We start from the raw sequence: 54421 nt of genomic DNA on the forward strand, positions 1-54421 counted from the left end.
CCGCCCGCTCGGCCCCAGTGCCGGGGTTGGTGTGCCAGGCCGGGCGGCGGAGCGCGCGTGGGGCGCGAGGCCGGGGCTTGCGGTTGCGGGACAGGAGCGCCGCAGCCGCGTCGGCGATGGCCTGGTCGACTTCCTGAAGCAGGGAGGTGTAGATGTCGGCGGTGATCTGGATGGTGGAGTGCCCCAGTGTCGCCGAGATCGTTTTGAGGTCGGCTCCGGCGGCGTGCATGAACGTGGCCGCGCAGTGGCGGGCGTCGTGCAGCCGGATCGGCGGGAGCCCGCAGGCGGCGACGAGTTTGTCGAACCGTTCCGACACCAGCTCCGGGTGCCAGTGCTCGCCGCTGGGCTTGACGAAGTAGTACCCGGAGTCGATCCACGTCTCGCCGCTGAGCAGCTTCCATCGGGCTTTGCGCGCGTTGTAGGCGCGCAGGTCGGCGATGGAGTCCGGGTCCAGGCTCAGGCATCGGTCACCGGCCCTCGTCTTGACCTTCTTGTACACGGGCGTGTAGCCCTGGGTGGTGATCTGGTGGGAGATCGTCATCTGCGCGATGTCGAGGTCGACCTGGTGTTCACGGAGGCCGACCACCTCGCCACGGCGGAGACCGCGCCGCAGGATGAGCGCGTACATCGGGTAGAACAGGATGTCGTGCTGCTCGGCGTAGTCGAGGAACTCGCCGGCCTGCTCCGGCGTCCATACCATCACCGGGCTGGGTTTGACGCCGGTGGCCTGCCACTGCTTGACCGCCGCTGCGGTCCAGATCCGCGGCGTGGGCTGAACGGCGGGGTCGAGTTCGACATGGGCCGCCGGATTGAACTCGATGAGGCGGTGCTTGCGGATGGCGTCGTTGAGCGCCTTGCGTAGCGTCGCCCTGATTTTGATCATCGTGTTGGTGCTGGTGGGCCGTTTCCCTCGCACACTGGCCCGCACCATCGGGTCAGGGTCCTGGCGGGCGGCGAGGATCTGCGCGTTGCGTTCTGCGATCGCGGCGAACATTTCCTCCAGGTGGGTGACACGTAGCTTGTCGAGAGGCACGTCGCCGATGTTCGGGATGATGTGGTTGCGGATGTGGCCGCCGTAGATCTTCTTGGTGTTGGCGTCGATCTTCCGGTTGTGCAGCCAGGATTCGAGGTAGTCGCCGGTGAGGACCGCGCTGCCGACCACGACGCCGGCTTTGACGCGGCGGGCGACGTCGTCGCGTTCGGGCAGCGGATCGCCGGGCCGTAGCGCTTTGAGGAGATCGGCGATCTCGGTCGCCACCGCGTTGTCGCCGTTGGCGAGCGTGAGAAGTGCCTTGACCTGGTCGAGCTGGTCGGCGGCGTCTTCACGCAGGAGGAAACCGCTGCGCTGCAGCGGCGGCCGGCGCTCCTCTCCTCTGGGGGGCATCGCGATCTGGTAGCCCCACTTGCCGTGCCGGGAGCTCCACTGCCCGTTGGCGCGTTTGAGGTCCGGGCAGCGGGCACCGAGGCGTTTGCCGTCGGCGTCGGCGCAGCCACAGCGTTTGAACAGTGAACCTTCTGCGGCCATGATCAGTCTCCCAGCGGTGTGGCCCCGTGTGGGGGACCAGCGGATTTGTTGATGGGCATGGACGCGTGCCTTCGCGCGGTGGTCAAGTCGCCGCCATCTGGGCTGGGCTCGGACGGCGCGTCGGGCAGGTACAGGGCCGCGATGAGCGGCGGGGTCGGAACCCGGTAGCGGGTGCCGACGCGGATGAGCGGGATGGGAAAGTCGCCGGCGTCGGCGAGCTTGTAGGCCATGGACACCGAGATCTGCAGGATCTGCGCGGCGACGGACAGGGAGCAGACGGGGCCGAGGTCGCGGATCCGCTCAGCGGTCCACATGGCCGCCTGCGGGGAAGCCCCGCCGCGGGCGGAGCGCGAGGGGAGGGAACGTCGGGGCATGGGAGGGGTTCCTGGTTCATGAAAAATGGCCCAGCCCGCCCGATGCGGGCGGGCTGGGCCGAGACGGAGAGGTGTGTCAGCGGGCCGGAATGCCCAGGACGCGCAGGACGGCCTGCTGGGCGGCAGCGATGTCGGCGGCGCGCGGGCCGGGGTTCAGGCACACCGCAGGCTCCGGCTCGGGTTCGGTGTCGGTGGCCAGCAGCATCGGCGCGGCCCCGGACGGCCGGGGCCGGAACGCCAGGGTGAAGCCGTCGCCGGTGACGACGACGACCAGCGGCACGCCGCGGAACGTCCGCCCGATCCGGGCGGCGCCGGGATGGGCTGCTGCGAGGGGTGCTGCGGTGAGGATGTCGTCGAGGCCGGGGATCTCGGCGGGTTCGGCGGCGGGCGCCCAGTCGGCGGGCTGCAGGTCGTAGCCGCGTTCGGAACGTTCGACGACAGCGGCGGCGAACGCGGCGACGTTCTGCCGGCCGGTAGGAGGCGGGGTGGGGCGAGAGGGCATGGAAGACTCCGGTGTCGGATCGAGAGAGGAGGCCGGCTCGAGCTGGTCGAGCCAGTGCAGGAGGTAAGGGAGGTTGCGGTCGGGGCCGTAGCGCAGATAGGTGCCGTCGGCCGACTGGCAGCCGATGGAGTCGGCGTAGGCCAGGCGGCGGTGGGAGTTGACGCGGCCCATGTGCGCCCACAGGCCCCGGGCGCGTGCTTGCGCGACGAGATCGGCTGCGGCCGGGCCAAGTTTCCAGCCGGTGCTGCCGCCCAGGAACAGGGCGTCGATGCCTGTCCACGGGACGTCGAGGTCTTCGAGCCCGTCCTGGGCGACGAGGGCGACCGGGTAGCCGGCGGCGCGGATCGCATCGAGCATCGGCTCCGACCGCGCGAGAGTCGCCGCCGCATCGCAGACCACATCCGGCGCGGTCGCAAACGACGCCAGGCGAGGGTCGGCCCGCTGAGCGAGCCGCCGCAGCCAGGCCAGATACTTCGCGTCGCCCGGGTAGCCGTCGACGAACACCGCGTTGTCGGCGCAGAACCGCACGCCGGGACGGGGCGAACCGCCGCCGGCCGGGGTGCAGATCATCCCCAGCCGGCCTGCCATCATCGCCGCCCGGACGTTAGGCCCGCTGGCGGTAGCGAAGTACAGCACGAACGACCACGACCGGGACTACAACCGCGAGCGTGGCGGTCGCCTTGGCGAACATCTGCCCGGGCAGCGCGGGCCAGATCGTGAACCCGGCCACGGCGAGGAACACGGTGGTGTCCACGAGCGCGCCGACGACGCCGGAGGCCAGCACCGCCTTCGCCCAGCCCCGGCGGCGCAGCGGCTGGTAGACGATGAGGTCTGCGAGTTCGGACACGGCGAACGCCAGGCCCGAGGCGAGCGCGAGCCGGGGCCCGGCGGTGACCGCCGTGGCGGCGGCGCCGGCCGCGACGCAGCCGAGCACCACGCGGCGGCCGGCGAGGTCATGCACCCAGTCGCGCAGGAGCAGCACGATGCCCGCCGCCCAGGTGCCGGCGGTGCAGGCCAGCCCGAACCCGGCCGGGACGAGCCCGTATCGGGAAGTCAGCACGTTGGCGGCGATGGCGGCGGTGACGAAGCACGCCACCGCCAGCACCGACAGTGGCCGGCGGGGCGGCCGGGGCGGGGCGATGTAGTCCCCACCCCGGCCCGTGAAGGCTGTGGATAACTCTGTGGAGAACGCTTCGGGCCGCAGGTGCGGCAGCATCTCAGGAATCAAGGGAAGGTCCTTCGAACAAGAGGGAAGAAGAGCAGTGCCTCGGCGGGCCGCGTTCATCCGCGGCCCGCCGAGGCACTGGTGAGAGGTGAGCCGTCAAACCGGCTCAGCGAACGCGGGACGGCGGGTCAGCTGCCGCCGGGTTCCCAGCGGCCCGGGCACAACAGCAGCCGCAACGCGACCACCGCCTGCTGCGGCACGACACCGTTGCCCAGGACGCGCAGCGCGACGGTGCGCGGCAGATCCAGGCCCGTGACCCACCCCGACGGCAAACCCATCAAGAACTCCACCAGCGGCGGGGCGAGGACAGGCTTGCCGTGCGTGCCGAGCTGGGTCGGCTCGGGCACGGGCCGGCCCATGACCACCGCCCACCGCCCGACCGCCGGGGCGTAGACGCCCCACCGTTCCAGACCGCCGACGGCGAGGTCGGCGTCGGTGTGCGCGGGCGGGTCGACGCGCACCGCCGCCGACGGCAACGTCAGGTCGCCGCTGCTCCCGCGCTGGCCGGGGCAGCCTTTCGTTCCGTCGCTGGCCCGAGGTGTCGGCAGCAACTGCTGGGTCAGCAGTGTCGCGAGACTCGGCCTGACCGCAGCCCCCGGCGAAGGGGACTGGTTGGATCCGTAGCTGGCGGCCGTCGGGGTCGGCAGCAGCGCGCCGACCAGCGGCAGCACGACCTGAGACAGGGGCGGGCCGAATCCCGCCCCCGCTGCCCGGCCGCTGGTTCCGGTGTCGCTGGCCCGCGGGGTGGGCAGCAGCGCGAGCGTGTGTTCCAGGTTGCCGCCCCGGGGGTTGTGGTCGGCGCCCTTGCCGTCCCTTGCGCGCGGGGTCGGCAGCAACAGTCCGCCCTCGATCAGGTCAGGCAGGGTCCCCGGGTGCCCGGGGCCCTTGCCGTCACGGGCGCACGGCGTCGGCAGCCTCACCTCGTCCCCGCTGGTCGCGGGGGTCGGGGTGGGCGGCCAGCAGAAACATGCGGTCCCTGCGGTGGGCGGCGCCGACGTCGGATGCGCGTAGGCTGAGCCAGCTCGTGTCGTACCCGAGCGCGGCCAGGTCGGCGACGACGACGTCGAGCCCCCGGGCCCTGAGGGCGGCGACGTTCTCCACGAACACGAGGCCGGGTCGAAGTACCCGAACGGCTCCGGCGATGACGCCCCAGAGACTCGACTTGGGTCCGGTGATCCCGGCGCGGCGCCCCGCATTCGAGATGTCCTGGCACGGGAATCCGGCGGTGAGGACGTCGACGGGTTCGACGTTGCCCCAGTCGACTTCGGTGATGTCGCCGAGGTTGGGGATGCTGGGCCAGTGGTGGGCCATGACGCGGCTGGCGGCGGGGTCGGTCTCGGCGTACCAGGCGAGCTGGCCGCCGAGGACGACTTCGACGGCGATGTCGAGGCCACCGTAGCCGGAGCAAACCGACCCGATACGCGGTCCCGGTGGGCGTGACGTGCCACTGCTCACGCCACCCCCTCACTCGCGGAGACACCGGAGGCGCAGGCGAACGGCCCGCATCCGCCGAGGTAGGGCTGCTTGGCCTTCGGCCGCAACACCACCTCATCGAGCGGGACCCTGGACGCGTGCAGGAAGAACTGCCCCCGCAGCGGGTGCCCGTTGGCGTTCGCCCGCGCCGACCCGTGGCGGATCGCGTGGTCGAACTCCACCGCCTGCTGCCACTCCTCCGGCGAGTTGACCTTGAGGTCGTGCCAGAACGCGTCGTCGTGGTAGGGACAACCCACGCAGCTGCTCCGCGGGGTGTCCGGCAGCCCGTTCGCCTCCAGATGGCGGACGCAGTCCTCGCGCCGCCACGCCATGTCCAGCAGCGGGAAGCTGTTGACCATGTACCGGACGTCGGAGTCACGCGCCCGCCCGATCTCGTCGAGACTGATCCCGACTTGCATGACGGCATGCACGCCAGCCGGCACCCGGACGGGATGGACGTAGCCGAGCCTGCGCCTGACCTCCCGCTTAATGCAGTTGATCTTGTACTGGCTCGTGCACTGGCGCCTGGCCATCCCTCGCTGGCCCTGTGGGCCCAGCGTGAACATAGGCATCGAGGCGAACCTCGACTCAGGGTCCGTAGCGTCGGTCCGGATGTTGCCGGCCGACACCGTCACCAGCTCGATCCCGGCCTGCTCGGCGATGGGACGCAGCCGCTGGAGATGCCGGTACACCGCCGCCGGCTCCCACTGAGTGTCCGCGAAAACGGCCACGTCCGGCCGTGGGATGCGACCGGACGCCGCGAGTAGCAGCAAGACGCTGGACTGCACCCCGGCGCCGAGACTGAGCACGCGGATCGCGGGTTCACCCCGCGTCGCGGTCACAGCTCCGCCCTGGTGTCGGGCTTCGGTGGACGGAGGCGGCCCGAAATGCGTTCGCCGTCGGTGCCGCGCCGCCACCGCCGCCCGCCGCGGCGGGCCGCGAACTCCACCAGCACGATCAGCCCGTCGCCGGGCAGATGGTGGTCGGCGCCGTCGATGACGAACCGGCGGTAGCCGAGCCGGCGTGCCCGCTCCCACACCGCGACGAGCAGCAGCGACCGGGCCCGCAGGCCGGCGTCGCCGACAATGCTGGCCTGCGCCGTCACGCCGTCGTCGAAGCTGGTGTCGAGTGGGTCGCTGCACACGGCGACCGCGAGCAGCTCACCGTCGGCACCGAGCACCCCGAGGTGGAACCGGACCCGGCCCAGCGGGGCCGGGCGGGTGCCGTGTGCGGCGGCGAAGTCGCGCGCCTCGTGGTGGGTCACGCGCACGATCCGGCGCGAGGAGATGGCCGTCATCGCGCCACCTCGGTCCCCGCCTGCGGATCGTCGGGCTTGATCATCACGAGGACGTCCTCGTGCACGATCAGGTGCAGTGGGATGCCTGCGGCCCGCGCCTTGCGCACCGACTGGAGCTGGAAGAAGCTCGGCCGGGCGATGATCTGTCCGTCGCGGACGCCGCCGAGCAGCGTGACGCACCGCTCGAGTGGCGCGAGCCCGGCCTCGATGCCGGCGGCGAACACCGCCGACGGGAGGTCGACGAGCAGGCCGCGCTTGCGGAACGGGCGCGCGGTGACGACCACGATCCCGCCGGGTTTGAGGAGCACTCGGCAGCCGCGGAGGATGTGGGTGAACTTGTCGATCAGCTCGCCCTGGCCGAGGTGGGCGAGGTTGCCGCGGTCGGCGTCGCGCTCGCCGTAGGTGCCCGACGACTTGGTGATGCCGTCCTTGCCCGGCCGGACGTGCCCGTGCACGGTCGGCCCGTATGGCGGCGACGTGACGACGAGCGACACCTGGCCGTGCAGGTGCCGGGGCAGGATGCCGGTGAGCTGGGTGCCGTCGCCGCGCGCCACCATGCCCCGCCCGGTGGCTCCGGACTGCTGGGTGTGGCGGACGTTGAGGTCGGCGATCGCTGCCCACTGGGCTTCGTACTCCACGCCGACGGCGTCGCGGCCGAGATGCATAGCTTCCACGAGGGTGGTGCCGATCCCGCACATCGGGTCGAGCACGATGTCACCCGGCGCGGTGTAGGCGGTGATCGCGTGGGCGGCGATGTCGGGCAGCATCCGCGCCGGGTGCGCGACAGACTCGGGCACGTAGCGGCCCTTGCGCTGGGCGGGGCCAGTGCGCTGGGCGGTCGCCCACACGCTCAGCAGCGCTCGCTTGTCATAGCCGTCGCGGTCGTTGAGCTCAGACATGCTCGCCTCCCACGCGCACGAAGGTGAACAGGTCCGCGTGCACGCTGGCGTGCACCGGCGCGAACCCGGTGGAGTTCGGGCCGGTGTCCGGCGGCGGCGGAGTAGCGGTGGTTTCGTCGGTGAGGTAGACGAACTCGTCACCGACGACAGCCGCAGAGACGGCCGCGATGTGCTGGAGGTAGCCGAGGCTGACGGCACTGGCGGCGGTGACGACCGGCGTGAAGTCCTCCGGCACCGGCACCGCGCCCGGCGCGGTCGCCGCGATCAGCACCAGGCAGCCGCCCGGCCGCAGCAGCTTGCTCGCCGTCGCCAGCAGCCACGCCCGGCGCAGCTCGGCCTCGACCGGGTCGGCAGACAGCGGCCAGGTCGCCACGATCAGCGCGGCATTGCCGGTGCCGATGACGCTGGACTGGGCGAACGCGACGTCGTCCGGGTCGGGCTCGGCGCCCGGCTCGGCCATGACGGTGGCGCGCGGGGAGATGTAGGGGTAGGTGGTGTCGGTGAACCAGGCCGCGTGGTGTGCCCGGCCGCCGGTGACGGCCGGCAGCGCCAGGACGGTGCCGTCGGTCAGGTCGATGACCTGGTCGCCCGGAGCGGAGTACGCCTCGATGAGACGGGTGGCCAGGTGTGCGGGGATGACCGCGCCGGCCGGGTCGGTGCTGGTGCGCGGGGTGCGCCAGACGGTGAGCGGGACCGGCGGGACGCCGGGCACGAGGTCGTACAGGTCGGCGCGGTCAGAGCCCGCGCTGGAGGGGGAAGGTGCGTTCATAGGTGTGTCGGCTTCTGAGCCGCACGCCGTGATGTGCTGACACTAGGTCATTCGCACTCTGTGAGAGCTGGCGAACAAGGCCAGCTCTCACAGGCTCTCTCAGCAACCGCGACGTGCTCTCACAGCGGCAGGCCCCGCTCTCACAGGCTCCGCCTCGCCACCACTGACGCCGTTCAGGCGGAATGTCTGAAAAGTTTCGGGCTGTGAGAGCGCTGAGAGAGCCCGTGAGAGTCACGCTGCGGCTCTCACAGCGACCCGCCCGACCTCAGGGGTAGGTCTCACAGTGTGGTGCTCTGGGGCGCTGCTAGCTCTAACAGTGCAGGTCAACGACATGTTGATCACCAATCGCGCCGAGGTGGCCGGCAGCCTTCCGATCGGGGCCGGGAGAGCGGAAAAGGGCCTGTGACCTGCACTGTTAGAGCACTGAGAGAGCTGTCTGGCTTCCTGGTACCCGAACGGCGCCGGCCACAAGGCGCGCCGCACCCACACTTCTCGGAGTACCTCGTGACCAGCACCGTCATCGCCCAGACCGTCACCGCGACCGGCACCAAGGCCGTCAGCGACTCGCACCTGCGCACCGCCCAGCGCGTCTTCGGGCACCTGACCTGCGACCCGCAGCCCGTCCTCGTCCTCGACTGCGACGCCCTCACGACACTGCGGCGCCTGCCCGCCGGCACCCTGCCGCGCGGCGTGCGGTCCCTCGCCGAGCTGCGCGACTGGATGATCGAGCACCCCCGCGCGTACCTGGCCCGCGACGTCATCTGGCGCGAGGTCGTCGTCCGCGCCCGCGCCGGAGAGCAGGGCTGGACCACCGGCGCGGTCGGCCTGGCGATGCCCGCGCTCGTGCGCAGCGCCCGCCACTACGCCACCGGCTACACCGGCGACGCCGCCGACATCGCCAACGAAGTCCTCCTCGGCTTCCTCGAAGCGCTCAAGGACCCGGCCATCGACGTCGAGAAGCCGGCGCTGATCGTGAAGATGTACTGGTCGTCCTGGCGCGCCGGCCGCGCCGCGCGGCTCGGGCTGCGCAACCAGCGCGACCACGAGACGGCCATCGGCGACGACGAGGAGCCCACGCCGAAGGGCGGCGGCAAGCCGAAGTCCTCGGCACCGCGCGACCCGTGGCAGCACACCGACCTGCTCGTGCACCGCGCCGCGACCCTCGGCTACCTCGACCACACCGATGTCGACGCGTGGATCGACACCCGGCTCGGCGGGCACGCGGTCGCGGTCGTGGCCGCCGAGCGGCGCGAGCCGGCCGACGCGCTGCGCATGCGGCTGCGCCGCGCCGACGCCGCCATCGCCGTCGCGATCGACAACGGCCTGCTCGCCAGCGACCTGTCCGTCACCGTCGCACAGCGTGCCGGCGACGCAAACCAGCGTCCTTCCCGTGCGGTCACCGTGACCGAGCTGGCGACCCGCCGCCGCACCGCAGCACCCACACCGGCGCTGGCGCTCGCCGCCTGACACCCGACCACCTTGGCCCCGGCCGGCGCGAACAGCGCCGGCCGGGGCCTTTCGCTGTTCCCTGCTCCGGCACGACCGCGCGGCGGTCCCCGGCAGGAGCAGCGTGTTAGTACCGCGGCACTAACACGGGCTCTCACTACGAGCCGGGCGACTGTGAGAGCCAACCGGTGACAGGCCGAGACCTCTCACAGGCTGGGCGTCTGCTGTGAGAGCGGCGGTAGTTCACGCGGCGGTGAGAGGCTGAGAGAGCCTGTGAGAGCTGACCTTGTTCGCCAGCTCTCACAGACGGCGTATGTCAAGGGTGTGGGCAACGAACGCCGGACCACGGCGCGTTGACCCGCCCGCCGCGCCTCAAGGGGCGGGCCGCTCTCGTCGAGCACCCGGGTGTCACAGCCGCACGCGATGCGCTGACACCCCATCACCCACCACCCGAAACCAAGGGAGGACCGGCTTCGCGCCCGGGTCCCCTCGACGACGCTGCCCGTCCCGGCGCGGCGGTCCCTGACCGCACACGCCAAGCCCCGCACTCTCTCGCGGGGCGTGAAGGACACCTCTCATGCACAACCCCTCCCCACTCCGCCGCGCCCTCACCCGGGCCACGATCCTCACGGCCACCGCCACGGCGGTGGCCGTCGCCGTTCCCGCCGCAGCCTTCGCCGACACCGGTGGCGACGTCGTGTACCTGGCGGCCAAGGACCTGCCGGGCGTCATCTCCAGCATCCAGACCTGGGTCCTGGGGATCCTCGGCGCCATCGTGACGCTGTTCATCGTCTACGGCGGCGTCCTGTGGGCCACCGCCGGCGGCGACCCCAGCCAGGTCGAGCGCGCCAAGGGCGCGTTCCGCAACGCCCTGGTCGGGTTCGCGATCGCGATCCTCGCCCCTGTGTTCTTGCAGGTGGTCAAGGGCTTCGTGGGCGGCTGATCAATCGTGGACTGGCTTCTGAACGGCATCCTCGACTGGCTCACCAAGATGGTGCTCGGCACCTTCGACGCGCTCATCGGGCTGATCACCGGAAGCCTTCTGGTCAGCCCCGACGTCACCACCCTGCCGCAGGTGATCGGCCTGTCGACCCGCTCCGTGTGGGTCGTCGACTCCATCTTCGTCCTCGCGTTCGTCGCCGCCGGAGCACTGACCATGTTCTCCGGCGGCTCCGAACGCTCCCGCTACCACATCAAAGACCTCGCACCCCGGCTCGTGGTCGGGTTCATCGGCGCGCACTTCTCGCAGGTGCTCATCAGTAAGGGCATCGAGGTCGCCAACGCGATCACCGAGGCGCTCGCGTCGCAGCCGATGAACTCCGCCGCGGCGAAGGCGATGCGCTCGCACATCGTCGCCGCAAGCAAGGACCCGACGACGGCGCTGCTGGCGATCGTCATCGCCTGCATCATCGTCATGCTCCTGGCCGCGACGACCTTCCAGATGATCATGCGGTTCGCGGCACTCCTGGTCATGGCGATCATCGCGCCGCTGGCGATGGCCTGCCACGCCCTGCCCGCCACCGAAGGGTTGGCGAGGTTGTGGTGGCGGCAGTTCGCCGGCTGCCTGGCGACCCCCGTGCTGCAGGCGCTGTGCCTGACGACCGGGCAGTGGATGCTCACCGACCCGTCCAACATGTTGGCGGCCTACGCGCTGCCGGGCGGCGACGTGCTCCAGCTGTTCGTCGTGATGGTCGTGCTGTGGATGACCGTCAAGGTCCCCGGCCTGGTCGCGAAGTTCGCCGGCCAGCCCGCGGGCGGCGGGAAGTCCAACCCGATCGTCGCGCTCGTGAAGTTCGCGACGGTGCAGCAGGTCACCAAGCTGGTGCCCGGCTCCTCCAAGATCCTGAAAGCGGTACGCCCGTGAACACCGACGACACCCCGGTGCGGGCGAAGATCCCCGCCGACATCGACGCACCCGACAAGATCCTCTACGGGCTCACCTTCCGGCAGATGGCGATCCTCGCCGCCGCCGCAACGATCGTCTACCTCGGCTGGCAGGCACTGCACACCGTCGTGCCCATGCCGGTGCTGCTCGCAGCCGCAGTGCTGATCGGCGGTGTCACCTTCGGGCTGGCCGTCGGCCGCCGCGACGGATTGCCGTTGGACGTGTGGCTCCTCAGCGCCGTCCGCCAGTCACGGGCGCCCCGCTCGCTGGCGGCCGGTGTCGCTGATGCAGGCCCCGTACCGGAGTGGGTCGACGCGGGCGCTGCCCGCGTCGCGCTGCCAGCGCCGCTGCGGCTGCCGGCCGACGCGATTGGCGACGACGGGCAGATCCAGCTCGGCGCATCCTCGAGGGCGATCGTCGCGGCCACGAGCCTCAACCTCGGGCTGCGCTCGAACGCCGAGCAAGCAGCGGCCGTCGACGCGTTCGGCCGCTGGCTGAACTCCCTCAACGCTGCCGTGCAGATCACGGTCTCCGCACAGCCGGTCGACCTGGCCAGCCACGCCGACGCTCTCGCAGAGCACGCCGCGGAACTGCCGCACCCAGCCCTGGCCGCGGCGTGCGCCGACCACGCGGAGTATCTCGCCGAGCTGGCCGCGCGCCGCGACCCGCTGCGACGGCAGGTGCTCATCACGTGCGATGCCGGATCCGACGGCGGCGAGCACGCCGCACGCCGCCGCGCCGAAGACGCCGCCCGTGCCCTGGCCGCGCTCGGCGTGACCACCCGGGTCCTCGACGGCGCCAGCGCCACCGCCGCCCTCGCCTCGGCCGCCGACCCCTACCGGCCGCCCCGCAACGGCGGCCTCGCCGCACCCGGCCAGACCATCACCGCTCCTACTGACCCCTCCAGGACCACGTCATGAACCGCACCACCCGCACTCCTCGCACCAACTCCCGCCGCGACCTGGCCGCGCTGATGGCCTCGCGCCCCGGCGGCCGGCACCCCGCCAGCCTCGACGAGGCACTGCCTGGCGAGACCCGCAACGGCCGCACCACCCGCACCGCCCCGCCGCGCAGCTCGGGCGTGCGGCTCGGGCAGGTTTTCCGCCTCACGATCGGCCGCGCGTGATGGCGGTCCTGGACCGCCTGCGCCCCGCCCGCCCGGCGGCAGGCGCAGGCGGCGGCGACCTGGCGGCGGCAGTCGCGCCCGCGTCCGTGGAGGTCGGGCCCCGGTGGCTGCGGCTCGGCGACGGCTACGCCGCCACCCTCATCGTCACCGGCTACCCCGCTATGGTCGGACCGGCATGGCTGGAGCCGCTGCTCGCTTGGCCTGGCCGCCTCGACCTGACCGTGCACATCGACCCGGTGCCGGTGCCGGTCGCCGCCCAGCGGCTCAAGACCCAGCGCGCCAAACTCGAATCCAGCCGCCGAGCCGACCACGACCGCGGCAAGCTGGCCGATCCGTACGTCGAGGCCGCTGCGGATGATGCCGGTGACCTCGCCGACCGGCTCGCCCGCGGCGAAGCGAAGCTGTTCAAGGTCGGCCTGTACGTCACCGTGCACGCCCGCTCAGAACCGGAACTCCTCGCCGCGTGCACGCAGGTCAAAGCCGCCGCCGCCTCAAGCTTGCTGGAGATGCAGCCGGCGACGTGGCGGCAGATGCAGGGCTGGACCACCACCCTGCCGCTCGGCGCCGACAGCCTCGGCATGACCCGCACCCTCGACACCGCCGCCCTCGCCGCCAGCTTCCCGCTCGCAGGTCCGGACCTTCCGGCTCCGCTGCCGGGCGAGCCGACGCAGACCGGGGGCGTGCTCTACGGCATCAACCCCGACTCGCCGGGCGTGATCTGGTGGGACCGCTGGGCTTGCGAGAACCACAACTCCGTGGTCCTCGCCCGCTCGGGCGCGGGCAAGAGCTACTTCGTGAAGACGGAGATCCTGCGCTCCCTGTACTCCGGGGTGCAGGTCTCGGTCATCGACCCCGAAGACGAGTACCTGCGCCTCGCTTCGGCCGTCGGCGGTTCGGTGGTGCGGCTCGGCAGCCCCGGAGTGAAGATCAACCCCTTCGACCTGCCGGCCGAAGACAAACGCCCGGACGTGCTCACCCGGCGGGGGCTGTTCCTGCACACGTTCATCAGCGTGCTGCTCGGCGGTCAGCCCCCGCCGGCCGAACGCGCCGCACTCGACCGGGCGATCCTCGCCGCCTACCGCGACGCAGGCATCACCCCGGACCCCGCCACCCACCACCGCCAGGCCCCGCTGCTGGCCGACCTCGCCCAGGCGCTGACCGCTGACAGCGATCCGGCCGCCGCCGACCTCGCCGCCCGGCTCGCACCGTGGGTCGCCGGCAGCTTCAAGGACCTGTTCGACGGCCCCACCACGCACCGGCCCGACGGGCACCTCGTCGTCTGGTCGCTGCGGCACCTCCCAGATGAGATCCGCGGCGTCGGCACGCTCCTGGCCCTCGACCACATCTGGCGCACCGTCGACCAGCCCGCCACCCCAGGACGGGCACAGCCTCGCCGGCTCGTCGTCGTCGACGAGGCGTGGCTGCTGATGCGCGAGGAAGCCGGCGCGATGTTCCTGTACCGGATGGCTAAAGCCAGCCGGAAACGCCGCGCGGGGCTGTGCGTCATTACCCAGGACGCGCCCGACTTCCTCAGCTCCCCGCTCGGGCAGGCCGTCGTCGCCAACGCCGCCACCCAGATCCTGATGCGCCAGTCACCGCAGGCCATCGACGCCGTCGCCGAAGCCTTCGGCCTCACCAGCGGCGAGAAACTCAAGCTCCTGTCCGCCGCCCGCGGCCAGGGACTACTCCTGTCCGGCTCGCACCGCACCCGGTTCGAGTCGGTCGCCTCCCCGTCCGAGCACCTGCTGTGCACCACCAACCCCGCCGACCTCATCGACGAAGAAGACCTCCTATGACACCCCTCTCCCCGCCCCTTCAGGGGCCGCCCTCACCGGCCCCGTCACCCGCGCCCCCGGCACCCGAGCCGGGGGCGCGGCTGTATCAGCACCTGACCGACGCCGCGACCTGGGTGATCGACCGGCCCTGGCTCGCCGCGGTGGCTGTCGCCGCCCTGTTCGCGGTCGTGGCCGCCCGCAACATCGTCGCCACCCGGCGGCATCTGCATCATGCTGCCGGAGCCAAGGTGGTGACCATCGCGCCCCCGCCGGACGTCGATCCCGCCGGAGCCCGTTCACTGTGGGCTCACCTCGCAGGCGTTCTCACCCCGTCACGCTGGAAGCGCCTGGTGTACGGCGCGCCGCACGTGGTGTGGCAGTACGCCTGGAGCGGCCGGCAGCTGACCATCTCGGTCTGGGTACCCGGTACCGTTCCGCCCGGCACGGTGGAGCAGGCGGTGCGGGCCGCGTGGCCGAGTGCGGCGTGCACGACCTCCGACGCCGACATGCCGCTGCCCGCTGACCGCCCGGCCGCCGGGGGGCATCTGCTCCCGACAGCGGCCGAATGGCTGCCGCTGGCATCTGACCACGATGTCGACCCGCTGCGCGCGGTGTTCGCCGCCGGCTCTGTGCTGCACGACAGCGAACACGCCGTCGTGCAGATCCTTGCCCGCCCCGCCCGGCCCCGCCGGATCCGCCGCGCCCGCCAGGCCGCCGGCCGGCTACGGGTCGGCAAAACCGCCGTCCCGCACCTCAACCCGGCAGCACCCCTGATCTTCCTGATCGACCTGTTCGCCTCACCGAAGGGCTCCAGTACTCCGGCCGCGGCGAAAGCGCGACCGGATCCGCTGGTGCAACGAGACGTGAAGATGATCATCGACAAGGTCAGTGCGGTGCCGCTGTGGGAGGCGGCCGTGCGCTACGCGGTGGCCGCCGATCCGCGGCTGGAACCGAAGAAGGCACGGCCCCGCCTGCGGGGGCTCGGTGACGGGCTCGCGTCTGCGTTCGCCGTCTACACCGGCCGTAACAGCCTGGGCCGCCGCTCCCGCATGCACGCTCCTGCGGCGACCCTGGCCGCGCGGCGGCTCGGTGCCGGATTCCTGGCCAGCACGCCAGAACTCGCGGGCCTCGCCGGCCTTCCGCAGGACCTCGCCGTCGCGGGTCTCAACCGGGCTAGGGCCAAGTCCGCTCCGGCGCCCACGGCGATCGCCTCGGGCGGGCGTGGTGATCTCAAGGAGCTGGGCCGTACCGAGATCGGCAACCGCAAGGTGGGCATGGCAGCAGCCGATGCCCGTTACCACGTGCACATGGTCGGCACGACCGGCTCGGGCAAGTCCACCCTCCTGGCCAACATGATCCTCGCCGACATCGCCGCCGGCCGGGGCACGGTCGTCATCGACCCGCACGGCGACCTCGCCCTCGATGTCCTCGACCGTATCCCCGACAGTGCCAAGGACCGGGTGGTGCTGTTCGATCCGCTGCAGGATGACAGTAAGAAGGGACTCAACCCGCCGACGCTCAACCCTCTCGAGCTGGGCGACGGGGCTGATGCGGATCTGATCGTCGACAACCTGGTGTCCATCTGCGGCAGCATCTTCTCCCGCGCCTGGGGGCCGCGGATGGATGACATCATGCGGGTGGCGTGCCTGACCTTGCTGCGCAAACCGGATGTGTCCTTGCAGCTGATCCCGCCGCTGCTGAACAACAAGCAGCTGCGGGCGGAGATGACCGCCGACATCCACGACTCCGCCGGCCTCGGCGGGTTCTGGACCTGGTACGACGAGATGCCGATCGCGTTGCGGTCGCAGATGATCGGCCCGGTCCTGGCGCGCCTGAGGGCGTTCTTGCTGCGTGATTTCGTCCGCAAGACGATGAGCTTCCCGAAGTCGTCGTTCAAGATGGGTGACATCCTCGACGGCGGGGTGCTCATCGTCCGCATCCCCAAGGGCGTCCTCGGCGAGGACACCTCCCGCCTGCTCGGGTCGCTGATCCTGGCCCAGGTGTGGCAGGCCGCCACCGCGCGAGCGGCCATCCCCGCCGATCAGCGCAAGGACTGTTCGGTATATCTCGACGAAGCCCAGAATTTCTTGACCCTGGCCACCGGCATCGGCGACATGCTCGCCGAAGCCCGCAAGTACCGGCTCAGCATGGTTCTCGCTCACCAGGATTTGGCACAGTTCCCGAAAGACCTCCTGGCGGCGGTGTCAGCCAACGCGAGGAACAAGATCTACTTCACTGTGGCGCCGGAGGACGCTAAGGTCCTCGGTGCCCATGTGGAGCCTGAGCTCGACGAGCACGATCTCGCACACCTCGACGCCTACACCGCCGCCGCGCGCCTCGTCGTGAACGGCCGTCAGGAACCGGCGTTCACGCTGAAGACCAACCCGCCGAAAGACATCGCCGGGCACAGCGAGGCGATCCGCAAGGCGGCCAGCGTCAAGGTGCCGCAGCAAAACATCGGCCGCTGGCAGCAACGCGCCGCTGAGCTTGCCTCCGCCAGCGCTGAGGAACAGGCCGACAAGAAGCGCTACAACGGGCCGCGCAAGCCCGTCACCGGCGACCTGTGAGACCCGACGTCCAGGGCTTCGTCGCCCCTTCGTTCAGTACCACGTCGCGGTGACGCCCACCGGCTGGCCGATCAGGCCAGCCGGTGGGCGTTCACGCAGCACGTGGCCCCAATCCGTCATCTGACTCCCATCCACCTCAGCCAGACACCCTCCAAGGGAGGGTCCCTTCCGCCTGGAGATCTTCCGCATGCCTCGTAAAACTTCCCCGTCCGACGGCTTCTACGACAACACCCGCCACGTCACTCCCCGCGACAAGGAACTGCTGAAACTGCTCGCCGAACACCTCGTGCTGTCCACCAGCCAGATCGCGTCGCTGTTCTACCCCAGCCGCCGCCGCGCCCAGGCCCGCCTGAGGGTTCTGCACCAGGCGACCGTGCTGTCCCGGCACACCTGGGCCACCGACGTAGGCGGGGTGACCGACTACCTGTACTCCCTCGGGCCGCTGGGAGTGCGGATCATGCCAGAGGCTGCCACCGACCTCGACAGCGTGCGCCGTCCCCTGCCGCGCAACCACCGTGACCGCATGGGCCGGCTGGTGGGCAGCAACAAGCTTGACCACACGCTCGGCGTCAACCAGTTCTTCGTCGACCTCACGGTCGCAGCCCGCCGCGCACCCGGCCGTCAACTCCACCGCTGGTGGTCTGAACGGCACGCGACGGCCGCCTACGACCGCTTCGGCATCCACCCCGACGGACACGGCGTCTGGCAAGAAGCCGGCCGCACCGTCGGCTTCTTCCTCGAGCATGACAACGGCACCGAGAACCACGCCCGGGTGCTCAGCAAGTTCCACGCCTACACCGAACTCGCCGCCAACGGCGGCCCCATCTACCCCGTCCTGCTGTGGGTGCCCAGCGCCAGCCGCCGCGACAACCTCCTTGAGCGGATCGGCACCATCGACATCCCCGTCGCCGCCGCTGTGCAAGGCCCGGACCCTTCAGCACGCATCTGGCATCTCGCCGGCTACGGCGGCCCCTACCACCTGCACGAACTTCCCAGCGACCACGGACCCGACAGCCCAGTCAACCCAGGCCGGTTCCGCGACACCACCGCCTGACCTCACCCATCCCCATACCCGGGCGGGCTCCCATCGCGGAGCCCGCCCGGTCCTGTTCTGGAGCACCTCATGCCCGCACTCGCCACGTCCGCCTCCGCCCGCCTCCTGGCCGCCCTGCCCCGGCTCACACCCCGCGATCACCGGCTGTTGGACCTGCTCGCCGATCACACCGTCTTATCCACCAGCCAGATCGCGGCGATCACGTTCGGCAGCATGTCCGCGGCCCGCACCCGCCTCACGACACTCCACCGCCTCGGCATGCTCTCCCGGCACGCCCGGGGCCTGGCCAGCGGAGGCCGATCCGAGTACCTGTACTCCCTCGGCCCCGCAGGCGCACTGCTGCGACCACACGCCTCCACCGGCCTCGACGGCCGGCACGAGCGCGTTCCCGCCCGCCACACCGACCGTGTGGCTCTGATCGCGGCCAGCCCGCACCTTGGCGACGCACTGGCCCGCAGCCAGTTCTTCGCCGATCTCACCGCCTCAGCCCGCACCAGCCCGGACACTCGATTGACTCGCTGGTGGTCGCACCGCCGCACCGCGGAAGTATTCGGGCGTTTCGGTATCCGCGATGCCTCCTACGGGGTCTGGCAGCGCGGAGCCCGCACCACTGGCTTCTTCCTCTACCTCGACCCGGGGCGACAGCCCATATCCAAGGTCCTGTCCCCCTTGGCCGGGCATCGGTGGCTGGCCGAGGTTGGACCCCGCCACCCCGTCCTGATCCAGACCACCACCGCCGCCAGGGCCAAAACGCTCCTCGACGTGATCGGCCGCTACCGCTGGGCCGGAGTGGAGGTCGCCGTGATCGTGGCCGGGGAGCACCCCGCCGAGCGGGTCTGGCGACTGGCGTCGGAACGCAGCGGCCCCTACGCCCTGCACGAGTTGCCCAGCCACCCCCAGGACGGAGCCGAGGACCTCACGATTCCGTACCCGGATCGCTAGTCGATCTCTCACAGTGCAGGTCAGCGCCCTGGTGCCCGCCGCGTTCCGCGCGAGCCAGGGCCGGCCGGCACACCTGCTCTCACAGCGCGGCCCCGCGCTGTGAGAGCAGGAATTTTCGAAGCCCCTCTCTCACAGCACACCCCGCCCAACGTGCCCGCCTGCTCTAACAGCGCAGGTCAGAGGCTGTTTTCAGAGCTGATTGCGCTCCGTTGGCGTCGCGCGGCGCTGTGAGAGGCATCCCCTAACGTCGGGGGACCTTGATTTCCACCTTGCACCACCCGCACCACCCCGCCGGTCCGCTCGACGGACTCCTCGCACAGCTGGCACGCCAGCCCACCCGCTCACGCCGGTCGGCCCACTGCTACGCGAGGCGCCCCGAGCCGCTCCCGCGGTCGCACCACCTGCACCACCTCACGAACCCATGTACCCGGTGGGTTCCTCTCGCGGCCTGCCCGCATCGCACCATCCCCTTCCCCGCACAGCCGCGCGCAGCCCGGCTGCCTTCCGCCTTATCCACAGGCATATCCACAAGGAGCCCGACCAGTCATGACCGACGCCCCCGCCACCCGGGCCGCGATCACCACCGCGATCGTCGTCGTCCCCGACAACGTGCCGTCTACGGCACTGGCCTCGGCCGACACGCTCGCCAGCCATCTCGGCATCACCGGCACACCCCAGACGATGTTCTGGACGAAGACCGTTCTGCCCTGGCAACGCCGCCACCTGCTCGAGCCGCGCACGCGCGGCAAGCAGACCCTGGCCGCCGGAGCCCCGGTCAAGTTCCTCGACCTCGCCGGGCAACGCCACGCCGCCGCCATGACCGCCGGCATCCGCCACCACCAGTGGACGGAAGTCGTCAAGGGCACCCGCCCCGCCACGCCGTGGCACGTCTGGCTCGGCAAGCACACCGCCGACCCCGACAAGCACCCGCTCGACTGGGCGGTCGCCCAGTACCGGGCACAGCCCCGGATCCTGGCCATGGCCACCCACAACGCCGGCTTCGGCCAGCAGTTCCCGACCGCGGACCTGGAAGCCCTCCAGACCGGCGGCCACGCCTACGCCACCTACTGCGCCCTGCGCGCTGTGTGCGGCGAAGCACTGATCCAGCCCGACGGCACCCGCCTCACCCCGGCCGGGCCGTCGATGGCAGACCACATCGCCTACCTCGGCCAAGCCCACGCCCAACTGGAGGCACTCGACCACAACCAGCGCATCCTCGCCCTGACCGGCTAGGCATCACGCACCGACGGGCCCGATCCATTGGCTGGTCAGCGACCCGCCAACACCCACCTACCCATCAACCGCTACCACCCTGACCACCACGATTTTGCGTACACACGGGTTCCACCACTGGCTGGCCTGGCGCACCAGGCCAGCCGGATCCCGGCCTCGAACGTCGAGGACCTGCGACCCGGCGGTACGCCGGGCGCCCCTGGCAGGGGCACCCTTCCCGCACGGCCCGCACAAGGGCCGCCCTTTCCCTCTTCCGGCCGCGAAACGACCGCCTCAAAAGGTTTCCGGCGCTGAACGGGGCGCCGTCACCCGACATGAAGGACCAGCCGATCCATGAACCACACCTCACCAGGCGCCGAATGGCGGCCCGGAGACCAGCTCGTCCTCCAGCACGGCAACGGCCTCGGCCGCGCCGACACCAGCGAGGTCGCGACGGTGCGCCGAGCCTGCCCGCTCACCGGGCAGCTCCACGTCGAACTCGCCACCGGGGCGAGCAGCGTGCTGCTACCCGGACTCATCGACCAGGTGCACCGGGTCACGCCGGCCTGGACCTACGACGACACCGGCCTGGTGCTGCGCTGAGCCGCTGTGTTCCCTGCGGCCACGTCGCCTTGTCTCGCCGGCCCCGCTACACACGCCCCTGACGCATCGCCCATCTCAGATCAACCCTCTCAACCCGCGGCCCCGGCCTGCGGGGCTTTTTCTTTTCCAGAAAGGGAATCCGACCGTGAACACACTCATCGACCGGCACTTCGGCACCACAGAACAGGGTTATCGGCTCACTCGCGTCGACCGGATCGGCGGGCACACCATCCGCGTCCGCGTCCACCGCGACAACCGGGCCTCGCAGTCACACGCCATCGCCGAGGTCCTCACCCCGCAGCTGACCTGGACGGACCTGTGCTCGGACCTGCCGTCGGGATGGTTCGACGCCAGCCCCCACTACACCGCACCCGCCGACACCGCCCTGGACACCATCGCCGCCGGCCTGCTCCGCCGGGCCGCTGCGATCCTCGGCGTTACGGCACCGGCGGCCAACCCGGCCGCCGGCCGCGTCCTCGGACGGCAGGCGGCCGGCCGTGGAGCGTGACGTGCGCCGGGCCTACAGCGTGTCGATGACACTCACCGGCTCGCTCAACCCGCAGGAGACGACCAAGGCGCTGCGCATTGCGCTGGCGGCACTCGCCCGACACGACGTGGAGACGCTCACCGCCGGCTGCACATTCGACACCGCCGAGTCGTGCGACCTCACCATCGAGGTCGTCTGCTCGCTGACGCTCGCCGGCCCGCTCAACCCGCAGAAGACCGCCAAGGCGCTGCGCATCGCTCTGGCGGCACTCGCCCGACACGACGTCACGACGCTCGACGTCGAATGCACATTCGACACCGCGGAGTCGTGCGACCACACCATCGAGGTCGTCTGCGACACCGCCGGATGCCTGCGCCCACCAGGCCACTCCGGCACCTGCGGCCCGGTCCCGCACCAGCCGGGCCCGGCCGCGCCGGCCGACCCCGCTGCCGGAGGCGGCCATGCGTGACCACGAACGCGTGCGAGCCGTGCACGACGCCCGCACCGCGCTCGTCGTCGCCGTGCTCGCCGCGCTGGCGATCGAGCACGGCGACGACCGGCTCGACACCTGGGCCGACGACGTCGAGAAGAGCCAGGCGGCGGTGTACCTCGCCGCCGCCGAACTCACCTACGCCATCCAGGACGCGCCGACCATGCAGCCGCAGGGATGGCGCATCAGCGACGCGCACCGCCGTCTTCTGGCCGAGCGGTATCTGCGGAGCCGGCGGTGATCGGCCGTCGCCGTCTCCTGGCCGCCGCGGTCCTGGCCGCGTTCGGCCCCGTGACGACGCTGGGGATGAAGACCCTGACGAGCTGCTGCACGGCACCGCACGACCAGCCGCACACGTTCGAATGCCCGGTCGCGCTCGCGCGGACTTGCGACGACTGCCAGGCAGAGCCGGGCCACGAGTGCAGCTACTCCTGCTCCTCCTACTGGATCTAGGGACCTCGCGCGCAACCGGCGACAGCCCGGCAACGCGGCTGAACAGCCCGCCGGCGGCCATCGCCGCGCCGTATCGACCACACGCCCGCAGCCACCTGGCTCGCGGGCTCTTCCATGCGACTCCTGAAAGGACACCACTCGTGGCACGAAAGCCCAAGCCGACCCTCGACACCCTGATCCAGCGGATCAACTGGGAAGCGGGCACTCTCTTCGGCGACACCTACGGATACGACCCGAACCTGACCCGCGCGGCACTGACCATCCTCAACACCACCGCCATGCACCTGCACGGAGCACTCCGGCACGCCAGCCCCGTCGTCGCGCCCAGCCTCGACGACGTCCGCACCCTGCTCACCTTCCAGTTCGCCGGGCTGCGGGAACTGCGCGCCGCCCACCACGGTCTCGCGCGGGGGCTGCGCGATCATCCCGCGTTCGCTGACGTGCCCGTCGAGGTCACCGACCAGATCGAAGCCGCCCTGGAGCAGGTCACCGCCGGCTTCGGCACGGCGCTTGCCGGCCTCGGCAACGCCGACGCCTTACTCGCCACGGTCACGTCGTGACCCGGCCCGTCACCCTGCCGGGCGAGGAGGCGGTGTTCACCGGCGCGTGGCTGGCCGGACCTGACCGGCGGTTCCGGATCGGCTTCACCGGCAGGCTCGTCGAGCCCTACCTGCTGGGCGCGGTGTTCGACGTCCAGCAGGCCGTCGCATCGGCGATGTGCGCCGAGCAGGAGCACCTGCGAAACCTGCGCAGGCAGGGCCTGCTCGACCACCAGGCACTCATGGCCGCAGCCGGGCACTCCTGGTCCGACCCGCAGGCCGCACGCCTGGTCTGGCACGGCCGGAACCTGCTGTACGCCACCGGCTGCGACCTGACCGACAGTCACGTGCTGCAGCACCTGGAGACCACCTCCGGCGGCCTCTACCGCATTGACCTGCCGTGGGCGTGGATCACCGCCGACCCGGCCGACTGCGCCCAGATCATCGCGTGACCCGCGCGATCCCGCCCGCCGGCGCCCGGCGGCGGGCAGACCTGCATATCGGAAGGAACCGCATGTCCATCACCCCACCTGAGCATGGCGTCGTCAGGCTGGTCGAGCCACTTGACCCGGTCATCGGTGTCGGCGGCAGCCGTGGCCGGCTGCGCATGGCGCTGCAGCTTGCCGGATTCACCGAGCGCCTCAATGAGTACCGGGAACCGTACTCCGCCCGCGGCGGGGTGTGGATCCGGCTGTCCGTCGAGGAAGACGACCTCGACGTGTTCCTCCACCCGCTGCAGCCCCACACCGGCCAGCCGTCGCCGATCTGCCGCTGGCGGGCGAGTTTCGGCCCCGGCTGCCCGGACGAGCTGATTATCGCCGCCGTCAACTTCGCCGCCAGCGAAGACCAGCGCCTGCTCGCCGAAGCCGAAGCACAGCAGAACCACCGCACCGCCTAGCACCGCACCAGTTCACCGCGACGGGCCCGTCCCCTCGCGGGCGGGCCCGTCCCCCATCCTGGGAGACAACCCGTGACCTTGCACCACACCCTGCTGGCCCGGCTGTGCCGCGACGCCGGCTTCGACATCGACCTGGACATGCGGGCGCTGGCGACCGCCTGCGGCATCGCGGAGATGACCGCGTTCCTGGACGCCGCTTACGCCCTCGCGTGCGCGCAGCTGCGCGCCGCATGGGCCAGCGACGCCGTGGACTGCCTTCACCACATCATCCGCGACATCGAACTCGGCGAACTCGACGTCGAAGGCGGTCACCTCGGCGCGTCCGTCGCCGCCCGCCAGACCGCCCATGAGCTCATCAAACGGCGAACAGCGGAGTTCCACGCCGCCTGCCTCAACCTGCAGCGCGACGGCGAAAAAGGCTTCCTCGTCCTGGCCGAGCCGACCCCGGCGGCCAGCCGATGACCACGCCCGAATACGCCGTGCACCCCGGCAACATCTCCCGCCTGATCGCCCGGGCGGTCGCTGAAGCCCAGCCGGCAGGCCAGATCCGCCGCTTCGTCAACGACAGCACCGACCTGGCCAGCTCCGCCGGCCCGGGCACATCGGGCGTCGGCGGACGGGTTATCACGGCACTCGGCTGGATCCTCAGCCTCGCCGTCGACGACCCAGCAGACCGCGCCCTGGTTCAGGCACTCAGCAGCGTGGGGCCGTTCCCGAAGTGGGAACGGCTCGACGGGCTGCGCCTGGCAGACGGGCGCGAGCTGCTCGCACCGGACCCGGCCGTCTACGCCCGCCTGCAAGCCGCCTGCCTCACCCCGATCGGAGAGATCACCGCCCCTCGCCGGCGGCGGCCACCGCGCGGGCAGCAGGTCTTCGCCGGTGAATGGCTCCAAAGCTCCACCGGCCGCTACGCCGTCGGTTTCACCGGCAGCCTGGTCGAGCAGCACGGCTACGGCGCGGTCTTCGACGCCGACCGCCGTGTCACCCACGCCATCTGCGCCGCCCAGGATGCCCTGCGCGCCGCAGACCGCCGGACCCATGCCGCAGACGGCCTGACCGGACACGAACTCGACAAGGCAGTCGACATCGGCTACCGGCGGCTGTGGGTCGACGGCGATGAGCTGCTGATCGCCCAGCCCGCCGAGCTGTTCGGCGAAGACAGCGTCCGCCGCATCCGCGCCCTGTCGCCTGGCGGCGCCTTCTGCATCGAACTCGGATGGCCCTGGTTCCCGGTGCGCGCCAGGGACTGCGACCAGGTCATCACCTGACTCCGCGAAGCCGGAACGACTTGAGATTCCGGCGAAGCGAAGCGTCACTCAACCCCACCCCAACAGGAGGCACCACAGCATGAGCACCAGCACGCCCATCGCCCGGCTCCTCGTCAGCCTCGACGAGAGGGGCCCGATCGACGCCAAGACCCTCTCCGAGGTCGCCGACGTCCCTTACTCCACCACCGTCCGCAAGCTCCGCGAGTGGGTCGCCGACGGCAAGGTGACCAAGCACGATCGCGGGACCCAGGCCGCGCACTTCACGCTCAACGCCATCACCGAGCCCGGCGCGGTGGAGAAGCTAAGCACCGACCAGCGCGAGGACGAACAGCCCAGCAACACGAACGAGGACGCCCTCGCCGCCGCGCAACCCGACGACGCGAACGTCGTTTGCCCGGAGCCGGAGCCGGAGCCGGAGCCGGAGCCGGAGCCGGAGCCGGAGCCGGAGCCGGAGCCGGAGCCGGCACTCGCACCCGCACCCGCACCCGCACCCGCCGAGGATGCCGCGTCCGCAGAGGCGGAGGCGGTGACCGACAAGTCCGACCGCTTGCGCCACGGGGTACTGCAGAAGGCGACCTTGGAGGTGCTGCGGGCCAGCCCCGACACAGTGTTCGGGGTGACGGACGCGGCGCGGAGGGTGTCGAAACTGCTGATCGAACGCGGACAGCGGCCGGCGGGCTGGAAGGCCAGCACCGGCGCGGTCGGCAACAACCTGCACGCGTTCACCGAGACCGGCGAGGTCGTGCTCGTCGAGCCGAAGCCCGCCAAGTTCAAAGCCGCCTGACTGCGGCACATCCCCTCATGTCATAGCCAGGAGCGGGCGCGTCGTGTTCTTCATGCCCGCGTGCCCGCTCCGGCTTCTTCCGATGGAGCCATCCCATGTCTCAACTTCTGACTGCCCTGGGTGGCGGCGCTCTCGGCGCTGCCACCGCACTCGCCCTGACCATCCCCGACATGTGGCGCCAGCGCCGCAGGCTTCGCGCCGCGCACAAGGAAGCCACCCATGACCCGCTCACCGGCGTCGCCAACCGCCTCGGTCTCGCCGAGGCGTTCGAGGAGGCGCAATCCGACGGCACCCCCTCGGTCGTGGTCCTCGACATCGACCGCTTCGGGACGATCAACAAGGTCCTCGGGCACGAGGCCGGCGACAAGCTCCTCGCCCAGGTCGCAGTACGGCTTGCGGCCCTGGGCCTGCCGGTTGTGAGCGTCGCGCGTCTCGGTGGGGACGAGTTCGTCCTGCTCGTCGACGCCCACATTAAGCAGCTTCCCGGCGGCGACCCCCTCGCGGGGCCGGTGTGGATCCGCACCAATGACGCCGACGGTGTCGCGGTCACGGCCGCACGCGACGCCTGGCGGGCGATCGCCGAATGGCCGTTCGCGCTCGACGACGGCCGCGAGGTGCCGATCACCGCGTCGTTCGGCGTCGCGGTCGCCCGCCCCGGCGACACCCTGCGCCAGCTCCTGCGCCGCGCCGATCTGGCGATGCTCGCCGCGAAGAACACCGGCGCGAGCGTGCGGCTGGCCCCGCCCACCGCCGAACCGGTCCTGGAGCGGCCCGCCGTCCGCGACCGCGACGCCCGCCACCAGCAGTCCTGACTACCGGGACGCGGCATCCCGTCGCGATCCGGCCCGCATCACCAGTTCTGTGAAGGAGTATCTGTGCACGAGATGACGACCGAGGCGATCGGCAACATGCTGACCGGCCTGCACCGCCAAGCGATCGGCTTCGGCCTCAAGCAGCCCCCCTCCCTGCACGTCATGTTCCAGTGGAACCTGCCGAAGACGCCCGGAGGCGGCTGGCGCAAGGAGGTCCGGGTACGCGATGTCGGCGGCCTCGGCGAGCGGTGGGCGACGCACCCGCAGCGCGTCGCCGGCGTGCTCACCGACGTGCGGGAGGAGTTGCGGGCCGCCGGCCCGCCGCCCGGACTGCCGAGGGACGCCCGTGTGATCGCGTGGGCGTTGCTGTCCACCGACATCGCCGTCAACACCGAGCACGGCGGCGAGCACGTGGCGGTGCACTGCGCCGACGCCGTCGACGTCGACGGCAAGGTGTACAAGATCCGCACCGCCGACCGGGCCCTGCGGCACGGGGAACTCGACATCACCACACACCCCGAACCCGGCCTCGACCACTTCGTCGGGCACGAACAGCTCTCCGCCCTGTTCGATCTGGGCCGCCGCTGGAGGTAGCGCCCGACCCACCCACACAACTCGCCGGGCGGGGCCAGCCTCGTCGGCCTCGCCCGGTCCCAGCACCTCGACGACCAAGCCCCGTCCCGCAGGCAGGGGTGGCCTACCTGGGCACTCACGCCCTTCCTCGACCGGCGACGACCGGTGATGACCCTGGAGACAGACCACCGCAGCACCCCGCAGGGCCGGCATCCGCCGGCCCTGCTTTCGTTTGCCTACCAGGAGAAACACTCGTGTCTGCTGCCATGTACTTCGCCCAGTACAACGACATCGTCACCCTCAAGCCGGCCTACGACACGCGCCGGCAGTTCACCGGCGTGCTGTTCCGCGTCGAGGCGCTGACCAAGGGCAAGCTGCCCGTCATCGTCGCCGCCGCCGACGGCCGAACCCTCAAGGTCCACGACGACATGCTCGAGCCCTACACCGCGCCCGACCGCGACGAGCAGGCCGCGCGGTTCCCCGACAACGGGCTGCTGCCGGCCGGCACGATCCTGCGGTTCGAGCAGGGCACCGGCACCTCGGGCCCTGAGGTGCTGTGGTGCGTCCTGGACCGCGCCGCCTCCGGCATGTACTCCATCGCCCCGCTCGGCGGCGGCGGTCTCGGACGGCGCGGCTACCTGCGCCACCAGCTCACCCCCATCAGCCTCGCTGCCGCAGCGGCACACCTCGCCGCCTGACTAGATGACCACCCACCGCGCGGCAGGCCGGGCACACGCCCGGCCTGCCGGCGTTTCCACGAGAGAGATCACCATGACGAACACCCACGCCTCCGATGACGAGGAGACCTGCGTCCACGACCAGCAGCACACCCGCCTGCGGGCCACGATCCGCGCGCAGCTGGCCCACGCCGTGGCCACAGAGGCCCTCGACATCGACGTCGCCGACGAGATGCTCGGCCACCTCGACATGGCGCCCCTCAACCGGATCTGCACCGTCCGCCTGGACCTGCCGATCACGATGGAGATCAGCAGCACCGACGCGCAAGAGGCCCGACACGAGGCACTCCTGGCGGTGGGCGGCGCCCTCAACGACGTGGAGGGCCTCGACGTGCGCTGGGACCGTGTAGGCGAAGGCGACGCCACCGCCGGGCCTGTCGACACCGACAACCCCTGACCGCACAAGCCCCCTCGACTTGATCTTCGGGTCGAAGTCGAGCTTGCATCCCAGCCGCCACACCACACCGCGCCCACCCGGCGCGGCCTTTGCCATGCCCTCAGCCAGGGCGAATGTTCAAGGAGGACCACACAGTCGTGTACCAGTATCCGTGCCCCACCTGCCGGGCACCCGTCACCCTCGGGGCACCCGCGCCGGACCGGCTCGTCGTGCGCCTGCCGCGCGCGGCGCTGCCAGCCGATCCCGCCAGCATCACGCTCGCGACGGTGATCAACGCCGTCATCGACCACACCCGCGGCCTCGACGTCCCGCACGCCGTCAGCCTCGCCGACGCCTGCTACACCCCCGGCCCGGCGGCCTTCGTTCTGCCGCCCGACAGCGCCGTCCTCGACGCGGGGTTCGCCGCAGCCGACCGGGTCGACGTCGAACGGTTCACCGCGGTCGTCGCCGGTACCGAGCCCGCGCTGCCGCTGATCGCCTACCTGGCGGCAGGTCGCCGCCACGGCTACCACACCGGCACAGCGGAGATCAGCGAGGCGGTGGCCCGCTACGCCGGCCAGCCGCGCATCCGCGCGCTCGTGGCCGACGGCTGCCCCCATCACGATGCCGAACCGGCGTTCCCGCTCGCCGGTGTCGACCTCGACGCCCTGCAAGCGGGCCCCGAGCACTGGCGGGCGTTCCAGATCGGCTACGGCCGTTTCGGGGACATCACCGTCACCGGCACGCGGCAGGTCTCACGGCCTGTCCTGCCGGGCGACCGGTCCGGCTGGCTGCTGGCGGCCTACCACCGGCACTTCGACGACGCCCGCTGGCTCCTCGACGGCGATCTCGAGCCGACGATCGCGCTGGCGTTCACCGCAGCGCCCAGCGCACCCACCCGCTTCACCTGGCCCGCACCCAGCAGGGCCGCCACTCCTGCAACCCCACACCGATCGGAGCAGTGATGTCTGACCACGAGACGACCAGCGATGGCGGCGACGCCTTCATCGACATGCTGGTGCGCTGGCCGGTGCCGGTACTGCGCGTCGTGCTGCGCACCGCCGCCATCAAGTGGGGCCTGCCGGTCACGCCCGTCATCCAGCACGGTGAGCGAGTCTGGCAGCTCGACCCCACCGACAGCCGCGTCGGCTGGATCGAACCCGCCAGCTGGCACCTGCATCCCATGCCGTCCGTACGGCTCCGCGAGGACGGGCCCCTGATCCCGGTGTGGCCCGCATCGGAGCTGGCGGCTGCGTGTGAGCTGATGTGCGACAGCACCATCGACCCGCCGCCACCAGCCCCGGAACCCGTCGGCGGCTCGCACCTGATCGCCGCAGGCTCAGCACTACGCGACCAGCACGTCCTGCTCGCCCAGCACGACCTGGAGCAAGCCACCACCTCCGAGGCCGCCAGCCTCCTGTCCGTGCTCACCGTCTGCCTGCACCACCAGCAGCGGATCGTCGAACGCCTGCGCGTCGCACTGGCCACTGCTGACGCGGCCCGCCATACCATCAACCAGCGGCAGATGCCGTTGGCTGCGGCCCTGCGGCACGCAGCCGCCCAGCTCGGCCCCGCGCAGAAGGCGTACGCCGAACTGCAGGACCTGCTCGCCGAAGCCCACAGACCCGTTATCGGAGTCTGCCGCAGCACACCCCGCTAACCCTCCTCTCGCGACGAAGCGCCCCGACGGCCCTGCGGCCCTCGGGGTGCTTCGTCGTGTTCGCCCCTGACTACCGGAGTTCTCATGCGCACCCTGCCGCCCGCCCCCATCCCGTCCGCGCGCCTCGCGTGCCCGAGTGAGCGGCGGTCGTCATGACCGGCAAGGCGCTGGCGTTCATCGCCGCCGGCGTGCTGCTGGTGATCGTGGTGTGCTCCGGTCTAGCCGGTGCGCTCATGGGCGGTGCGGGCGGCGGCGCCCTGTGCGCGCCCGTCCCGGTGAGCCCGAGCGGCAGCCCGTCGCCGTCGGCCAGCCCCGCGGGGGCGACGCCGACGCTCGCGCCGACGGGTGGGGTGTGGCCGGCGTTCGGCCCGTGGAGCAGCGAGCAGGTGACCAACGCCGCGACCATCGTCTCCGTCGGCGTGCGCATGCAGGTCCCGACCCGCGGCTGGGTAATCGCCCTGGCGACGAGCATGCAGGAGTCGAGGCTGCGCAATCTCGGCCACCTCGGGCCCGCCAACGACCACGACAGCCTGGGCTTGTTCCAGCAGAGGCCGTCGACGGGCTGGGGCACCCCGGCGCAGATCATGGACCCGGCCTATGCCAGCGGCAAGTTCTACGACAAGCTCCTCAAGGTCGAAGGCTGGCAGAGCCTGCCGCTGACGGTCGCCGCCCAGAAGGTACAGATCTCGGCGTTTCCCGAGGCATACGCACAGCACGAGGCTGCGGCGGCTGAGCTGGTCACGGCCCTGACCGGCCTGTCCGGCGCGCTCGGCGCGTGCGGCGGCGCGGTCGGCCCGCAGGGCTGGATCGCACCCGTCGGCGACCCGGTCACCTCCGGATTCCACACGGCCGAGCGGCCCAGCCACGACGGTGTGGACCTCGGCTCGCCGAAGAACACGCCGATCAGGGCCGCAGCCGAAGGGATGGTCGTGGTTGCCGAGTGCAACGCCCATCTCGGCGGGCGGCCCTACAGCTGCGATGTCGACGGCTCACCGGCGGTCTCGGGGTGCGGGTACTACGTCGACATCGACCACGGCGCGGGCATCCGCACCCGCTATTGCCACATGCTCACCCGTCCAGCCGTCGCCGTCGGCCAGAAGGTGACCGCCGGGCAGGTCATCGGCGTCACCGGCACCAGCGGCAACTCCTCCGGCCCGCACCTGCACTACGAGGTCCGTGTCTCCGGCCAGCCGGTCGAGCCCATCGCCTGGCATGCGGCCCACGGAGCGCCACTCCGGCCCTGACGGCGCCATAGGAGCGCCTACTCCTTCGGCGGAAGTCCTTCTGGGTTGGTCAGGCCCAGGCCGAGGGCGCGGACAGCGTCGTCGCCGAGTAGCTCGCGCAGATGTGCTCTCGCCGTCAGGTACAACCTGCGGAGCTCGCCGATCTCATTGGTGAGCGGGGGGATATCGGCCAGCGACAGCGGCGTGTAGACCAGGCCCAGTTCCGGGCTGGTTCCGGCTTCGATCTCTGCGACGGCCGCCGCGTGCCGTTCCCGGACATCCGGCAGCTTGTTGTACGGCAACGTCTCGCCTCACTTCCTGCCGCGCCCAGACGGGCAGCCGGCCAGCTCATCGTCGCACGCCGATGACAGCTGCCCGGATCCGCGGTACCACTGCCTGCCCGGCTTCAGGTCCGGGCGCTCCTCGTGCACACGCGAGGACATCACCCTCCAAGAAAGGAAACTCATCATGGGTTCTGAACCCCTGCCCCCGTTCGCGCTGATCGGCATCGCCGGCGGCACCGGATACCGGGCACGCCTGCTCCGGCACGACATCCAGCCCAGCCAGGTCCTGCCCGCAATCCAGAACATGTGGACCCGTACCTGCGGCCAGGACACCGCCGAACTGGCCAAGGTTCTGCTCGGCCGCAACTGGAGCACCCTCAACCCCGACGTGACCGCCCAGTACGACTTCGAGCATGAGGTGCCCGGGGCAGGAAGACCCGACGGCGAAGGCCCAGACCCGGTCGAGGCGACTCTGGAGTACGGCACCGAGAAACTGGTCTCCTACGACGGGTCCTTCCTGGACTTCGAGTGGCTGTACCTGCTGCGTCCTGGCGCCGATGTGGTCGAGGTGTACGAGCAGCCATCGTTTCGGGGCTGGGAGCCGTACAGCCGGCACCATCTCGGTGCCGTCGCTGTCGTCGATGAGGAACGGGCCACGCTCCAGCCGAGCTACCCGATACACCAGTGGGTACCAGCCAGTCACCTCGCCGAGGTTCATCCCGGCCTGGCGGGGCGGACACTCGCCGAGGTGCATCTGGCGCTGTCCGTTCTGGCGCCAGGCCGCATGGCCGTCATCGACGCGATCGACGAGTGCGGCGAAGCCGGGTGCTGCGTCTGGGTGATCGGCGCCGGTCACCTCATCCGGCTCCGCGCGGACATCGACGAGGAAGCCTGCACCGCGGAGCTGCCCCGTCCGCTCGGCGGAGCCTGGCACACCGACCCGCCAGCGGTACTGGTCACCCCGAGCCAGGTCGCCGAGGTATGTGACCTGCTCGCCGGGCCCCTAGCGGAACTCATCGCCGGCAACCCTGTGCCGCTCGGGTAGGCCAGGCCAGGCCGCCACAGCGGTGGCGCCGCTAATCGCGCACTTGCTCGCGCGGCGAAGTCGAGGTGTCCTTCCGGCCGCCGCGCGGCACCGCCACCCGGCGAACCCCAGTCACCGGTGCGCCGTCTGGCGTGTCCGGCCATCTCGCCAACAAGGATCGCCGCCGCGACAGGGACGAGCCCACTGGGCATGGAGCCCCGGTGGTGCCCGGTCGCGGCCCAGACCGCCTTCCCGGATCACCGGGGAGGTCATCGCGAACAGAAAGAAGGAACCCCTGTATGGACATGCTGACTCTGCTCGGTGTCGCCCACCCCGACGGCACCTATTCCGGGCGCTGGCTCGGCTACTGCGACGAGCCCGAACTGACGATCCCGCTGCTGCGGCGCATCTGGCGCACCACGTGCGCCAGCGACCCCGCGGCCCTCGGCCGGCTGCTGTTGTCGGCTGACTGGGGCAGGCTCGACCCGGACGCCGACTTCGGCCCGGCCGACGGGATGCCCGGCGTCGGAACCTTCGACGAGATCATGCCCGCACCGGTCGTGCGTGAGCACGTCTCGCGGGGCTGGGGGCTGCTGGAAGCGGCCTACCCCGGTGGGGAGGACGTCGGCGTCGAGTGGCTGTACCTGCTCGACCCGGCTGCCGCGTCCGTGACGGTCTACGCCGGCACCGTCAACGGCCCGTTCGTCACGCACAGCACCTGGCCGCTCGACGAGACCACCGCCGGCAGGCGCCTGTCGCAGCCCTGCGGGCCGATCCGTGAATGGGTCACCCCGGCCGGGATCACCGCCGTGCACCCCGCCCTCGACGGCTACCCTCTCGACCACATCCACCTCGCGTTGGCGGCCCTGGCCCCCGGCCGCATGGCGGTGATCGACTCCTGCGACCGGGTTGGCGTCGTCTGGGTCCTGGGCGCGGGCCACGCCTTGCGGGTGGTCGCCGCCGTCGACCGCGCGGCGGGCACAGCGATCCTGCCCCGCCCGCTCGGCGGCTCCTGGACCGCCGACACCCCGGCGGTGCTGCTGACCGCCGAGCAGGTCGCCGACGCCTGCCACGACCTGATACCCGGGCTGGAGCAGGCGCGCCGGCTGTACGACGCGGTGGTCGTGATGCGCGAGGTCGGGCGGGCCGGCGCGGCCAACGTCGCCGCCGGCTGGGCCCAGCACACCATCGGCGGCTCAGCCTCCGGCGACGTCCAAGCCACCGCGCGCCGGGTGCTGACCGGCATCGACGACAGCGACCCGGCCGTCCTCGACGCGCTACCCGGCTGCCCGATGGACCGCGACGACTCCTCCCACGCCAACGGAGCTCTCGTCGGCGCCTACATCGAGCACGCCGAGCACCTGGCCGGCCCGTGGGCGGAACTCGGCGCGTTCCAACGCGACGCGCTCCTCGACGCGCTTCTCGACGGCTTCGACGGCGCGTTCTGCGACGCGATCACCGCCGCCTGCCAGACCGTCCTCGACCAGAACTGACCCGACCACAACCCACACATCAAGGGAGAAGAGCATGTCCTCACCGCCCATCCCCACCCGCACCTGCCAGGGGGCAGTCGACTTCTGGGCCTACCAGCAGACATCGCAGGCGGTGTCAGCCGCACTCGCCGGCCAAGGCGCCACCGCCTGCCGCACCGCTTTCGCCCACGCGATCGGCGCAGGCTGGCAGGCCACCGACCTGCGAGCGCTTGACGTCGAGGCAATGCTGAACACCTTTGCCGGAACCGCGGCCGGGAAGCTGAAGCCCAGCACGATCGCCCAATACCAGCAGCACACCCGCCGGGCGGTCACCGCCGTCCTCGCGCTGCACGGCGTGACGCCGCCGGCCCGCAGCGGAACACCCGACCGGCGCACCCACACGCTGCCGCTGCCCAGCGGCGCGGTCACGACACTGCGCCTGCCGCCGAAGGCCGACCGCCGCGACGTGGAGTTCATCCGCCGGGTCGCCAACCTCTACGCCGACAGCCTCACCACCCCGCCCGCCGAGGTGGAGGTCGTGTGCTTCCAGGACCCCGACTCAGCCGACGTCGTCTCCGCCGTCGCCGTGTTCTGCGACGGCCACCGCGTCCTTGCACCGCGACTGACGATCGTCGACCCGCAGCGGGCTGCGGCCTGGCGCAGCGACGACGAACGCGCCACAGCCCTCGCCACAGCCCAGCACGGCACCTCCACCGCAGCCGCCGAACTGATCGGCCACTGGCTGCTTGAGCCCGAACTCGCGTTCCCGCACCTCTACGACAAGGAACAGCCCGCATGAGCTCACACATCCACCGCTTCGTGCTCGCAGACGTCCACGACGTCACCGAGCACGCCATCCTCTCCGCCCGCCACCGCGACCCCGCCGGCCGGCCCCTGGACGGACCCGCGCTGATCCTGCGGCGCGGCACGGCACCGGCGCGGCTGGCCTCCAGCGGACGAGGCAACCCCTACCACCGCCGCGCTGCCGCCCCGGCGGTCGCGGTCGCGCCAGCCGCTGCCCGGCCCGGCATCGCCAACATCGTCCTGCCGCTGTGGGCTGAGATGCCGATGCTCATCAACGGGGTCGCTGACCACAAGCCGGTCGAGCTGACCAAGCAGCTCTACATCGCCCTCGTCTGGAACTGCACCACCCTCGACATCGACACCACCGGGACCGATCCCATCGTCGGGTTCACCAGCCCCGACCCGCCCGGCGTGTGGCCCGGCCCCCGTTCCCGATGAGCCCGCCCCACCAGCCCCAGCCCGCCACCTCGCCCCGGACGCGACCCGCGTCACGGGGCGTTCCTGTCTCTGAAGGAGCAGCCATGACACACCAGTTGCACTTCCCCCTGCCCGACGCGATCGCGGTCCTGGTCGCGGCGACCGCGACCCCCGGCGCGCTGATGACTGCCGGCGAGGCCGCGGGCTGGCCGTCAGGACACCGCCTGGCCCTGCACGCCGTCGACGGGATCCGACTCCTGCCCGCCCTGTGCCCCGCCTACGACGACGCGACCCCCTCGGTCACAGCTGCAGGCCACGGCCCCGGACACGACCACCACCGCGCCGCGCACGGCCCGGCACTGGCGGTCGGCACCACGCCGATCCCGATGCCCCACACCCTCCTCGCCGACGCCACGGCCGCGCTCGCCGACGGGGCGCGTTGGCTGGTCCTGGATGTCGGGGACGGCGCGTCCGCGTTCGGCTTTACCACCCAGGCGACCGTTCTGCGGCCGGTGCTGGTGCATCTCGAGGAGCTGCCGGAGTTGCTGTATCCGGCGCTCGTGGACGCCGCCGGCGAACCGGGCGAACTGTGCGACCCGGCGTTCCCCCTCACCGTCGTACGCCAGATCGCCGCCGACCTCGACCGGATCCTCACGCCCTTCGACCACCCCGCGACCGCCACCGTCCGCGTCACCCGCGACGGCGACGTCGAGGTCCTCCAGCCCCGCATCGGCGCCGGCGGCCAGCCCATGGCGGCGGCGACCGTGACCCGCCTGGCCCCCGATCCGGACGGGCTCGTCCGTCTCGGCACGTTCCACGACTGGACGGTCGACGCCGGCACCCGGCCGCCGGTCACCAGCTGCGACTGCCCGGACCTCACCACTCCGGAGCCGCCGGGTCCGGCAGGGGCCTGCGAGTGCGACTGCCCCATGACGTGCGTCTGGTGCGGTCAGCCCATCGGGGAAGACCACGACCCTCAGTGCCGCTGGCCGGCTGGATCCGCGTTGTATGAACAACCGGCGATCCGCGCCGAAACCCTCGTCGCCGACCGCCACTGCCACCGAGGCGGCTGCCCGCGCGGGACCCGTCGGCCCGGCGCCCTGTTCAGCTGCTGGCCCGACGGCGAGACCGGCGAGCCGGAATGGGACTGCGACAACTGCGGTACCACCGGCACCCGCGACCTGCACACCCTGATCCGCGCCAACGGCCTCGTCGAACACCACCTGCGCTGCACGGACTGCGACCAGGTCGTCGTCCTGTCCAGCCCGGCCTGATCCGGATCACCGAGAGGACTCGCCTTGACCACCTACTGCCACACCCGGAGCACTCGTTGATCAACCATGGGCTGACCAGCCTCATCGCCGGCCACCTGACACGCCTGCTCGCCGCCAGTCACACCGACCCCCGGTGCGCGGTCCCCGTGCTGGTGGGCCTGCGCGTCTGGCCCGCCGATACACCCGAGACCTGGCACGCCTCCCCGGTGATGATCTCCCTGCGGGCGCTCATCGAGCAATGCGGCCTGGTCGACGCCCTCCTGGAAGTCCGCGACCAACTGCGAGGACTTCCCGCGCCGGAGGGCGCGCCCTCCGGCGCGCGGACCCTGGTCTGGGGCGTGATCCACGACGACGCCGACGGCATCCGCCACGTCTACGCGCTCGACGCCGACGGCGACCTCTACCAGATCAACACCACGGCCGGCACCACCACGAACGAGGTCACGATCACCTCGGGTCCCCAGCCACTCGCGCTGCCGCCACTGAGCACCCTGGCCGCCCTCCACGACCCGCAACGCCCCTGGCGGTAACGCCGCCCGCGCCCCGCGTCCGGGTCGGCCGATTCGCAAGCACTCCGTCTGCCCTCGCGCACGTCGCGGGCGGAACAGTTCCTCGACACATTTACCCACCGAACCACTGACCGCTCCGCGGCCGGGCCCTGGGCCCCGCCGCACGGCGGGGCCCCAGCCTGTGTTCGCGGAGCCTCCCACGGAGGCCACCACCCATGCTCGCCCCTACCTTCCAATCCGCCCCGGCCCGCACGGCCCGGCCGCAACCGGCCCGCCGCCAGCCCGGCAGGAACCAAAACGGCCAGGTCAAGCTCGGCTCCGGCGAGCTGCGCGCCATGATCGAACACGTCCTGGCCTCCCAGCCCGACCGCCAGTGGCAGCCCCGCGAGATCTATGCCCATCCCGACCTGAAGGGCCGCTCCAGCGCGGCGATCAACAACGCGCTGGCGACCCTGGTCAGGAAAGGCCGGGCGACACTGACCGGCGGGGCCTACCAGCACACCGGCTCCGGGCAGATGCCGCCGGTGACCGCGGCACCGCCGCCGACGTTCAGCGCCGGCCCGGTCCTGCGCCCCAGCGGCACCCCGTACTTCCCCCGCGATCTGGCCGGCCGCCGCGACGTCGACGTCTTGCGCCAGCTCCGCGCGGCGGGCATCGCCGCCCTGCTCTACGGCCCGCCCGGCACCGGCAAGACGAGCCTGGTGGAAGCGGCGTTCGGGACCGAGCTGTTCACCGTGGCCGGTGACGGCGACACCACCGTCGGCGACCTGCTGGGCGAGTACGCGCCCGACGGCGCCGGCGGCTACGTGTGGCTCGACGGGCCGCTGGTGCGGGCGATGCTCACCGGCGCGGTGTTCTTCCTCGACGACTGCACGCTGGTGTCCCCGCGCGTGCTGGCCGCGGTGTACCCGGCGATGGACGGCCGGGGCGAGATCGTCCTCAAGGCCAACGGCGGACGGATCGTGAAGGCCGAGCCCGGCTTCTACACGGTCGGCGGCCACAACCCCAACGTCCACGGCGCCGTCTTGTCCGACGCCCTGGCCTCCCGATTCTCGCTGCAGCTGCAGGTCACCACCGACTACGACCTCGCCGCACGCCAGCTCCACGTCCCGGCGGGCATCGTCAAAGCGGCCCGCGACCTGTGGGAGCAGGTCGTCCGCGAGGAGATCGGCTGGGCACCGCAGCTCCGTGAGCTGCTGGGCGCCAAGGCCATCGCCGCCGAACTCGGCCTCGACGTCGCCGTCGCCAACCTGATCGGCACCGCCCCGGAGGAAGACCGCGACGCGGTCCGCGCCGCACTCAAAAAGCACCTTCCCGGCGTAAAGCAGACAACACTGACCCTGGGCAAGCAGCTGTGAGCGGCTCGCCCGCCCATCCAACACCGGCCCTCGCCTGCGGCCTGCCGCGGCTTCCCGTCACCGGTTCCCACCCAGAAGGAGAGACCTCGTTGTTGCCCGCCACCACGATCGGCGCCCTCACCGCCGCCCTCGCCGAGCTTGAAGCCCGTGCCGAAGCCGATTCCGGCTGGGACGCCTGGCCGAGTGTCTGGGGCCTGTTCGCCCCCGCCGCGGGTGGCCCGGTCCTCGCCGCCGAGCTGCCCATCCCCGGCCCGCTGTGGTCGACACCCGACCCCGACCGGCCCGGCCTCGACCTGCCCACACCGGTGGCCTTCAGGTTGATCGTCGCGTTCTTCGCCAGCGACGCCGGCAGCTACTGGATCACCGAGTGGGAACGGCCTGCCGGGCACAGCCTCCTCGCGGTCGCCTACCTCGACGAGTACCTGGCCGGCAGGCCGTTCGAGGGCTATGAGTACGGCGACCTTCGCGCCGTCCCGCCCATGGCTGAGCGCGAGCTGCGCGCCGCCGCCGCCCTCGACGTCGACGGACGCCTGCACGACGTGCGGCGCATCCGCGGCGAACAGTCCGTCACCACCACCGTCATCAACCAGCCGGCCGCCAGGCAGATCGAAACCCACGTCGTAGCCGCCCTGCAAAGCCTGCTGACGCTCTGCGCGCCCTGACCGCGACGGCCCGAGTGCCTCGCCTGCCGTAACCACCCCTTTCACCGATCCCCGCCGGCACCCGCCGGCGGGGATCTTTCCCTTCCAGGAGAGACCCTTGAACAAGCACACCACCCTCACCCCGATACAGCCGGGCAGCAGCCACCCGCCGATCGCGCCCGCGTGGGCGGCGATGTCGGCGGCCTGGACCACACAGGTCCAGGCCATCACCGGCCGAGGTGACCTGACCGTGATCGTCACCCCGGGCGCCGGAGGCGGAGCACCGGCCTGCATCACTTTCGACGACGGCGTGATCGAGGTCGACGCCGCCTACGTCGGTGTCGACCCCAGCCTCCTCGACCCGGCCGACCCGGCTAGCCGCGACCTGTACCCGGTCGCCTGGGGCCTGCTCACGCACGAGATCGCCCACGCCGAGCACACCCGCTGGAGCCCCGACCCCCTGGCACAGGTCGCCGCCGAGATGTCGATCCTGCTGGACGAGGCCCGCATCGAAGGCCGCCGCCTGGCGACCACCCCCACCGACCGGCAGTGGCTGCGCGCGGCGTCCCTGAAACTCGACATCGCCGACCTGCGCGCCCCCGACAGCGTGCCCGCGGCGGCGACCATCGCCGCGCTGGTCCTCGCCCGGGCCGACGCGGGCATCCTCACCGCGTACGAGGTCGCCCCGGTGCGCGCCGCCATCACCCGGGTCCTCGGCCGCCGCAGGCTGCGCCGCCTCGAGAAGATCTGGCGGCGGGCGCTGCGCACCGCTGACGCCGACAGCCGCGCCATGCGCGAATGGGGGCGGCGCTGGTGCCGCGTCCTGGGCCTGCACCCCGAGATCCGCTACCCGCTGCCGGCCACGGGAGCTGCGACCCTGACCGCGGCGGTCGCAGGCGTCATGGCCGGCATCGCCAGCGAGGTCACCGCGACCATCACCGCGGCGAAACAGGCCCTGGCCGACGCGCAGAAACGCGCCGACGAACGAGCCCAGGAACTCAGCCAGCAGAAAGGCAAGAAAGCCGCGGCGGAGAAAGTGTTCGGCAAGCGCGGCGCGAAGCTCCCGCGCGCACAGCGCGGCGCCGAACGCGAACCGACCTCGCAAGAGATCATCGACGTCAACCGGCTCACCCGCGCGCTGCGGACCGCCGCGCGCCGCGAACCGATCGTCACCCACTCCGCCTCGGCCACACCACCCGGAAGGCTGATCCCCCGGGAGGCGATGGCCGAACAGGTGCAGCGCCACCTCGGGCAGATCCCGACCGCCACCCCCTGGAAAACCACCTCCCAGCAGTCGTTCCCGAACCCGCCACTGCTGGTCGGGATCACCATCGACGTCTCCGGCAGCATGAACCCGTTCTTCGGCCCCGCAGCGTCCATCGCCTGGGTCTTCAACCGGGCCGTCGGAGCCCTGCCGGGAGGCCAGTCCGCCTCCACCACCTTCGGCTCAGAAGCCAGGGCACTGACCCGGCCTGGCCGGCATCGCGACCCCAAGGTCCGTGAGCTCGTCGGTGAATCCTCCACCCGGCACTTCACACTCACCGTCAACGCCCTCGACCACGCCCTCGGGCTGTCGACCGCCGGGCACGCCGCCCGCCTGCTCGTCATGATCACCGACGGGCACTTCTTCCACCGCGACGACGTCGAAGGCCAGCGCAACCTCGACGCCCTCGCCCAATCCGGCTGCGGCCTGCTGTGGATCGGACCCGAGATGTCCCACCCGATGCGCGGCGCCCAAGTCGCGCTCCTCGCCGATGCCAGCCAAGCCGGCCCGATCATCACCCGCGCGGCCATCGCCGCCCTCGCCAACCGCTGACCAGCCGCCGGGCCGGCGCCACCCCCGCGTCCGGCCGGCGGCGACCCGGCGACACCGCGACCACCAACGAGGAGACATGACCTGACTGCCCGGCCTCGGCCCAGCCGGCGGGCACCGCCCAATCCGCCCGGCGATCTTGGTCGCCGGGAAGCCTTGAGTTCGCCGGCGAAGTCGATGTTTCATTCCCCCCGGCCGCGCCATCCTGCGGCCGGCCACCTTCCCCGTGTCCGGGCACGCGCCTGCGCGTGCCCGTCACGCTGCGCCGAAAGGGATCCGATGCAGTACCTCAAGACCCGCTGGAACCACGACCACGACGACCAGCCCGTGACGATCTACTCAGAGATCGAGACGGACACCCGCATGGAGGTCCGCAAGATCGAGCAGTTCGCCGACGGGCGCAGCACCTACGCCATGCCCGGCACCAGCACCGGCGCCACCATCCTCGCAGAGAAGCCCATCCCCGCGCTGCAGGAAATCACCGAGCAGAGCCAGTTCGACGCGCAGACCATCACGGCGGCGGAGTTCGACGCGATCTGGACGGCGATCGTCACCGACAACGCCACCGGCTGAGCACCCCAGAGGCGGCTCGGCCACTTCCTTGTTCCACGCGCCGTGGCGCGGCCCGTGCTCACGGGCCGCGCCACGGCGCGCCGCATCGCCTCGGGCACGCCCGACGCGGGCGGGCCCGAGGTCCTCAACCTCTGGAGAGACCTGTGTCCTGCCACCTCACCCTCCCGACCCAGCGCCGGGAGACGCGATGAGCCTTCGCCAGGAGTCCACGCTCGCCGGGTACGCCCGCGCCGCCGTGCACGACAAGCACGCCATGCTCGACGCCTCCCGCAACCCCGGATGCCGCCAGTACCTGGCTGGGTTCATGCAGTTGAGCGCCGAAGCCAGCGGCGCTCCGTTCAGCCCGGCCGCGATCGACGCCATCGACCGGTGCGTCGTCGGGGCGTGGGAGCACGGCGAGGCGTACGTCCTCGCCCCCGCCATGGCCGCCGTCGTCGCCGCAGCCGCCTCGGCCCTGGATCTAACCGGCGAGATCGTCGCATTCGACGAGGCACCCGAGCCGTTCGGCGTGCTGTTCCTGCCCGAACCGATCCGCCTGCGCCGGCCCGACGGGCGGCTGCGAACCCTCGGCGCGATCACCTGGTCGAGCTACGGCACCGACACCAGCACCTCGTGGTTGCTGTGCGGCTGGGCGGACCGGTCGGCCGACGATCCGCAGAACATCGCGTTCGCCGCCGACCTCGCCGCCCGCCCCGACCTCGCCCGGCAGTTCGGCCCGTACCTGCTTGTCGAGATAGACGACCTGCCCGCCGACCGGCCAGTCCCCGAACGTGGTCTGACAGGCCATGTCGATGAGGCCGACTACGACTGGCACACCGGGCCGGACGGGGCGGTCGTCATCGACGACGCCGGACACGCCAGCGGCGCCCTGATGGCCCTGCTCTACTCCTTCTGGCGCATCCAGTCCCAGCCCCTCGCGACAGTCGAACACCCCCACCTCGACCGGGGAACCCGCCGCCGGGCCGAGCGCGCTGGTGTACAGCACATCACCCGCGTGGTGATGCTCCGCCGCACCAAGGCCATCTCCGAATCCGATGACGCAGGCCCCGGCCGCCGGTACTCGGTGCGGTGGATCGTGCGCGGGCACTGGCGGCGCCTCACCAACTCCGAGGGACACCGCTACCGGATCTGGATCAACGCGCACGTCAAAGGACCCGACGACGCGCCGCTGCTCGGCGGCCAGAAAGTCAACGTCCTCGCCCGCTAGCACCACCGCGCGCGCCGACCGGCGCGCGCGTCCTTCTCGTCAAGGAGAACGTCCGTGACGCAAGACGACGCCATCCCGCAGCACAGCATCGCCCAGGTTGTGGAAGTCCTGGCCGCCATCACCGCCGAGCAGGCCGGTCGTGGCTTCCACCGGCCGCCGGAGCTGTTCTTCCTGCTGATGGAGCCGGTCCCCGCCACCATCGACCGGTGGCGGGTGGCCGCGCGCCCCGTCCCGGTGCCGGCCGCTGATTGGTTCGCTCACCAGCGCGGCCCCCTCGGCGTGCTCGCCGACCTCATCACCGCCTACCGGCAGCCCCACAGCCAAGCCCTGCTGATCACCACCGGAACTCTCGACCCCTACACCCGGCTCATCGGCTGGGGATTCACCTACGTGCTGGAGAACAAGAACGACCTCGCCGAGCAGATGCTGTTCGTCGACACCGTCGACCTCGACCTGCGCTTCTACCGCATCACCCAACGGCCCAGCGAGGCCGAGCCCGTCCGCACCGTCGATGACACCTGGGCCGACCCGGTCACCGGTCCGCTGCTCGCGGCGCTTCTCGACGCCACCCGGTGACTTGAACTCGGCGGCGGAGTCGGCGTTGCATGCCTCGACCCGCGGCTCCCCGCCTTCGCCGGGGAGCCCCGCGCAGACGAGGAGCAACCACCATGACCGACGCAGACACCACCGCGCCCAGACCGCCTACCCCGTTCTCGCGCCTCGACGAGACGCTGCGCGACCTCGGCTTCCGCCCCTTCCCCGCCCGAGCCGAAGGCGTGCGCCTCTACGAGCACCCCGAGTTGGCGGTGCGCGTGCACACCGACACGGGCGTGGACTTCGGCATCGCCCGCGTCAGCCACATCCGCGACGACGGCGTCACCGGCTGGCACATCACCTTCACCGGCGACACCCCGGACCTCGTCCAGGTGACGATCGCGCTCGCGGCGGTCAACTGCGACCCCCAGGGCGTCATCGACGGCCTCACCGCCACCTACCTGGCCACATCCGACTAGCCGACCACCATCCATCACCACGCCAGGGCCACCCCAGCACCACCGGGGTGGCCCTGTTCCCCTTTCGACAACCAGGAGCGACCTACCGTGCAGTTCTCCAAGACCCCCTCGAGCCTGACGGAGCTGGCCCGCACGGCCGTGCTCGCCAAGGCCGACATGACCCAGGCCCACACCCGCCAGATCAACCGCGACCTGGCGACCTACTACCTCGAATCCCGCTACGCCGGCACCGGCCTCGAACCCGGCACCGAGGCCATCGAGCACCTGCTCGGCCAGATCGGCGCCGCGTGGCAGCACGGCACCCCGTACCTGATCGCGCCCGCCATGACCGCAGTCGTCGCCGCCGCGGCCGAAGCCCTCGACCTCACCGGCGACACCCTCACCGGCCACACCGCACCCGGCGACCTCGGCACCCTGTTCCTGCCCGAGCCGCTGTACGTGCGCCGCGTCGACGGCAGCGTGCACTCCCTCGCCGCGATCACCTGGGCGCGCGTGGGCATCGACGGCAACGCCGTGTGGGCGATCTTCGGCTGGGCGGACCGCTTCGACGCTCGCGATCCGCAGAACACCAGACTCAAGGCCACGTTCCGCAAGCAGCCCAAGCGCCTGGCCCAGCTCGGCCGCTACATACTCGTCGACCACGCGCTCGTGCCGATCGGCACGCCGATCCGCGGACGCAGCGAACAACCACACCGCGACGGCACCCACGAGTGGGAAGCAGCCCCCGACGGCCGGTTCGTCATCCAGGACGCAGGCTCCCGCCACGGCATCTGCCTGTCGGTGGCCTACGCCTTCTGGCGCATCCAGGAACAACCCCTCGCCACGATCGCCCGCCCGCCCGCAGACAAGGCCACCCGCCGCCGCGCCGAACGCGACTCGATCACCCACGACACGCGGGTCGTGATGCTGCGCCGCTCCAGCTCCACGACCACACACGGAGGGGAACCGAAGTGGCGCTACCAGGTGCGATTCGTCGTCAGAGGCCACTGGCGACGCCTCACCAACCGCGACGGCGAGCCCTACCGCACCTGGGTCAACGCCCACATCAAAGGACCCGAGGACCGGCCCCTGCTGGGCGGCGAGAAAGTCAACATCCTCTCCCGCTGACCCGCCCCAGCGGCCAACGCCGCTGACTTGATCAACCCCCGGAGCAGAGGTTGCATCTGCGCACCCCGAACCCGGGAACCGCCCGCATCGCAGGCCAGCGCCCGCGGTGCCGAACACGGGAGAACCAGCTCGTGACTTCTACCTGCCAACAGTTCAACACCGACCCCGCCGGACTCGCCGGGCACTTCGGTGACCTGGTCCGTGAACTCCTGGACCTGGACTTCGAACCGGAGATCACCGACGACGGCGCGCTCCAGTACACCCACCCCGACCACCACGTCCGGGCCCTGCTGCGCCGCGAGAACGACGGGGCGGCCACCGCGCTGGTCGGCGGACAGTCCCTCGCCACCACCGGGGTCTGGGACGTCCGGCTACCGGAGTCGGCATCGCCGGTCACGCAGATCGTCGCCTTCTACGGCGTCCTCAACCCCGATCCGCGCAGCGCTGTGGAAGGCATCGCCTGCACCTACCACGTCGAGCCCTTCTCGGCCGGCACCATCCTGGCCGCCACCACCGCATAGACCCACATCGGGAAGGCCCGCCCCGCTCGGGCGCGCGCCTTCCCGATGTGGTCAGCCCGCCCGCAGCGCCGTTGGCCTGCGGGCGTCTCTTTCTCTTGAGAGGAATACCTCCAGTGACACCGAAGAACAGCCCCGCCGTTGCGCTCGCCGCGCTGGAAACCGCGATCGACGCCGCGTTCACCCACCCGGCCGCTAGCGCTGACCTGACCCGGGCCGGTGCGCGGATCGCCGTCACCGTTGTCCGGCACCTCGCGCAGGCCCTGGCCGGCGATCCCCGCACCGCGCTGCCGGACGCCGCCACGGTCACCGAACTGATCGGGCACCACGTCGACGTCACCATGGCGCTGAAGAACATCTACGCCGCGCTCGCCACCGCCGCCGACGACCTCCTCAGCGGGCACGCCGCCGATGCCGTCTACAGCAGCCTCGACCAGGCCGCCGGCCTGCAGCAGATGGTCGCCGCCGACCTCAACGACGCGCACACCGCGCTCACCTGAGGCCCGCGATGAACACCGCAGACCGTCACGGCAGCCCAGAGCATCTGGTCCTGCGCGGCGAGTACTCACACACCGGCAACTGGCACCGCATCCTCGAGCACCACCGCATCGGCGGGCGGTGCGTGCGGGTCACCATCCACTGGTCGCCGGCAGGCGCCACAGACAGCCACGCCACCGCCGAGATCCTGACCACCGGCATCGGCTGGGCCCCGCTGTGGACCTGCCCGGACGACTGGTGGCGGCCCGTGCCCGACCGGCTCGCCGACGCACGCCAGCGCATCGAGCAGGTCGCCTTTGCCATCTTCGGTGAACTCACACGACTTCTCGGCACCAGCTACTACTCCTGACCGGCCATCACCAGGGCGGGCCGCAGGCTGCCAGGCCGCGGTCCGCCCGCGACCTCGAAGCGAGAGAACTCATGCACCTGGCACCCAGCCACCGGGCCGTCCTGGCGGCCATCGCCGCAGACGACGGCCCGCAGGTCACTTCCCACCGTCCCGCACGCCCCGGCCCCGGCGGAGCGTGGAGCCACTACCTCGCCGGACGGTCGGTCACCGCGATCGTCGGCCGGCTCGTCGCCGCCGGCCTCACCGACCGCACACCCACTGGCCTGTCCGGCGGGCACCTCACCATCACCCCGCTCGGGCACAAAGCCCTGGCCGCCACCCAGCCGCCTGCCGCCGGCACAGCCGACAGCCCGGCGCCGGACAGCGGAGATAGGCGATGATGGGCGGCGTGCAGGACTTCGGCGATCCCGACGTCACGGCCGCGCCCGGCGCGTTCAGCGTCGCCGACCGCGAGCTGTGCAAGACGCGCCTGCTGAGCAAGAAGTGCTCCACCTGCATTTTCCGGCCCGGGAACTTGATGCTGCTCGACGACGGCCGGCTCAAGAACCTCGTCGCCGAGGCCCTGGCCGACGAGAGCTACATCATTTGCCACGCCACGCTGCCCTACGGCGAGCACCCCGAGGTCAAGCCAGCGCTGTGCCGGGGCTTTTACGACCAGTACTCCACCAACAGCCTGCGGATCATGGGCCGCCTGTGGGGCTTCGTGGAAGTCGATCCGCCAGGCGGCCAGAGCCCGCCGGCTGGTGACCAGACGCCGGAGCGTCCGGCGGACCCTATGCCTCGTCCCCGCCGGGGTGATGCTGGCCGGCCGGTCATCCTGGTCGACGTGGACGGGGTTCTGAACCCGGCGGTGCGGTCAGGCGCGCCGGGCATGGCTGAGGCTGGGTTCATCGAGCACACGCTGCGGCTGACCGGCCCGGACGGCACGACCCGCGAGGGCGGGGTGTGGATCAACCCGCTCCACGGGCAGTGGCTGTGCGAACTCGCCGGCACTGGTGCCGAGCTGGTGTGGGCCACGTCGTGGAACCACGCCGCCGCCGAGCACCTGGCCCCGCTGCTGGGCTTGCCCGACATGCCGGTCGTGGAGGTACCCGCCGACTGCGCGCCACGCTTCGGCTGGTCAGGCAAGATCGGCCCGATTAGAGACCTGATCGGGGACCGGCCTGCGGCGTGGCTGGACGATTCCTACGGCGGCAGGGAGTTCGGCTGGGCCGCCGAACGCGACGGCACCATCGCGCCGACCCTCCTGGTGCGCGTCGATCCACATCAGGGACTGACGAGGGCCGACATCGACACCGTGCACGACTGGCTCCGCCAGATCTCGTACTGACCACCAGAAGGCCCACGAGAAAAAGAGCCCCGCAAAAAGCGGGGCTCTTTTTCTCGTTCACGACCGATGTCGGCGGCCAGGCCGTGCAGGGCAGCCGGATGTCATCCACCGCCGCAGGTGGCGCTTCCGCCGCCACTGTGGACAGCGCATCCCGAAGGGCCGGATGGTGCCGCCGGGTCGTCGGCGCGTGTGGCCGACCATCCGCACAACGCGATGCCGGCGCTGACGGCCAAGGCGAACGCGAAGGCGTAGGTCTGGCGCCGGGGCAGGCAGAACAAGCCGAGGACGAGGCCGGCGGCGGGCGCTCCGATACCCGTTACCCACGCGGCCGTGTACAACGCATGCGACGTAGCCCGGTGAGTGCCGGAGACAGAGGTGCCCAGCGATTCAAACAGCGAGTTGCCACTCACCCAGCCGTAGAACAGCAGCACGGGAGTCACGGCCCACGCCAGCCACAGCAGAGCGCTGACCGTATTCGCCACCCCGTCGGGGATGGTGCGTGATGGTTTCTCCTGGGCAGAGCTCATGGCGTCGCAGGCGTCCGGGACGCCAGGCCCGCCAGGAGCCGCTCGGCGAGTTTGAGGGTCTCCTCCTCCGGGTCGGCGTCGATGTCGGACAGGGCCGCGGTGACCGCACGGCGCAGCGCCCTCACGGCGTCCGCCTCGCCGAGGGCTGCCCGCTGGCGCATCGCGCGCCGGTAGGTGTCCTCGGCCGTCGGGTCCAGTGCGATCGCCGCGTCGAGCAGCCCGGCGGCCTCGGCCGGGCTGGTGGTGGCGAGCAGTTCGGCGAGGGCGATATGAGCGTCGAGGGCCTGGCGGGTGATCTTGGTGCGGTCGAGGTCGATCCAGTCGATGTCGAGCCCGTCGGCGAGGGGCCCGCCGTAGGCGGACAGCGCTTCGCGCAGCGCTTGCTCGCGGGCGGCGTCGTCTGCGGCCTTGGCGTAGGCGGCGAGTGCGTCGCGCATGTGGAGCAGGTCGATGTCGAGTTCGTCGCGGCGGAGCTGGTAGTGGTGGGCGGTGCGTTCCAGGTACATGCCGGGCCCGCAGAGCCGCCGCAGGTACGTGCGCAGGTTCGACGAGATCGTGTTGAGCCGGTGATGAGCGCTGGTGATCTTGGCATCGGGCAGCAGGTCCTCGATCAGGGTCTGCTTGCTGGCCCGGCCGTTGTTGGCGGCGAGGTAAATGAGGAGTTCCTTCGCCTTGGCGCGCAGGCTGTCGCCGTCGGGGACCGGGTCGATGCCGGGTGTGATGTCGAACCCGCCGAGTACCTGGACGCGGGCCGGCTGGCCGACGCGGGGCTCACGGCGAACCTCGGCGGCAGGCTCGTGCTCGACCGGCGTCTCCGCCGTGTCGTCGTCTGCGGGTGCCTGCGGCACATCCAGGCCGGCCTTTTCCTCGTCGTGGCCCAGCTCGGCCGCCGGATCCGGCTCAGCCTCGGGGTGCTGCTGGGGCTGGCCGGTGGTCGCCTCGGCCAGCATCCGCAGCAGGTCGGCGGTCTCGGTCTCGTCGAGGACGGCCAGGCGGCCGAGGTCAGCCGGGTGCTTGCCGTCGGCGGGGAGGCCGTCGGGGCGGGTGGTGGTGCCGTCGTCGGCGACGGTGACGGTGTGCCCGGCCGGCCAGTCGCCGAGCAGGATGCCGTGCAGGTCGAGACGCCGGCCCTGGGTGAGCAGGGCCGCCAGGCGCGCGGCGGCGTGCGGGGCGCTGGCGTCGGCGATCAGCACGACCGGCGGCATCGGCTCCTCAACCGGGTCGGCCGCCCGGACGCCGGCGACGTCGTCGGCTTCGTGGTCATAGACCAGGCGGCTGCGGTGCAGGGCCGTGGTCTCCAGGATCTCCAGTGCCGTGTCGAGGTCGGAGGCCACCGTCAGCCGCGACGTGCCGGCGATGTCGACGGCGCTGGTACCCAGCAATGTGGCCAGGGTCGTGGCCGGGATGACGACCCGGGAGTGGCGGTGCGGGTCAGCGACGTCGCCGTTGGCCAGCGTCGCCGCCAGCAGGCCGCGGGCGGCGGCGTGCGCGCCGGGCCCGGCCAGGCCCAGGCCGGCCGGAGACCACGCGGACGTCTGCTCGCTGTCCAGCGCCGGGGTGACCGGCCGCTCGACAGCCACCTCGGCCATCGGCTGCGCCTCGCCGGCAGGGCGCTCGGTGTCGGCGGTCATGGTGCTGGTGGTGAGGGCGAGGGGTTTGGGTCCGGCGAGCATGGCGCGGCGGACCTGCCCGACGGTCTTGGGCAGCGGGCGCAGGTCCGGGTCAGTGTCGCGTGCCGTTGGGGTAGGCGGGAGCGGGGTGTAGCGGCGGCGCCGGTGCGCCCATACCGCCGCCGCAGCGGCCAGGACGGCGCCGGCCAGTCCCAGGTCCATCCACGAGCTGCCCGTCAGCGTCACGCCGGGCCTGCCGTCGTCCTGCTTGTGCTCGGCGCTGGCCGGTGACTCCGCATCGTGCGTGGCCGCAGCCGCAGGTGCCGCGGACGGGCTGGCCGAGGGAAGAGGAACGACTCCGTCCACACCCTGTGGATAACCCGGCGTCACCGCCGGCGGAGTGACAACAGGCGGCGGGGCCGGAATGTCAGCGACCGGCGGAGGCGGCGTCTCGGCCTGCGGGGCCGGCGCGGGAGCTGGGGTTGCTGTGGATCCGGGGGCGACGGCGTCGGCGGGCAGGGTCAGGACCCAGCCGGCCTCGATGTGCTCGCCGCCGAGCATCCTCCCGGAGGCGTCGTAGCGGTCCTTGTTGAGTTCGTAGATCTCGCCGTAGCGGTGGCCGTCGCCGAGGCATTTCTCGGCGATGCCCCATAGGGTGTCGCCGGCCTGGACGGCGATGGTGTGCTGCTGGCCTGCGATGTCGACGGTCACGGTGCCCGCTGTCGCGGCTACCGCGAAGCGCGGCAGATCCGCCCTGACCGCCTGCTGCATCTGCGGGCCGGCCTCTTCGGCCTGCTCGACAGAGGTGCCGGGAAGCACGAACGACGCGGGCCCTGCGGCCTGGGCTTGCTCGGGTGCGGCGACGACCGCGACGGCGGCTGCGGCCGGTGCGGGGGTGGTGGCGGCCATCGCCGCGGCTGGGGTGGCGAGGACGCCTGCGATGAGGGCTGCGGCCAGGCCGCGCATCGGTGAGAACGAGGCGCGGGAGCGGGTGCGGCCGGACAGCAGCGCGATCGTCTCGACGAGCAGGCTGTAGCACCAGGCCGCCCACACCAGCCACAGGCAGATGACGGCCAGGCCGATGACGGTCTGGTCGGTGAACCCTGCGGTGAGCAGGTCCTGCCAGCCTGAGGCGGTGGCCGGCACGTCCGGCAGCGGGTTGCCGAAGAACGTGACGAGACCGGCGGGGACGCCGATGGTCATGCCGACAACGGCCGCGAACGCCGCGAGCCTCCGTAGCCCGGTGGCGACGGCGGCGAGCGGGCTGCGGCGGTAGGGGTCGCGGGCCATCACGGGGTCCCTCCGGTGGTGGGGCTGGCCGACGCGGTCGAGGTGACCTGGATCGAGGATTTGCCGAACGCCGACAGCATCGGTGTGCGCTGGGTGCTGGTCGCGGTGACCTGGACGGTCGCGCCGGTCACGGTGACGGTGCCGGTAGCGCCCGCCGAGGCGAGGTAGCGCCGGGCGGCTTGCTGCGCGGCGCCGGGGTTGAGCAGCAGGGTGCCGTGGGAGCGGTAGGCGGCAAGGTCGATCTGCTGGGCTCCGGCGCGGGCGGCCTCGGCGGCCACGTCGTAGCCGCGGGCCCGGGCGGCGAAAACGTTGCCGCCGCCGATGAGGACCGCGACCATCAGCACCACGATCATGCCGATGTAGGCCATCGTCACGCTCACCGCGCCTGTGTCGGAACTCCCCGGTGCCGCAGGGCGCAGCAGCCGAGCGGCCCCGTCGAGGTGCGGGCGCTCGGTGTTCGGTGGCTGGGGCATGGATCCGTCCTCCGGTACGGGATCAGCGCCGGGCAGGACGCCGTTGCTGGCGCGGCCGGCGTTGAGCCGGCCGGAGAACCCGAGCCTGCTCATCGCGGCCACGAGCTGTTCAGGACGTGCACGGCGCCGACGGCGGCCATGCCGAGCACGCACAGCACGACGGTCACCCCGACCCCGGCCAGCCACCGGTGGGCGATCGTGCTGCGTCGTTCGGAGCGGGCTTTCCACAGTCCGCTGCGGCGGCGCCGCTCGGCGCTGTCGACCTCACGTAGCCACGGCTCTTCGACGGCGGGTTTCCGGGCCCGTTTCCGTGCGCGCACGCGGCGGCGGGCCTTGGTGACCTGGTCGTCTTCCCAGCGCTGGCGGTCGGTGCGGGCGTGTGCCCACTGGTCGGCGCACAGTGCCTCGGCCAGTTCCATGACCGGCCACAGCTGCGGGTCGAGAAGGTCGAGCGCGCACAGCGAGGACGGGTCGGCACTGGGGCGGGGGGTGGAGCCGTGGCTGCAGATGACCGGCGGCTCGGCCGGGGTGAAGCGCGCCCAGTTGGCTGCGAGGGTGTTCATCGGTCCTCCCTGTGGCCGAGGGCGACGCCGCGGTAGACGTCGAGCGGGCTGGTGGCAGAGGCGGTGATGTCGAGGCTGCCGCCGAGGCCGACGCCGGTGAGGCCCCGGGTGGAGACGGTGCAGGTGACGGTGACGGCGACCTGCCCGCCGCGCTGGAAGGACCCGGTGTTCACGGCGGCGGTCACGCGGGCGCAGCGGGAGTCGAGGTTGGCGTGCGCGGAGGCGATCGCCGCGGCCTGCGCGCCGGCGGGGCTGCGCTGCAGGGACGCGGCGCGGGCGGCGGAGCCGGCGGCGGAGCTGACGGCGATCTGGCCCCGGGAGTAGTTGAAGCCGCCGATCAGCAGGAACAGCATCAGCACGACCATCGGCACGGCGATGGCCATCTCCACCGACACTCCGCCCCGGTCCTCGCGGCGGTTCATGGCACGAACCTTTCGGTCGGGACCACGACGGTCACGTCGATCGGCAGCGGGATGCCCTTGGCGGTGCCGTGGATGACGACGGTGGTCTCCACAGCTCCGCGGGTGACGGTGACCTGCGGGTCGCGGACGGCTGTGCCGCCGAGCTGGGCGAGGAGTTCGCGGGCCTGGTGCTGGCCGGCGGCGGGGTTGCCGCCGACGACGCGGGTGGTCTGGGCGGCGCGGTCGGCGGCCGACTGGGTCGCCAGGTAGCCGATGCCCCACAGCACGCCCTGGGTGAGCGCGGACAAGATGATCACGATCATGGGTACGGCGATCGCGAACTCCACGCTGGCTGCTCCCCGATCGTCACGGCGATCGGGGAGTCGGGGCTTGAGGCTGCGGGGCATCGGCTCGGTGTGCTTTCTACTTGCCGTCGCCGAAGAACCACTTCTCGGTCAGGTCCTTGATGCCGAGCTTGTAGGCGCCGAACAGCAGGAGCGCGATGGCGGCGGCGGCGCCGATGCCGATGGCGACCTGGATCGACTCCGCGCCCTGGTCGTCGGTGTCGCGCAGGGTGGCCCAGCGGTCGGCGGCGTCGGCGGCCAGGGTCAGCCGCGCGTGCACGTTGTGGATCATGGATTGTCTCCTTCAGGGGTGTGATCACTTGCGGGGTGGGCGGCTGCCCAGTCGGGTTCTAACCGAAGGGGTCGAACCCGAGAACTACGTAGCCGAGCGCGTACGCCAGGCCGGTGACGACGCCGAGGACGCCGCACAGCAGCATCAGGCGCTCGGTGCTGGCGAAGGGGATCAGCAGCCAGTCGTGCCATCGCGGCTCGTCGCGGGCGGCGGGCATGCCGTGTCGGCTGGTGGTGGTCAGGTCGGTCATCGCTTCGCTCCGGTTCACGGGGTCTCAGGGCTGCATTCCGGCGATGCCGGGGTAGATCAGGAACAGCAGGAACACCGAAGTCAGGAGCATGAGCGGGATCGACATGCGGGTCGAGGCCGACTCCGCCCGGGCCTCCAATTCGGCGGCGAGGCGTTCGGACAGGGCATGGCCGCGCTGGGTGAGGGCGGCGCGGATACGGGTGCCCTCGCCGGAGGCGAGCTGCAGCGTGGAGGCGAGCTGCTCCAGCTGCACCACGCCGGTCTCACGCCCGAGATCGCCGAGAGCCTGGTGCAGCGGTGTCCGGGTCGCCCGGGCCGCGGCCAGGGCGTTGCGGAGCCTGCGGGCCGCCCAGCCGGAGGAGATGCGGGTGGAGTCCATCAGCGCCTGCTCGACACCGGCGCCCGCGGCCAGGGCCGGGGGGACGACGTCCAGGAGCGCGGCGAGGGTGTGGCGCATCAGCAGCCGGCGTTCCTCGGCCTTCTCCTTCAGCGACGACTCGGTGATCCACACCGCGACGGCCGCCAGGAGCACGCCGAGCCAGATCGGCACCGTGAAGCTGATGCCGGCGCCCATCAGGTTCATGATCGCGACGGTCGCGGCGGGAGCCAGCAACGCCATGAACGCAACCGACGCGAGGCTGCCCAGGTACTCGATCGGGTCGCGCTCGCAGATCGCCAGGTCCGTCATGGTCTGCTTACGGGGCAGCCCGAAGCGCGTCAGCGGCGCTGCGAGGCTTTCCTCCAGGCGGCGCTTGCGGCTGGCGGGCGGGGCCGGGGCGCGGTAGATCGCGGCGATCGCGGTCAGCAGCGGCGGGCGGGCCGGCCACAGCCCATAGGCGATCAGCAGCGCGCCGAGCCCGAAGCCGAGCCCCAGCAGAAGGATGCTCATCCGACAGTCACCTCCGGTTCGGGGGTGAGGATGCGCGGCAGGTCAGTGACCTGGCCGGCCTTGACCATCCACATCAGGCAGCCGCCGAAGCAGGCGCCCACCACAGCGAGGACGAACTGGCCGAGGACGGTGCCGTAGGGGCTGAGGAAGTCGCCGACGAAGATCGACATCAGCAGGACGGTGCCGAGCACCACGGCGATGACGATCCGGGTCGACGTCTGGGTGGAGGCGCGTTTGGTCGCGATGCGCAGCCGGGCGGACACCTGGTCGCGGGCGGCCTGCCCGACGCCTTCCAGTCCTGCGGCGATGTCGCGGGCCTGATGCTGGGCCGCCTGCAGCAACACGTTGCAGACCAGGTCGGCGGTCGGGTCGGCGAGGTCAGCGGCGAAGCCGCGCAGGGCCTCGGGAAGGCGGACGCCGGTGCGGATCGCGAAAGCCAGCCGGTCCAGCTCGAGGCGGATCTCCGGCGGGCCGATCAGCGCGGTCGTGAGGATCGCCTGCTCAATGCCCGCGCCGGCCCGCAGCGTGCCGGTTAGGTCTTCTGACCACGAGGCGATCGCCTCCATCCGGGCCATCCGCGTCTTGCCGGCCCGGTCCGGGCCGAGGACCCGCGGCAGC

The 54421-nt window shown here is 71.6% G+C and carries 68 protein-coding genes (2 of these 68 only partly in view); 47 read left to right on the forward strand and 21 right to left on the reverse strand.

Annotated elements, in window-relative coordinates; all coding sequences use genetic code 11:
• The 10 genes from A3G1_RS0123775 to A3G1_RS36525 all read right to left on the reverse strand — a co-directional run.
• Positions 1 to 1525 carry the 5' portion of a tyrosine-type recombinase/integrase gene (locus tag A3G1_RS0123775; RefSeq protein WP_018352000.1) on the reverse strand. It extends 5 nt beyond the left edge of the window, so only the first 1525 of its 1530 coding nucleotides appear in the window; its start codon is at positions 1523 to 1525; its stop codon lies beyond the left edge, outside the window.
• A gap of 2 nt (positions 1526 to 1527) precedes the next feature.
• Positions 1528 to 1899: a helix-turn-helix domain-containing protein gene (locus A3G1_RS41500; protein WP_211216382.1), complete on the reverse strand. Its 372-nt coding sequence runs from the start codon at positions 1897 to 1899 to the stop codon at positions 1528 to 1530.
• Between the two features lie 76 nt (positions 1900 to 1975).
• Positions 1976 to 3037, reverse strand: a complete 1062-nt coding sequence (locus A3G1_RS41505) for a hypothetical protein (RefSeq protein ID WP_018352002.1) — start codon at positions 3035 to 3037, stop codon at positions 1976 to 1978.
• Entirely contained in the window at positions 3006 to 3629 is a 624-nt protein-coding gene (locus A3G1_RS0123790) for a VUT family protein (protein WP_211216383.1), read from the reverse strand. Before A3G1_RS0123790 ends, A3G1_RS41505 begins: the two co-directional genes overlap by 32 nt.
• Positions 3630 to 3754: 125 nt before the next feature.
• Complete coding sequence (locus tag A3G1_RS0123795) at positions 3755 to 4546, reverse strand: hypothetical protein (protein ID WP_018352004.1); 792 nt, start codon at positions 4544 to 4546, stop codon at positions 3755 to 3757.
• The gene (locus tag A3G1_RS0123800) at positions 4518 to 5081 is read right to left on the reverse strand and encodes a DNA cytosine methyltransferase (RefSeq protein WP_018352005.1); all 564 of its coding nucleotides are present in this window, start codon (positions 5079 to 5081) and stop codon (positions 4518 to 4520) included. The genes A3G1_RS0123795 and A3G1_RS0123800 overlap by 29 nt, the downstream gene beginning before the upstream one ends.
• Positions 5078 to 5941: an adenine nucleotide alpha hydrolase family protein gene (locus tag A3G1_RS0123805; protein ID WP_018352006.1), complete on the reverse strand. Its 864-nt coding sequence runs from the start codon at positions 5939 to 5941 to the stop codon at positions 5078 to 5080. The genes A3G1_RS0123800 and A3G1_RS0123805 overlap by 4 nt, the downstream gene beginning before the upstream one ends.
• Positions 5938 to 6396 (reverse strand): hypothetical protein, encoded by a 459-nt coding sequence (locus tag A3G1_RS38970; RefSeq protein ID WP_018352007.1) that lies wholly within the window; start codon positions 6394 to 6396, stop codon positions 5938 to 5940. The genes A3G1_RS0123805 and A3G1_RS38970 overlap by 4 nt, the downstream gene beginning before the upstream one ends.
• Positions 6393 to 7295, reverse strand: a complete 903-nt coding sequence (locus A3G1_RS36520) for a TRM11 family SAM-dependent methyltransferase (RefSeq protein WP_018352008.1) — start codon at positions 7293 to 7295, stop codon at positions 6393 to 6395. The genes A3G1_RS38970 and A3G1_RS36520 overlap by 4 nt, the downstream gene beginning before the upstream one ends.
• Complete coding sequence (locus A3G1_RS36525) at positions 7288 to 8064, reverse strand: hypothetical protein (RefSeq protein ID WP_018352009.1); 777 nt, start codon at positions 8062 to 8064, stop codon at positions 7288 to 7290. Before A3G1_RS36525 ends, A3G1_RS36520 begins: the two co-directional genes overlap by 8 nt.
• 504 nt (positions 8065 to 8568) lie before the next feature.
• Between A3G1_RS36525 and A3G1_RS36530 the strand changes: the two genes are divergently transcribed.
• The 28 genes from A3G1_RS36530 to A3G1_RS0123960 all read left to right on the forward strand — a co-directional run bounded on the left by A3G1_RS36530 (position 8569) and on the right by A3G1_RS0123960 (position 30995).
• On the forward strand, positions 8569 to 9531 hold the full coding sequence (locus A3G1_RS36530) for a hypothetical protein (protein ID WP_018352010.1): 963 nt from the start codon (positions 8569 to 8571) through the stop codon (positions 9529 to 9531).
• A 556-nt stretch (positions 9532 to 10087) separates the two neighbouring features.
• Positions 10088 to 10453, forward strand: coding sequence for a pilin (locus A3G1_RS0123830; RefSeq protein ID WP_018352011.1), 366 nt, complete (start codon positions 10088 to 10090; stop codon positions 10451 to 10453).
• Between the two features lie 6 nt (positions 10454 to 10459).
• Positions 10460 to 11374, forward strand: coding sequence for a conjugal transfer protein TrbL family protein (locus A3G1_RS0123835; protein WP_018352012.1), 915 nt, complete (start codon positions 10460 to 10462; stop codon positions 11372 to 11374).
• Positions 11371 to 12315: a PrgI family protein gene (locus A3G1_RS0123840; RefSeq protein ID WP_018352013.1), complete on the forward strand. Its 945-nt coding sequence runs from the start codon at positions 11371 to 11373 to the stop codon at positions 12313 to 12315. Before A3G1_RS0123835 ends, A3G1_RS0123840 begins: the two co-directional genes overlap by 4 nt.
• The gene (locus A3G1_RS0123845; protein WP_018352014.1) at positions 12312 to 12521 is read left to right on the forward strand and encodes a hypothetical protein; all 210 of its coding nucleotides are present in this window, start codon (positions 12312 to 12314) and stop codon (positions 12519 to 12521) included. Before A3G1_RS0123840 ends, A3G1_RS0123845 begins: the two co-directional genes overlap by 4 nt.
• Positions 12521 to 14317 carry a VirB4 family type IV secretion system protein gene (locus tag A3G1_RS0123850; protein ID WP_018352015.1) on the forward strand — a complete coding sequence of 599 codons (1797 nt, stop codon included), beginning with the start codon at positions 12521 to 12523 and terminating at the stop codon, positions 14315 to 14317. Before A3G1_RS0123845 ends, A3G1_RS0123850 begins: the two co-directional genes overlap by 1 nt.
• Positions 14314 to 16863 carry a type IV secretory system conjugative DNA transfer family protein gene (locus A3G1_RS36535; protein WP_157641355.1) on the forward strand — a complete coding sequence of 850 codons (2550 nt, stop codon included), beginning with the start codon at positions 14314 to 14316 and terminating at the stop codon, positions 16861 to 16863. The genes A3G1_RS0123850 and A3G1_RS36535 overlap by 4 nt, the downstream gene beginning before the upstream one ends.
• Before the next feature lie 187 nt (positions 16864 to 17050).
• Positions 17051 to 17917, forward strand: a complete 867-nt coding sequence (locus A3G1_RS0123860) for a replication-relaxation family protein (RefSeq protein ID WP_018352017.1) — start codon at positions 17051 to 17053, stop codon at positions 17915 to 17917.
• A 69-nt stretch (positions 17918 to 17986) separates the two neighbouring features.
• The gene (locus tag A3G1_RS36540; RefSeq protein WP_018352018.1) at positions 17987 to 18859 is read left to right on the forward strand and encodes a replication-relaxation family protein; all 873 of its coding nucleotides are present in this window, start codon (positions 17987 to 17989) and stop codon (positions 18857 to 18859) included.
• A gap of 546 nt (positions 18860 to 19405) precedes the next feature.
• On the forward strand, positions 19406 to 20092 hold the full coding sequence (locus A3G1_RS36545) for a hypothetical protein (protein ID WP_018352019.1): 687 nt from the start codon (positions 19406 to 19408) through the stop codon (positions 20090 to 20092).
• Between the two features lie 333 nt (positions 20093 to 20425).
• The gene (locus A3G1_RS0123875; RefSeq protein WP_018352020.1) at positions 20426 to 20674 is read left to right on the forward strand and encodes a hypothetical protein; all 249 of its coding nucleotides are present in this window, start codon (positions 20426 to 20428) and stop codon (positions 20672 to 20674) included.
• A 145-nt stretch (positions 20675 to 20819) separates the two neighbouring features.
• Positions 20820 to 21182: a hypothetical protein gene (locus tag A3G1_RS38975; protein WP_018352021.1), complete on the forward strand. Its 363-nt coding sequence runs from the start codon at positions 20820 to 20822 to the stop codon at positions 21180 to 21182.
• Positions 21172 to 21630: a hypothetical protein gene (locus A3G1_RS0123885; RefSeq protein ID WP_018352022.1), complete on the forward strand. Its 459-nt coding sequence runs from the start codon at positions 21172 to 21174 to the stop codon at positions 21628 to 21630. Before A3G1_RS38975 ends, A3G1_RS0123885 begins: the two co-directional genes overlap by 11 nt.
• Positions 21623 to 21892 carry a hypothetical protein gene (locus A3G1_RS0123890; protein WP_018352023.1) on the forward strand — a complete coding sequence of 90 codons (270 nt, stop codon included), beginning with the start codon at positions 21623 to 21625 and terminating at the stop codon, positions 21890 to 21892. Before A3G1_RS0123885 ends, A3G1_RS0123890 begins: the two co-directional genes overlap by 8 nt.
• Entirely contained in the window at positions 21889 to 22104 is a 216-nt protein-coding gene (locus tag A3G1_RS0123895) for a hypothetical protein (protein ID WP_018352024.1), read from the forward strand. Before A3G1_RS0123890 ends, A3G1_RS0123895 begins: the two co-directional genes overlap by 4 nt.
• A gap of 140 nt (positions 22105 to 22244) precedes the next feature.
• On the forward strand, positions 22245 to 22664 hold the full coding sequence (locus A3G1_RS0123900; RefSeq protein WP_018352025.1) for a hypothetical protein: 420 nt from the start codon (positions 22245 to 22247) through the stop codon (positions 22662 to 22664).
• Positions 22661 to 23095, forward strand: coding sequence for a hypothetical protein (locus A3G1_RS0123905; RefSeq protein WP_018352026.1), 435 nt, complete (start codon positions 22661 to 22663; stop codon positions 23093 to 23095). Before A3G1_RS0123900 ends, A3G1_RS0123905 begins: the two co-directional genes overlap by 4 nt.
• Entirely contained in the window at positions 23092 to 23541 is a 450-nt protein-coding gene (locus tag A3G1_RS0123910; protein ID WP_157641356.1) for a hypothetical protein, read from the forward strand. Before A3G1_RS0123905 ends, A3G1_RS0123910 begins: the two co-directional genes overlap by 4 nt.
• Positions 23542 to 23613: 72 nt before the next feature.
• Positions 23614 to 24003: a hypothetical protein gene (locus A3G1_RS0123915; RefSeq protein WP_018352028.1), complete on the forward strand. Its 390-nt coding sequence runs from the start codon at positions 23614 to 23616 to the stop codon at positions 24001 to 24003.
• Entirely contained in the window at positions 24000 to 24809 is an 810-nt protein-coding gene (locus A3G1_RS0123920) for a hypothetical protein (protein WP_018352029.1), read from the forward strand. Before A3G1_RS0123915 ends, A3G1_RS0123920 begins: the two co-directional genes overlap by 4 nt.
• A gap of 79 nt (positions 24810 to 24888) precedes the next feature.
• Positions 24889 to 25593, forward strand: coding sequence for a hypothetical protein (locus tag A3G1_RS40800; RefSeq protein ID WP_018352030.1), 705 nt, complete (start codon positions 24889 to 24891; stop codon positions 25591 to 25593).
• Positions 25594 to 25688: 95 nt separating this feature from the next.
• The gene (locus tag A3G1_RS36565) at positions 25689 to 26405 is read left to right on the forward strand and encodes a GGDEF domain-containing protein (RefSeq protein ID WP_018352031.1); all 717 of its coding nucleotides are present in this window, start codon (positions 25689 to 25691) and stop codon (positions 26403 to 26405) included.
• A gap of 63 nt (positions 26406 to 26468) precedes the next feature.
• A complete protein-coding gene (locus tag A3G1_RS0123935; RefSeq protein WP_018352032.1) occupies positions 26469 to 26999 on the forward strand; it encodes a hypothetical protein in 531 nt (176 codons plus the stop codon).
• A gap of 233 nt (positions 27000 to 27232) precedes the next feature.
• Positions 27233 to 27676: a hypothetical protein gene (locus A3G1_RS0123940; RefSeq protein WP_157641357.1), complete on the forward strand. Its 444-nt coding sequence runs from the start codon at positions 27233 to 27235 to the stop codon at positions 27674 to 27676.
• Positions 27677 to 27749: 73 nt separating this feature from the next.
• Positions 27750 to 28112 carry a hypothetical protein gene (locus A3G1_RS0123945; RefSeq protein ID WP_026212455.1) on the forward strand — a complete coding sequence of 121 codons (363 nt, stop codon included), beginning with the start codon at positions 27750 to 27752 and terminating at the stop codon, positions 28110 to 28112.
• Positions 28113 to 28225: 113 nt separating this feature from the next.
• Positions 28226 to 29056: a hypothetical protein gene (locus A3G1_RS0123950; RefSeq protein WP_018352035.1), complete on the forward strand. Its 831-nt coding sequence runs from the start codon at positions 28226 to 28228 to the stop codon at positions 29054 to 29056.
• Complete coding sequence (locus A3G1_RS0123955; RefSeq protein ID WP_018352036.1) at positions 29056 to 29751, forward strand: hypothetical protein; 696 nt, start codon at positions 29056 to 29058, stop codon at positions 29749 to 29751. Before A3G1_RS0123950 ends, A3G1_RS0123955 begins: the two co-directional genes overlap by 1 nt.
• 152 nt (positions 29752 to 29903) lie before the next feature.
• Positions 29904 to 30995 (forward strand): M23 family metallopeptidase, encoded by a 1092-nt coding sequence (locus A3G1_RS0123960; RefSeq protein WP_018352037.1) that lies wholly within the window; start codon positions 29904 to 29906, stop codon positions 30993 to 30995.
• Positions 30996 to 31012: 17 nt separating this feature from the next.
• Here A3G1_RS0123960 and A3G1_RS0123965 read toward each other — a convergent pair whose 3' ends face one another.
• Positions 31013 to 31276 carry a hypothetical protein gene (locus tag A3G1_RS0123965; RefSeq protein ID WP_018352038.1) on the reverse strand — a complete coding sequence of 88 codons (264 nt, stop codon included), beginning with the start codon at positions 31274 to 31276 and terminating at the stop codon, positions 31013 to 31015.
• Between the two features lie 166 nt (positions 31277 to 31442).
• On the opposite strand from A3G1_RS0123965, the gene A3G1_RS0123975 reads away from it, so the two are divergent.
• From A3G1_RS0123975 to A3G1_RS41210, 19 genes are all read left to right on the forward strand, one after another.
• The gene (locus A3G1_RS0123975) at positions 31443 to 32303 is read left to right on the forward strand and encodes a hypothetical protein (RefSeq protein ID WP_018352040.1); all 861 of its coding nucleotides are present in this window, start codon (positions 31443 to 31445) and stop codon (positions 32301 to 32303) included.
• Between the two features lie 278 nt (positions 32304 to 32581).
• Positions 32582 to 33775: a hypothetical protein gene (locus A3G1_RS41895; RefSeq protein WP_018352041.1), complete on the forward strand. Its 1194-nt coding sequence runs from the start codon at positions 32582 to 32584 to the stop codon at positions 33773 to 33775.
• 34 nt (positions 33776 to 33809) lie between these two features.
• Positions 33810 to 34553, forward strand: coding sequence for a hypothetical protein (locus A3G1_RS0123985; RefSeq protein ID WP_018352042.1), 744 nt, complete (start codon positions 33810 to 33812; stop codon positions 34551 to 34553).
• Positions 34550 to 34996, forward strand: a complete 447-nt coding sequence (locus A3G1_RS0123990) for a hypothetical protein (protein WP_018352043.1) — start codon at positions 34550 to 34552, stop codon at positions 34994 to 34996. The genes A3G1_RS0123985 and A3G1_RS0123990 overlap by 4 nt, the downstream gene beginning before the upstream one ends.
• An 83-nt stretch (positions 34997 to 35079) precedes the next feature.
• Entirely contained in the window at positions 35080 to 36249 is a 1170-nt protein-coding gene (locus A3G1_RS0123995) for a hypothetical protein (RefSeq protein WP_018352044.1), read from the forward strand.
• A gap of 56 nt (positions 36250 to 36305) precedes the next feature.
• A complete protein-coding gene (locus tag A3G1_RS0124000) occupies positions 36306 to 36779 on the forward strand; it encodes a hypothetical protein (RefSeq protein ID WP_018352045.1) in 474 nt (157 codons plus the stop codon).
• A 194-nt stretch (positions 36780 to 36973) separates the two neighbouring features.
• Positions 36974 to 38116 (forward strand): AAA family ATPase, encoded by a 1143-nt coding sequence (locus A3G1_RS0124005; RefSeq protein ID WP_018352046.1) that lies wholly within the window; start codon positions 36974 to 36976, stop codon positions 38114 to 38116.
• Positions 38117 to 38205: 89 nt separating this feature from the next.
• Entirely contained in the window at positions 38206 to 38778 is a 573-nt protein-coding gene (locus A3G1_RS0124010; protein ID WP_157641358.1) for a hypothetical protein, read from the forward strand.
• Between the two features lie 97 nt (positions 38779 to 38875).
• The gene (locus A3G1_RS0124015; RefSeq protein WP_018352048.1) at positions 38876 to 40573 is read left to right on the forward strand and encodes a hypothetical protein; all 1698 of its coding nucleotides are present in this window, start codon (positions 38876 to 38878) and stop codon (positions 40571 to 40573) included.
• 276 nt (positions 40574 to 40849) lie between these two features.
• Entirely contained in the window at positions 40850 to 41143 is a 294-nt protein-coding gene (locus A3G1_RS0124020; protein WP_018352049.1) for a DUF6881 domain-containing protein, read from the forward strand.
• Positions 41144 to 41330: 187 nt separating this feature from the next.
• Positions 41331 to 42350 carry a hypothetical protein gene (locus A3G1_RS0124025; RefSeq protein WP_018352050.1) on the forward strand — a complete coding sequence of 340 codons (1020 nt, stop codon included), beginning with the start codon at positions 41331 to 41333 and terminating at the stop codon, positions 42348 to 42350.
• A 54-nt stretch (positions 42351 to 42404) separates the two neighbouring features.
• Positions 42405 to 42926 carry a hypothetical protein gene (locus A3G1_RS0124030; RefSeq protein WP_018352051.1) on the forward strand — a complete coding sequence of 174 codons (522 nt, stop codon included), beginning with the start codon at positions 42405 to 42407 and terminating at the stop codon, positions 42924 to 42926.
• Positions 42927 to 43018: 92 nt separating this feature from the next.
• The gene (locus A3G1_RS0124035; RefSeq protein ID WP_018352052.1) at positions 43019 to 43363 is read left to right on the forward strand and encodes a hypothetical protein; all 345 of its coding nucleotides are present in this window, start codon (positions 43019 to 43021) and stop codon (positions 43361 to 43363) included.
• A gap of 87 nt (positions 43364 to 43450) precedes the next feature.
• Positions 43451 to 44470 carry a hypothetical protein gene (locus A3G1_RS36570; protein ID WP_018352053.1) on the forward strand — a complete coding sequence of 340 codons (1020 nt, stop codon included), beginning with the start codon at positions 43451 to 43453 and terminating at the stop codon, positions 44468 to 44470.
• 131 nt (positions 44471 to 44601) lie between these two features.
• On the forward strand, positions 44602 to 44991 hold the full coding sequence (locus A3G1_RS0124045; RefSeq protein WP_018352054.1) for a hypothetical protein: 390 nt from the start codon (positions 44602 to 44604) through the stop codon (positions 44989 to 44991).
• A 113-nt stretch (positions 44992 to 45104) separates the two neighbouring features.
• Positions 45105 to 45488 carry a hypothetical protein gene (locus tag A3G1_RS0124050; protein WP_018352055.1) on the forward strand — a complete coding sequence of 128 codons (384 nt, stop codon included), beginning with the start codon at positions 45105 to 45107 and terminating at the stop codon, positions 45486 to 45488.
• 8 nt (positions 45489 to 45496) lie between these two features.
• Positions 45497 to 45835 (forward strand): hypothetical protein, encoded by a 339-nt coding sequence (locus tag A3G1_RS0124055; protein WP_018352056.1) that lies wholly within the window; start codon positions 45497 to 45499, stop codon positions 45833 to 45835.
• A gap of 71 nt (positions 45836 to 45906) precedes the next feature.
• Positions 45907 to 46215 (forward strand): hypothetical protein, encoded by a 309-nt coding sequence (locus A3G1_RS0124060; protein WP_018352057.1) that lies wholly within the window; start codon positions 45907 to 45909, stop codon positions 46213 to 46215.
• Between the two features lie 8 nt (positions 46216 to 46223).
• Positions 46224 to 47165 (forward strand): HAD domain-containing protein, encoded by a 942-nt coding sequence (locus A3G1_RS41210; protein ID WP_245563583.1) that lies wholly within the window; start codon positions 46224 to 46226, stop codon positions 47163 to 47165.
• 101 nt (positions 47166 to 47266) lie between these two features.
• Here the strand turns inward: A3G1_RS41210 and A3G1_RS41215 are convergent, their stop codons facing one another.
• The 10 genes from A3G1_RS41215 to A3G1_RS0124120 form a co-directional block, all read right to left on the reverse strand.
• Positions 47267 to 47647 (reverse strand): hypothetical protein, encoded by a 381-nt coding sequence (locus A3G1_RS41215; RefSeq protein WP_018352059.1) that lies wholly within the window; start codon positions 47645 to 47647, stop codon positions 47267 to 47269.
• A gap of 41 nt (positions 47648 to 47688) precedes the next feature.
• Positions 47689 to 50592, reverse strand: coding sequence for a LysM peptidoglycan-binding domain-containing protein (locus A3G1_RS0124080; RefSeq protein ID WP_018352060.1), 2904 nt, complete (start codon positions 50590 to 50592; stop codon positions 47689 to 47691).
• The gene (locus A3G1_RS40160; protein ID WP_157641359.1) at positions 50592 to 51158 is read right to left on the reverse strand and encodes a hypothetical protein; all 567 of its coding nucleotides are present in this window, start codon (positions 51156 to 51158) and stop codon (positions 50592 to 50594) included. The genes A3G1_RS0124080 and A3G1_RS40160 overlap by 1 nt, the downstream gene beginning before the upstream one ends.
• On the reverse strand, positions 51155 to 51628 hold the full coding sequence (locus A3G1_RS0124090) for a hypothetical protein (protein ID WP_018352062.1): 474 nt from the start codon (positions 51626 to 51628) through the stop codon (positions 51155 to 51157). The genes A3G1_RS40160 and A3G1_RS0124090 overlap by 4 nt, the downstream gene beginning before the upstream one ends.
• On the reverse strand, positions 51625 to 52050 hold the full coding sequence (locus tag A3G1_RS0124095; RefSeq protein WP_018352063.1) for a TadE/TadG family type IV pilus assembly protein: 426 nt from the start codon (positions 52048 to 52050) through the stop codon (positions 51625 to 51627). The genes A3G1_RS0124090 and A3G1_RS0124095 overlap by 4 nt, the downstream gene beginning before the upstream one ends.
• The gene (locus A3G1_RS36585; protein WP_018352064.1) at positions 52047 to 52376 is read right to left on the reverse strand and encodes a hypothetical protein; all 330 of its coding nucleotides are present in this window, start codon (positions 52374 to 52376) and stop codon (positions 52047 to 52049) included. Before A3G1_RS36585 ends, A3G1_RS0124095 begins: the two co-directional genes overlap by 4 nt.
• Positions 52377 to 52452: 76 nt before the next feature.
• Positions 52453 to 52665: a hypothetical protein gene (locus A3G1_RS0124105; RefSeq protein WP_018352065.1), complete on the reverse strand. Its 213-nt coding sequence runs from the start codon at positions 52663 to 52665 to the stop codon at positions 52453 to 52455.
• 58 nt (positions 52666 to 52723) lie between these two features.
• Positions 52724 to 52915 carry a hypothetical protein gene (locus A3G1_RS0124110; RefSeq protein WP_157641360.1) on the reverse strand — a complete coding sequence of 64 codons (192 nt, stop codon included), beginning with the start codon at positions 52913 to 52915 and terminating at the stop codon, positions 52724 to 52726.
• A gap of 24 nt (positions 52916 to 52939) precedes the next feature.
• On the reverse strand, positions 52940 to 53803 hold the full coding sequence (locus tag A3G1_RS0124115; RefSeq protein ID WP_018352067.1) for a type II secretion system F family protein: 864 nt from the start codon (positions 53801 to 53803) through the stop codon (positions 52940 to 52942).
• Positions 53800 to 54421 carry the 3' portion of a type II secretion system F family protein gene (locus A3G1_RS0124120; RefSeq protein ID WP_026212457.1) on the reverse strand. Its footprint extends 239 nt past the window's final position, so 622 of the gene's 861 nt are visible here — the last part of the coding sequence; its start codon lies off the right edge, out of view; it ends in the stop codon at positions 53800 to 53802. The genes A3G1_RS0124115 and A3G1_RS0124120 overlap by 4 nt, the downstream gene beginning before the upstream one ends.

It is taken from the genome of Longispora albida DSM 44784, from assembly GCF_000379825.1.
GTDB lineage: Bacteria > Actinomycetota > Actinomycetes > Mycobacteriales > Micromonosporaceae > Longispora > Longispora albida.

What these genes read in the sequence shown, in the direction of transcription:
- A3G1_RS41500 (WP_211216382.1), bottom strand. Translation starts at nt 1,899, where the DNA reads ATGCCCCGACGTTCCCTCCCCTCGCGCTCCGCCCGCGGCGGGGCTTCC.
- A3G1_RS38970 (WP_018352007.1), bottom strand. Translation starts at nt 6,396, where the DNA reads ATGACGGCCATCTCCTCGCGCCGGATCGTGCGCGTGACCCACCACGAG.
- A3G1_RS36520 (WP_018352008.1), bottom strand. Translation starts at nt 7,295, where the DNA reads ATGTCTGAGCTCAACGACCGCGACGGCTATGACAAGCGAGCGCTGCTG.
- A3G1_RS36525 (WP_018352009.1), bottom strand. Translation starts at nt 8,064, where the DNA reads ATGAACGCACCTTCCCCCTCCAGCGCGGGCTCTGACCGCGCCGACCTG.
- A3G1_RS0123830 (WP_018352011.1), top strand. Translation starts at nt 10,088, where the DNA reads ATGCACAACCCCTCCCCACTCCGCCGCGCCCTCACCCGGGCCACGATC.
- A3G1_RS0123845 (WP_018352014.1), top strand. Translation starts at nt 12,312, where the DNA reads ATGAACCGCACCACCCGCACTCCTCGCACCAACTCCCGCCGCGACCTG.
- A3G1_RS0123850 (WP_018352015.1), top strand. Translation starts at nt 12,521, where the DNA reads ATGGCGGTCCTGGACCGCCTGCGCCCCGCCCGCCCGGCGGCAGGCGCA.
- A3G1_RS36535 (WP_157641355.1), top strand. Translation starts at nt 14,314, where the DNA reads ATGACACCCCTCTCCCCGCCCCTTCAGGGGCCGCCCTCACCGGCCCCG.
- A3G1_RS0123860 (WP_018352017.1), top strand. Translation starts at nt 17,051, where the DNA reads ATGCCTCGTAAAACTTCCCCGTCCGACGGCTTCTACGACAACACCCGC.
- A3G1_RS36540 (WP_018352018.1), top strand. Translation starts at nt 17,987, where the DNA reads ATGCCCGCACTCGCCACGTCCGCCTCCGCCCGCCTCCTGGCCGCCCTG.
- A3G1_RS36545 (WP_018352019.1), top strand. Translation starts at nt 19,406, where the DNA reads ATGACCGACGCCCCCGCCACCCGGGCCGCGATCACCACCGCGATCGTC.
- A3G1_RS0123875 (WP_018352020.1), top strand. Translation starts at nt 20,426, where the DNA reads ATGAACCACACCTCACCAGGCGCCGAATGGCGGCCCGGAGACCAGCTC.
- A3G1_RS0123890 (WP_018352023.1), top strand. Translation starts at nt 21,623, where the DNA reads ATGCGTGACCACGAACGCGTGCGAGCCGTGCACGACGCCCGCACCGCG.
- A3G1_RS0123920 (WP_018352029.1), top strand. Translation starts at nt 24,000, where the DNA reads ATGACCACGCCCGAATACGCCGTGCACCCCGGCAACATCTCCCGCCTG.
- A3G1_RS40800 (WP_018352030.1), top strand. Translation starts at nt 24,889, where the DNA reads ATGAGCACCAGCACGCCCATCGCCCGGCTCCTCGTCAGCCTCGACGAG.
- A3G1_RS36565 (WP_018352031.1), top strand. Translation starts at nt 25,689, where the DNA reads ATGTCTCAACTTCTGACTGCCCTGGGTGGCGGCGCTCTCGGCGCTGCC.
- A3G1_RS0123945 (WP_026212455.1), top strand. Translation starts at nt 27,750, where the DNA reads ATGACGAACACCCACGCCTCCGATGACGAGGAGACCTGCGTCCACGAC.
- A3G1_RS0123950 (WP_018352035.1), top strand. Translation starts at nt 28,226, where the DNA reads ATGTTCAAGGAGGACCACACAGTCGTGTACCAGTATCCGTGCCCCACC.
- A3G1_RS0123955 (WP_018352036.1), top strand. Translation starts at nt 29,056, where the DNA reads ATGTCTGACCACGAGACGACCAGCGATGGCGGCGACGCCTTCATCGAC.
- A3G1_RS0123960 (WP_018352037.1), top strand. Translation starts at nt 29,904, where the DNA reads ATGACCGGCAAGGCGCTGGCGTTCATCGCCGCCGGCGTGCTGCTGGTG.
- A3G1_RS0123975 (WP_018352040.1), top strand. Translation starts at nt 31,443, where the DNA reads ATGGGTTCTGAACCCCTGCCCCCGTTCGCGCTGATCGGCATCGCCGGC.
- A3G1_RS41895 (WP_018352041.1), top strand. Translation starts at nt 32,582, where the DNA reads ATGGACATGCTGACTCTGCTCGGTGTCGCCCACCCCGACGGCACCTAT.
- A3G1_RS0123985 (WP_018352042.1), top strand. Translation starts at nt 33,810, where the DNA reads ATGTCCTCACCGCCCATCCCCACCCGCACCTGCCAGGGGGCAGTCGAC.
- A3G1_RS0123990 (WP_018352043.1), top strand. Translation starts at nt 34,550, where the DNA reads ATGAGCTCACACATCCACCGCTTCGTGCTCGCAGACGTCCACGACGTC.
- A3G1_RS0123995 (WP_018352044.1), top strand. Translation starts at nt 35,080, where the DNA reads ATGACACACCAGTTGCACTTCCCCCTGCCCGACGCGATCGCGGTCCTG.
- A3G1_RS0124005 (WP_018352046.1), top strand. Translation starts at nt 36,974, where the DNA reads ATGCTCGCCCCTACCTTCCAATCCGCCCCGGCCCGCACGGCCCGGCCG.
- A3G1_RS0124020 (WP_018352049.1), top strand. Translation starts at nt 40,850, where the DNA reads ATGCAGTACCTCAAGACCCGCTGGAACCACGACCACGACGACCAGCCC.
- A3G1_RS0124025 (WP_018352050.1), top strand. Translation starts at nt 41,331, where the DNA reads ATGAGCCTTCGCCAGGAGTCCACGCTCGCCGGGTACGCCCGCGCCGCC.
- A3G1_RS0124035 (WP_018352052.1), top strand. Translation starts at nt 43,019, where the DNA reads ATGACCGACGCAGACACCACCGCGCCCAGACCGCCTACCCCGTTCTCG.
- A3G1_RS0124055 (WP_018352056.1), top strand. Translation starts at nt 45,497, where the DNA reads ATGAACACCGCAGACCGTCACGGCAGCCCAGAGCATCTGGTCCTGCGC.
- A3G1_RS0124060 (WP_018352057.1), top strand. Translation starts at nt 45,907, where the DNA reads ATGCACCTGGCACCCAGCCACCGGGCCGTCCTGGCGGCCATCGCCGCA.
- A3G1_RS0124080 (WP_018352060.1), bottom strand. Translation starts at nt 50,592, where the DNA reads ATGGCCCGCGACCCCTACCGCCGCAGCCCGCTCGCCGCCGTCGCCACC.
- A3G1_RS40160 (WP_157641359.1), bottom strand. Translation starts at nt 51,158, where the DNA reads ATGAGCAGGCTCGGGTTCTCCGGCCGGCTCAACGCCGGCCGCGCCAGC.
- A3G1_RS0124090 (WP_018352062.1), bottom strand. Translation starts at nt 51,628, where the DNA reads ATGAACACCCTCGCAGCCAACTGGGCGCGCTTCACCCCGGCCGAGCCG.
- A3G1_RS0124095 (WP_018352063.1), bottom strand. Translation starts at nt 52,050, where the DNA reads ATGAACCGCCGCGAGGACCGGGGCGGAGTGTCGGTGGAGATGGCCATC.
- A3G1_RS0124105 (WP_018352065.1), bottom strand. Translation starts at nt 52,665, where the DNA reads ATGATCCACAACGTGCACGCGCGGCTGACCCTGGCCGCCGACGCCGCC.
- A3G1_RS0124110 (WP_157641360.1), bottom strand. Translation starts at nt 52,915, where the DNA reads ATGACCGACCTGACCACCACCAGCCGACACGGCATGCCCGCCGCCCGC.
- A3G1_RS0124115 (WP_018352067.1), bottom strand. Translation starts at nt 53,803, where the DNA reads ATGAGCATCCTTCTGCTGGGGCTCGGCTTCGGGCTCGGCGCGCTGCTG.